The following is a 57,671-nucleotide window of genomic DNA, read 5'->3' on the forward strand; positions in this document are numbered from 1 at the left end:
CAACAAAGATAATCCGAATTCGATAGGTAAATTTCGCATAACATCGATATTAGAGACAGATAAAGGAGATTTATATTTTGGAACTACAGGTTCTGGATTATTTAAATACCGTCCCGAAACTAATGACTTTGAAACCTATACTAAAGATAAGAAAAGCCTTGTAAGCGACTTTTGCTATCATATAGCCGAGACTTCAGCCGGAAACCTGATCATACTCAGCAATAGTGCTATTACGGTATTAGATCCGCAGGGTAAAGGAAAGATTATCTTCGAGTCGTCCTCCAACTTTCCTATCACAGGCTTTTTTCAGGGTTCGAGCTCTTTTATAACCAAAGATCATGAAATATTCATAGGAGGAGTAAATGGTCTGGTATCTGTTTTTGAGCCTGATTTAAAAAACATAACATCAAGTAAATATAACCTTTACTTCGACAAGTTGTTTATCAACAACAAACTGATCTCTCCCGACGATAACTCTAACATATTGAAAGAAACAATATCCAGCGCACCTCTTATCGAGCTCAAACATAACCAAAACAATATAATGCTCGAGTTTGCCTCATCCAACTACATATATCAAACAATACAGCAATATGAATATAAATTGGAGGGCTTCGACAGAGAATGGAATCTTACCACATCGAACACTCTGATATATACGAATATTAATCCCGGAAAGTACAAGCTGCTAGTAAGAGAAGCCAACAAGGGTAATGAAGGAAAGATGTGCAGCCTTGATATAAACATCTCACCTCCTATATATGCGAGTACTCTTGCCTTTATGTTGTACTGCGTATTATTTATACTTTCTATGATAGCCATTGTCAAATTTTCGATATGGAGATCACGCCTCAATTCCGCTTTGGAAATGGAACGCCGCGAAAAAGAACAGATAGAAAAGTTGAATCAGGCAAAACTCAGCTTCTTTACCAATATATCACATGAATTAAGAACTCCGCTAACCCTGATCATAGGTCAAACAGAAATGGCTTTAAAAGAAGAAAGTCTGGATACAGAGCTGCATAATAAGATATCGAAAGTGTACAAAAATGCTACACACATGAGAAACCTCATTTCCGAACTCCTTGATTTTCGGAAACAGGAACTAGGATATATCAAGCTTAAAGCAACAGAGGTAGATCTTGTAGAATATATCAAAGAAATATATGAGTCGTTCACCGAGTATGCACAACAACTTAATATATCATATAAGTTTGAATGTGAAGAGAAATCAATAGCGGTCTTTATAGACCCTGTACAATATCATAAGGCTATCTATAACCTTTTATCAAATGCATTTAAATATACTCAGGCGGGAGGAGAAGTCATTTTACGAATAAGCTTAAAAGATGAGTATGTATCCGTTCAAGTGGAAGACAATGGAATAGGAATATCTACTGAAGACTTATCTAAAATATTTGAACGATTCTATCAGGTAGAATATCGGTCTTCTAAGTTTAGTCTTGGCACAGGCATAGGCTTGGCTCTGACCAAACAGATCGTAGAAAGTCATAAGGGTATAATCAATGTAACAAGCGCAAGCAACAAAGGTAGTATCTTCGAAACACAACTTTTGCTAGGAAATAAACATTTCATCGAGGAAGAACTGATAAGCAATCAGGATAAATATGTGTTGGACGATTCGCCGGAAACACAATTCGCCGATCTGGATCCAAAACCAGTATTTAGCACAAATGACGATCCGCGTAAACCTTCGGTACTGATAGTGGAGGACAGTAATGATGTTATGGAATTACTTGTTGATGCTTTTTCCGATAAATATTGTGTTTATACTGCCTCTAATGGTAAAATAGGTTTTGAAACGGCTTTGGAGATACAGCCCGATCTTATTGTAAGTGATGTAATGATGCCCGAAATGTCCGGCAAAGAAATGTGCTACAAAATAAAGAATAATATTCATGTATCTCACATACCGGTCTTACTACTTACGGCACAGACCTCTACCAATCAAACAATTGAAGGATATATGTACGGAGCAGACGATTATGTGACCAAACCATTCAATATAGAAGTCCTGCTATCTCGATGCTATAGCCTTATTAGAAATAGAAAACTTTTCTATCAGAGTGTTACTAAAGAAAATCGACTTGTAGTAACCCCCAACATACTCACAGAATATGAACAAGAGTTTATAGATAAAGCCACAAAAATAGTTAAGGACAACTTCGACAACCCTAAATTTGACATGAACACTCTGGCTGCTGAATTAGGGTTAAGCCGCACAAAGTTATATTCTCAGTTGAAAGAAATATCGGGTATGACTCCTAATGAGTTCACTCTCAACATAAAACTAAAAGAAGCCTGCTATCTTCTTGAGAATGCACCGAATATGAATATATCAGATATTGCATATAGTTTGGGATTCTCTACTGCAAAATACTTTAGAAAAACGTTCAAAACTTTCTACAATGTTTCGCCTATGCAATGGAAGAAGAATAAAGATCCTCAATATACAAGCGAAAATGAAGAAGATGACGAATGATAAATCCCTACAAACAAAGAATTGTCATTGAACTAATATAACAGCCTTGTTGACCAGTATCAAATAAAATAGCCGGAAGATAAATCTTCCGGCTACCAAAGGGTTTCCCTACCCTACTTTATATTTTGTTTCGACACTTAATTTGTGGCAACAACTTCTTCCTTTTGATTGGCTGGAATAATTTTCAATAATTTAATATCAAACCACAAAGTAGTATAAGCAGGTATTGTAATATAACCGGACGAGTTGTATTGTGCAGATGATCCATAACCCAACTCTTGTGGAATACAAACTTCAACTTCGTGTCCTACTTTCATATACTGAAGCATATCTACCCATCCCATAACTCCGCCTTGAGCCAAAGTATTGATACGAAAGCCTCTTCCTGCCTGATCGTTATTATCCCCTTCTGTAGAATCGAACTCTATCTTCTTTCCGTTATAATCCAAGTACCAACCTATATAGCGACAAACAACGCTATCAGTCACCTCCGGATACTGATCCTGCGTAATCTTAGTCGACTTAGAGCTTTTCCCTATCACATCAGTGTATTTCCAATACATAATTCCATTATCGGATAGTGACTTTCGTGGTGTGTATTCACTGGTCTTAGCAGCTACTTCAGTAACTATTTTTTCATTGTAAGCTTTCCATTCCTCATCTATCCCAGTAGTGTCATCATCTCCTACACAAGAATAGAAAGAAACAAACGAACAAAGCAAAACCAATATTCCTAATAATTTTTTATTCATATTTTAGCTTCGAATATATTATACTATTGTTTTCAAAAGATTTTTCATACTTACTTTATCTGATATTATACCAGCTAGTTTGTCTATAGCCACACGCTCCTGCTCCATAGTATCACGATAACGTATTGTTACAGTATTGTCCTCCAATGTCTGATGATCTACAGTTACACAGTATGGTGTGCCAATGGCATCCTGACGACGATAACGTTTACCGATACTGTCTTTTTCATCGTACTGACATTTGAAGTCGAACTTCAGATTGTCAATTATTTCCTGAGCCTTTTCCGGTAAACCATCTTTCTTTATCAACGGAAGAACACCTAACTTGATTGGAGCCAGTGCTGCCGGCAATTTCAATACCACACGTGTTTCGCCTCCTTCTACCTCTTCTTCGCAATATGCAGCAGACATTGTAGACAAGAACATACGGTCTACCCCTATAGACGTTTCTATAACGTAAGGAGTATATGATTTATTGAGTTCGGGATCGAAATATTGTATTTTTTTACCTGAGAATTTCTCATGACTGCTCAAGTCAAAATCGGTGCGGGAATGAATACCTTCCACTTCTTTAAAGCCGAATGGCATCTCAAATTCCACATCAGTAGCTGCATTTGCATAGTGAGCAAGTTTATCATGATCGTGAAAACGATACTTATGATCGCCAAAGCCAAGAGCCTTGTGCCACTTCATACGAATATCTTTCCATTTTGCAAACCACTCAAGTTCTTCTCCGGGACGAACGAAGAACTGCATCTCCATTTGTTCGAATTCACGCATACGGAAAATAAACTGGCGAGCAACAATTTCGTTACGAAAAGCCTTACCAATCTGTGCAATACCGAAAGGAATCTTCATACGTCCTGTTTTTTGCACATTCAGGAAATTAACAAAAATCCCCTGTGCTGTCTCAGGACGCAGATATACTTTCATGGCTCCATCGGCAGTAGAACCCATTTCGGTAGAAAACATAAGGTTAAACTGACGCACATCTGTCCAATTACGTGTACCGCTAATCGGATCTACAATCTCGCAGTCTACAATAATCTGACGAAGTTCATCCAGATTATTGTCATTTAAGGCTTTTGCAAAACGAGTGTGAACCTCATTGCGCTTCGCCTGATTTTCGAGAATACGAGGATTAGTCTGACGAAACATTGCTTCATCGAAACTTTCGCCAAAACGTTTAGCCGCTTTTTCTACTTCTTTGTTTATCTTATCGTCTATTTTAGCCATGTGATCTTCGATAAGCACATCGGCACGATAGCGTTTTTTACTGTCTTTATTGTCAATCAAAGGGTCGTTAAACGCATCCACATGTCCCGATGCTTTCCAAATAGTAGGATGCATAAAAATTGCAGAGTCTATCCCTACTACATTTTCGTGTAGCAGTACCATACTGTCCCACCAGTATTTCTTAATATTGTTTTTTAATTCCACACCCATTTGCCCATAGTCATATACAGCACTAAGGCCATCATATATTTCACTGGACTGGAATACAAAACCATACTCTTTACAATGCGAAACTATTTTTTTAAAAACATCTTCTGACATATACCTTTGACTCTTTTTTACGTTCTTTTATATGAAATTGAATAAGTTGCACAAAGTAAACACTTTTTTTTGATAAAAAAGGAGGCTAACTTTGACGAATTTGGCATATTTTATACTCTATATAAAAAAAGCTATCTTCGCTAACTCAAAATAAAATACTCTGATGAGGTATTTGTATACATTATTACTTATAGCATTCTGCCTTTCCGCTACAGCCCAAACCAGCGACAAAGGCATCAAGGGGTATGCTCAAGGCTATGTATATGATGTAAATACAAAAGAAACGATACCCTATGCCACTGTACGTATAATAACTCAACAAGACAGCATACAGATACAAGCTGTTGCCACCGACACTAAAGGGCGATTTAATATACCTCTATCAGCAGGAAACTACATCATCGACATATCTTTTATAGGATATAAGTCATTTTTACGGGACTTTAACATCTCAAACATAGAACCTATTTACAAATTTGGAGACATTTTCTTAGAAGAAAATTCTATCGCACTGGGCGAGATGGTAATAGAGGCCAAAATACCGGATATAGTCGTAAAAGGAGACACCATAGAGTACAATGCAGGGGCATACAGTTCGCAAGAAAGCGATATGCTACAAGATATGGTAAAGAATATTCCGGGTATAGAGATAGACAATAATGGAAACATTACCGCGAATGGAAAACCGGTACAGAAAATACTTGTAGACGGGAAAGAGTTTTTTGGCAACGACATACCAATGGCATTGGCCAATTTGCCTGCCAATATGATAAAGAAGCTACAGCTCTACAAGCAAGATTCGGAGACTGCACAGATCACTGGATTTAAAGATAAAGAACCTGAACAGGTACTTAACCTTGTAGTAAAGGAAGAATTGAAACAAAGCATATTCGGAGACATAAAAGCGGGTTTTGGCAGCGACAATAAATATGCACATAAAGCCCTAATCAATTACATGCGAAACGGCAATCAGATCTCCGTTGTGGGAGATATCGATAATGTTAGTGACAATGACTACCCCGGAGGGATGTCTATGGATACCGGTATAGATAAAAACAAAAATGTTGGGGCAAACACATATTTCCAGGCATCAGAAAAACTAAAAATAGGAGGAAACATAAGGTATTCCAGAAATGAGAATTTAATGGAAACCAAAACAAACACACAAACATTTCTTTCTTCAGGAGATAGATTCTCGAAACAAAACAGTTCTTCTTCAAATATGCGGGAAAACTTCAATATGGGTATAAACCTGCAATGGAAACCCGATTCGTTAACTACCGTTTTCGCCCGTTCGTATGTAAGTCTGAATAATACTGAAAGTATAAACAAATCGGAGAACCTATCTTTCGTTGCCGAAAAAGATACAACCTCCGGACATTCTATTACTCAGAATAAAGGTGACGGATACAATGTCAACAACTACCTGACAATAGGGAGAAAACTCAACAACAAGGGCAGAACTATCAGCCTCACTTTCAACAATTCTCTACGAAAGGATGATGCCGATGGAACAAATTATTCTTTTACCCAGTATACAGGCTCTAATCCCAACAAAGAGATAGATCAACTGACAGGAACGAATAACAAATCGAACAGTTATAATATATCCATGTCTTATGTGGAGCCTTTGGGCAAAGATTACAAATTACAGTTAATATATTCATATAACCGGAATGGTTCGGAACGCATCCGCGATGTACGTAAAAAAGACGCTTCAGGTAACTATAATATTATAGATACAGCATATACCCGAAAAACAAAAAACGATTTTATTAACCAGAATATCAGTCTTAATTTTCAGGCTGAAAAAGAAAAATACAGATATACAATAGGCGTTAGCATCGACCCTTCGAATTCGAAAAGTAAAGTTAATTTTCAAGACTCGATTATAGAGAAATTATCTCAGAATGTAGTCAATTTCTCTCCAAGTATCAACTTTACATACATGCCAAACGACAATAGTAGCTTCGACTTCAGTTATTCCGGTTCTACAAGCCAGCCCAGCATCAGTCAGTTGTCTGCCGATACGGTTATCGTAAGTGCTTTATCGAAACGTTACGGAAATCCCAATCTAAAACCAAGCTATAGGAATAACATGAATCTTTACTATCAGAAATCTAATTATGAAACAGGACGGTTTCTTATGGTTTCGGCCGGATTCAATTATACATTCAACAATATTGTAGACTATATCCTGATAGACAGCCTCAACAACAGAGACGAAACATACAGAAACATAAATGGAAACATGGGAGCCAATATCAATTTCATGTTTGATACTCCTTTACGAAACAAAAAATTCACGATAAATAATACTACTTATTCGAATTATTATAAAAATATTGGATATACGAACGGACAAAAAGCAATAACTCACAACATAGTACTTAATGAACAGTTAACAGCCAAATTTAAATCTTCTAAATTTGAAACCAGTCTGCGGGCAGGGCTAACATACAGCATGGTACGCAACAACCTGAGCAGCATACAAGACCGAAACACCACCAACTACAATCTTTATCACTTTGCATTATTGAAACTTCCTTTCGATTTTTCGATACAAAGTTCATTAAGCTTCTCATATTATACAGGCTACGAAGACGATTTTAAGAGTAGCGAAGTGCTTTGGAATGCATCTATTTCAAAACAATTCTTAAAGAAGAAAAAAGCAACTCTAAAAGCGCAGTTCTTTGATATACTAAACGACAGGAATAATATTACCCGTATAGTAACCGGAAGTGAAATGTCCGATTCCCGATCCAATACTGTGAACCAATATTTCATGATAAGTTTCTCATATAAATTCAATTTCATAAAAAGTAAAGGCAAGAAGGACACTTCTGATGATGAATATTACGAAGAAGAATATTACTAAAAGACAGAAATCGAGCCTTTAAAACACATAAGCGAATCAATAATCGACATTCTCCTTGCACATTGAATATTTATTTATAAATTGCGCAACATTAACCTAATATTCTAATCATATACCATTTATAAACTAATATCATGTCAGAAAATTCCACGAAAATTAAATTTTACAATGGAGAAAACATTCCATTGGAACTGCACAAAGTGCGCGTAGTACAAAAATTACATTTAGTTCCTATCGAGCGCAGATTAGAAGCCCTGTACGAAGCAGGATTCAATACCTTCAGGCTCGACACCAAAGACGTATTTCTGGATATGCTCACCGACAGCGGAACCAATGCATTAAGCGATAGACAAATGGGGGCAATGATGATAGCCGACGATGCCTATGCTGGTTCGCAAAGTTTTGTAAGATATCAAAAGGCTGTAGAAGAGGTTTTGGGAAAAAAGTACCTTCTTCCTGTACATCAAGGGCGTGCGGCCGAGAATATTATATCAAACGCATACATACGCAAAGGTAGTATTGTGCCCATGAACTACCACTTCACAACAGCAATGGCGCACATAACTCAGTATGGAGGTAAAATAGAGGAGCTGTTGTATGATGAAGCTTATGTTATCAAGAGTAAGCATCCATTCAAAGGAAATATGAATATAGAGAAACTGGAACAATGTATCACAAAACATGGAGCCTCTAACATTCCCTATATCCGTATGGAAGCCTCTACCAATCTTATAGGAGGGCAACCATTCTCTATGGAAAACCTTCGTGATGTACGCGCAATTGCCGACAAATATAAAATACGGCTAGTTTTAGATGCAAGTCTTTTAGGAGAAAATGCATGGCTTATCAAGCAAAGAGAAGAAGAGTTTAAAAATAGTTCGATGGCTGAAATAATATTAGCCATGACAGACTTAGCCGACTTAGTATATTTCTCTGCCCGTAAGTTGAGCTCTTCGAGAGGAGGAGGTATCTGTACAAACGACCATGCTATACTTAAAGAGTTAGAACCTCTAGTACCTCTCTTCGAAGGATTCTTAACGTACGGAGGAATGTCGGTGCGAGAAATAGAAGCTATTGCTGTAGGACTATATGAAACGCTCGACGAAACTATGATATGTCAAAGTCCTCAATATATTAAATATCTTGTAGATGCACTCGATAACAAAGGCATACCGGTAGTTACTCCGGCTGGAGTATTAGGATGTCATGTTAATGCAATGGAGATATGCTCTCACATATCCCAGAAAGAATATCCGGCAGGCTCACTAGCTGCTGCATTTTTCCTCATTTCAGGAGTAAGAGGTATGGAGCGCGGGTCTGTATCGAATCAAAGAGACGAATACGGAAACGAAACTTATGCTGATATGGAGCTCCTACGTTTGGCAGTACCACGACGGGTATTTACTCTTTCTCAGATAAAATACGTAGAAGACCGTATGACTTGGCTCTACGAAAACCGCCATCTTATAGGCGGGCTCAAATTCGTATACGAACCTCCTGTTTTGCGCTTCTTCATGGGAGGATTAGAACCAGTGAGTGATTGGCCTCAGAAATTAATGACCAAGTTCAGAGAGGACTTTGGAGACAGTCTCTAATTGACTCAGAAAAAGAACTAAAAGCATGAACTATAATAGTCCATGCTTTTTTTTAACATTTGACATAGATTTAAGGCATTTATTCTTTTATTTTTCTAGCTTTGTAAGGCTAAAATTTTCCATTTACCTAAAAAGAAGACCCAGCTATGCTAAAGAAAAATCTTATTCTTATCATTTTCCTCATTCTAGGAATCGTTAGCAGCGATGCACAGATAAGAAATCCATTCAAAAAAAGGAAGAAAGAAGAAAAGAAAGAAGCCGTCGCCTCACCAGTTAAAAAACCAGAGACAACAAGTGTAAAAAAATACAGTGAGATAATAACAAAAGAAGCTAAAACTTCTCTTGGTTTCTTTTCTGTACACAAAGTGAAAGATAAATACTACTTTGAGATTCCAGACTCGATTATGGGGCGGGACATACTTGTTGTTAACAGAATATCAAAAGCGCCGGTCAACAGGTATAAATCGCTAGTGGGCTATCCGGGCGACCAAATAGGCGAGAACGTAATAAAATTTGAGAAAGGGCCTAACAATAAAATCTTTATCCGCAACATTTCTTACATGGAACAGGCTAAAGACACATTAGGAATGTACCTTTCTGTTAAGAATTCGAATATGCAACCTATTGTTGCGGCATTTCCTATCCAGACTCAAAAGAAAGACTCTGTAAGTAAAAACCAAAATACCGTAATAGATATCACCGACTTTATAAACGGAGACAACAATATCTTTTTCTTCGATACATATATGAAAAAAGGAAGAGGTATTGGAAACTATTTCGCTGATAGAAGTTATATAGATACAATAAAAGCGTTTCCTATAAACATAGAGATAAAAACAACAAAAACTTACGCACAGGCTCCTCCAATGGGATTTCCTCCACAATCGGCGGCAACCTTTCCCAACGACCCTATGACATACGAACTGAATAGTTCTCTGGTCTTACTACCAAAAGAGCCAATGAAGCCACGCCTTTTCGATCCACGTGTTGCATATTTTGCTGTTCGCTACACAGACTTCGATTCAAATCCGCAGGGGATAGAATACAAATCGAACATAACCCGCTGGAGATTGGAGCCTAAAGAAGAAGATCTGCAAAAATATCTGAACGGAGAATTAGTTGAGCCTAAAAAGCCAATCGTATTTTATATAGACCCTGCTACTCCTAAGAAATGGGTTCCGTATCTTATGGCAGGAGTAAACGATTGGCAGGAAGCGTTCAAAAAAGCAGGATTTAAAAATGCCATTATAGGACTCGAAGCTCCAAAAGATTCTACATGGAGCCTCGAAGATGCACGCCATTCGGCAATCGTGTATAAGCCTTCGGATATACCAAATGCCAGTGGGCCTCATGTACATGATCCACGCAGCGGAGAAATAATAGAAACACATATCAACTGGTATCACAATGTTATGTCATTACTTCGCAACTGGTATCTGATACAAGCCGGGAATGTAGACAAACGTGCACAAAAAATGCAATTCGACGATGAACTTATGGGACAGCTCATCCGTTTCGTCTCGTCGCACGAAGTAGGACATACATTAGGCCTGCGTCATAATTTCGGCTCGTCAGCAACAGTACCTGTCGAAAATTTGAGAGACAAAGAATGGGTAGAGGCAAATGGACATACCCCGTCAATAATGGATTATGCACGCTTCAACTATGTAGCACAACCCGAAGACAACATTTCGGAAAAAGGACTATTCCCTCGTATTGGCATTTACGATGAATGGTCGATAGAATGGGGCTACAGATATCTTCCACAATTTGCAACAGCAGAAGATGAAGTTCCTTTCTCGAATAAGACTATTATAGAAAAATTACAATCGGATAAACGTTACACTTTCGGTACTGAGACAGACCCTGACGACCCTCGCAATCAAAGCGAAGATCTTGGAGACAATGCCATGTTGGCAAGTTCTTACGGTATAAAAAATCTGAAACGTATAATTCCTCAAATATTCGACTGGACTCAAGAACCAAATAAAGGATATGAGAATGCCCGGACAATATATAATGAAGTAGTAAACCAATATAGTCGCTACATGGGGCATGTATCAAAAAACGTAGCAGGAATATACAGAACACCTGTAACCCGTGAAGAAAATAAAAACGCATTGGAATTTGTACCAAAAGCTACTCAAAAAGAAGCTATGCTATTTCTGAGCGACCAGCTTTTCGCAACTCCTGAATGGCTGATAGATAAAGCCCTGATAGGAAAAGCGTTGATAGACCCTGTATCTTCGATAGGTAGTGCACAAAAAAGAGTTATAGACAGATTGATAAGTAAAAATACTATCGACAAGATGCTTCGTGACGAGGCCTATAACGGGACAACAGCCTATACCGCTAACGATATGTTTACCGATCTAAAAAAAGGTATATGGGGAGAACTAACAAATGGAAAAAACATTGACATATATCGCCGAAACCTACAAAAGAATTATGTAAATGCCCTTATAAAGATCACAGATGATAAGACTCTGCAAACAAACCCTTTTGCATCGGCATCTGACGCTATGGCTATAGCCCGTACACAGCTAACAGATTTGCGTCAAAGTCTACGCAATGCGATAACCTCATCTTCAGGTATAAAACGTAGTCACTTACAGGATTTATCGGCACAAATCGAAAAAGCGCTGAATACCAACAAATAATATGAATATGAAAAAGATATTTTTTATTTCAATCACACTACTATTGGCTGTATTAGCCTCCTGCACAGGGAAAAAGAATGAAGAAGAAACAAAAGGGCCAGTCATTATAGCATATTTAACTGGTCATAATGGAGCAATAGATATTACCCGAATTGCAGCAAATAAGGTAACATTTATAAATTATGTTTCTGCTAAAATAGAAGCAGATAAAGCTACTTTAGCAAATAAGGCGGTAGATAGTGAAAATATAAAAGCACTGACAGGTCTAAAAGAACAAAACCCGAATCTAAAAATTCTCATTTCTATCGGGAATTCTCCTCTTGAGCAGAAAGAACCAGCAATCGCACTAACAGCAGAAGGTCAGCAAACTTTTGTGAAATCGACTGTAGAAATCCTAAAAAGATATGATTTGGACGGAATAGACATAGACGGACAATATTCTTCGACATACGCAGCAATTAGAGCAGAATTGGATGCTTTAGAAAAAGAAGCAGATAGAAAATACTTATTGACAGCTAGTGTAGAAGGACGGGAAGAGCTTATTGCCAACACAGATATTGCAAAAGCACAGGAATATCTTAACTATGTGAATGTAAGAACATATGACTTTCAGTCAGGTGACAAAGCTGCGCATCACACCAATCTTAGCCCGGCCGATAAATACAGCCCTTCGGAAAGTGTAAGCAAATCTATTCAAGCGTATATAGAAGCAGGCGTTCCTGCCGGAAAACTAACTCTGTCGGTTGCATCTTACGGACGTTTCTATGAATTGAAGAAAGGTTGGGACAAAGGGCTTGGAGATGCTCTTGCCAAACAACTAGAGGTAAAAGACTACTCCACAATAAAAGATAGTTTGGTAAACAAACTCGAATATTACAGATATTGGGACGATGCAGCTCAGGCTCCTTACCTCTTTAACTTCTATAAAGGTATCTTCGTTACCTATGATGATGAAGAGTCGGCTAAAGCAAAAAGCCTGTATGCTCTGACAAACGAACTGGGAGGAATTGCCCTTTGGGACTACAATTCCGATTCAAAAGGCTTTCTTCTGAATGCAATCAACCAGACATTGAAATAATAAAATTTAACAGATGCCGTTCTTCTTATTGCACATCTGTTTGTACTTTTGAATACAAGCTAAGGTGCAAAAAGTATAAAAGCCACTTTAGATAAAGTTAAAGTGGCTTTTCTTTACTCAATTATTAACAGTAAACATGAAGAAAAAACGGATACTCTGGGCTGACGACGAAATAGACATACTACGGGCTCATATTCTTTTCCTCCAAGAGAAGGGTTATGAGGTTACACCTGTCAATAGTGGTCAAGATGCCATAGAGAGTTTTGTAGAACAACCGTTCGACATCGTATTTCTCGATGAGCATATGCCCGGACTATCAGGGATAGAAACCCTTAGCCGATTGAAAGAGTTGAATGCAAATACTCCTGTCATCATGATTACCAAGAGCGAAGATGAAGGAATAATGACTCATGCCATAGGTAAAAAAATTGCCGACTATCTTATAAAGCCTGTCAATCCGAATCAGATATTGCTGGCTTTAAAGAAAAACCTACACAAAGACGATATTGTCTCCGAAATCACACTGGAAGGCTATCGGGAAGAATTCAGCAAAATAAGTACACAAATAGGAGACCAACTCGATTATGAAGGTTGGATTGATATATATAAAAAGCTTATATACTGGGAAACAGAACTTACAACAACTGACAGCCCCCTGCTGGAGTTGCTTCTCTCCCAAAAGAGCGAGGCGAATAATGCTTTTTGCAAATTCGTGAAGAAAAACTATGAAGAATGGATACAGTCTTCTGAAAACAGACCGTTGATAAGTCCTGATATTCTACCGAAGAAAATATTTCCGATGCTCGATGAGGGAGAAAAAATCTTTTTCATTCTTATCGACAATTTTCGGCTCGACCAATGGTGGGAGATAAAAGACCTGTTGACCAACGAATTTACTATCAACGAAAGCGAATTCCTGAGCATATTACCTACTGCAACCCAGTATGCGCGCAATGCAATATTCTCAGGTTTGATGCCATCGCAAATAGCCAAGATGTATCCCGACTTATGGATCGGGGAAGAAGAGGAAGAAAGTAAAAACAGTAATGAAGAAGCACTTCTGCAAACTCAAATAGACCGTTATCGGAAAAAGTACACATTCTCATATCATAAACTTCTTACATCATCTTCGGGCGAAAAGCTTATACAAAACATGAACACAATGAGTAATAAACAATTAAATGTCATTGTAATCAATTTTGTAGATATGCTTTCCCATGCGCGCACCGAATCGAAGATGATACGAGAACTTGCTTCTGACGAAGCAGCATATCGCTCCCTCACCCGCTCGTGGTTCAAGCACTCGAGCACAATGGAGATACTACGCAAGGCAAAGAGTATGGGCTACAAAATAGTTCTCACCACCGATCATGGCACGGTACGGGTAAAAAATCCATTAAAAATAATCGCAGACAAGTCGGTCAACTCCAATATCCGCTATAAGCTGGGGCGCAATATTGAATATGACCGAAAAAAAGTATATGACATACATTCTCCCGAGAAGGTAGGGCTACCTGCTCCTAATTTGAGTACAAAATATATATTTGCTACAGGAAATGACTTTTTCGCCTACCCTAACAACTACAATTATTATGTATCTTATTATGCCGACACATTTCAGCATGGAGGTATATCTCTCGAAGAAATGATAGTCCCTCTTATTACTCTCACAGGTAAGTAAAGTAAGAGATAATGCATGCAATAGAACAATATTCGCATGATTACAATTTCTAATATTTGACAGTAGTAGAAAATATATTATATTTGTTCTTAACGCTTGAGAATATCCCTAATCAACCTTAATTATTATATTATGAAAATAAGACTATTACTATTTATTTTCTCCTTCGTTTTATTATCACATTCTTTATACAGCCAACAACATACCAGAGGCGTTCTTTTTACGAGTGAAAGGAACAATAAAGGAGAAATTATTATTGTTGCCGAGAACAGGGACTTCTGCGATTACTTTGTAAAAATTGAGTTTAGAGATCTTATGGATTATACTGTAAGAGGAAATATTACCAAAGGAGAAACTGTGAGCAGAGGAAAAAAGATCATAGCTACTTTAACTAAAAGCAATCCAAACTCGCGAAGCACATATAACTATTCTACCCGTATATATAAAGGAAGCCTGGATAGTAAAGTCAATCCCGATTTTATCTACACTCTGCCGGTGAAGGATGGAGATAGTATTCAGTCCTTGCCGGCAAAAGGTTCCAGATTCACGACTATTTTCAATTTGGAACAAGCAGGCGATACAATCTACGCCTGTAGGGGTGGACAGGTTTGCGACAAAGATTTAACAGATACTGAAACTCGGAGCGCATCTCAGAAAAATAGCATAACGATCTACCATAATGATGGCTCTCTGGGAGAATACACCAATTACTCGAAAGAATTGGTATCTGTAGGAGATAATGTAAAAATGGGACAACCGATTGCTATTGTAAAGCCAAATGAAAAAGGACAGAAAAGAGTACGATTCTCTGTTTATTTTCTGGATAAAAACAGAGTAGAAAACAATGAAACAGGTCTTAAGCATAGCAGTCTTGTTCCTATTTTTCATTCTGCCAACAATGGAGATGGAAAATTGGAAAATAAAACAACATATATTGCTCAGATAACCGAAGAGCTGCTGATGCAAGACATGAGTAAAAAAGAGCTAAAGAAGTACCTAAAGAACAAGGAAAAAGAAGCTGATAAAAAATGAGAAAACTAACCTATACTTTTCTCCTCTATTGTTTATGTGTCAGTCTTTATGCACAATACAGCATTCAGGACACAGACGGCGTATTAAATAAGAAAGAGGCTGCATCCTTAGAGCAAATAATTGCATATCAACTCGAATTTTACAATAAGGTATTGCCGGAAAGTAGTATCAAACCCACAGACGTAAGATTAAATATCTACTCAAATTACAGTGCATACCTAATGTATCAGAAAGAGCAGATGAAAACAACGCTGCACAGGTCTATGGGCTTTTATTCGAGCAAAAATAAAGAAGCAGTTGTTTGTAAAGACAAACATGAAAAAGAATTTCTATCTACCTGCTATCATGAATTAAGCCATTTTTTTGTCAATACATATTTCGGTTCTGTCCCTATATGGCTTAATGAAGGGATTGCTGTATACTTCGGGAACATGAAACCGGGCAAGTCCGTTAACCATCAAGTGGTGAAGACATATATTCTTCGTGTAAAAACAATGATAGATCTCCGGGATATAGATTTAAACGATTTCTTATCATGGAATAGGAATAAGTTCTATGAAAGGTCTTTCTCCCACGAAAGTTATGGCTACGCATTGGGCTATAGCATTGTTCAGTATCTTATGCAAAAAGACGAAAAAAGTGTTGTCTCTTTGATAAGAGAGATAAAGAATGGTAAAGACAGTAAAGAAGCTATAGACATCGTCTACGAGGGAGGTTTTTCTTCTTTCGAGAAAGACTTCATGGAATATATCAACAAGTATTAGTATATAGCCGACTATAGTGAAAGAATAAAATCGTTACGAATATTATTTAAAAGAGATCTTATCCCAGTTTAAAATGATTGGTTCATCTATAAGATATGGCTCTATCTTCTTATAATCTTCTTCTGACAGATAGCCCTTAATTTCGGACTTTGCTGTTAACGTCGTATTATCGGCAGACATAGATAATTTTATTGCTGTCATATCCAATGCTGCATAGGCATTACCGAAAGATTGGCTATTGCGGTCTACATCCGTTTTTATAAAAGAATCCTTTGTTATTACAGGCAATAAGTCTTTTTGATTTATAGGTAGCCACTTGGTAGTATAGAATTGCACCTGACTATCGCATATTCCACCACAAACAGTCTTAACCACACATACTATCTTCGAATCGTTGATAAGAGGCAGCATCTTTATCTGGGTTATTCCTGCATCGGAAGTCTGGAGAGAGATATAGTCAGCCGAAATAGCCAACCGCTTTATGCTACCATAAGTTCCTCTTTCGATAGGAAGTTTAGCTGTATCTTCGGGATTAGCAATAAGCATATCTTTCATTCCGGCATCCAGACCGAAAACAATATTATCAGGCATAGAAGATATCAAGTCGTTCAAGTTTTGTCCCGATATTGAAGTTAAACCAACGATTGATATAAATAATATGAGTATTACTCTTTTCATTTTGTGTATTCTTTATTTTGTACCCAAATATAGGAAAAACATTGCTACTATTATCAAAACGAGGTCGATCGCTTTCCCTTTTAAGTTTTTTTCATGGAAGAAAAGCACTCCTCCGGCAAACGAGACTAATACACTGCTGCGGCGCACCATGGAGACAATAGAGATCATTGCGTCAGAATCGGTAAGCGCATAGAAATACACGAAATCGGCGATAGTAAGAAATACCGAGACCAAAACAATACTCCAGCGCCACGAGAACGGAGTATTCTTTTCCCGCTTAGGATACCAAAGAACAATCAACACAATAAGCATCAGCAGACATTGATACGTATTGAACCAAAATTGTACTGCTGTAGGACTAAACTGTTGCATCAGGAACTTATCGTAAAGTCCGCTTATAGCTCCTGCTATGGTAGCCAAAGCCATGAAAAATATCCATTTGTTTTTATGAAAGCTGATCCCTTCTTTCTTTCCCGAGAGGGACAACAGGAAGAACGAAATAATAGTGATAATAACCCCTATCCACTGATACAGATTCAATCGTTCGCCAAAAATAAACAAAGCTCCAAGGAGAGTAAGTACAGGGCGAGTAGCATTAATTGGCCCGGTAAGAGTAAGGGGTAGATGTTTGACAGCAAAATAACCAAATATCCAAGAGGTAAGAACGATTACGGATTTTATGAAAATATATCCATGAGTCTCCCACGACACCGAAGGTACATAACCGAGAGTGCCTGCGAGAGTATCGGGAAAGAATTTAGAGACTATAACCAGAGGCAACAATAACAGAGAGCAAAACAAAGTATTGAAAAACAATACCGGTATTACAGCATTCTGGTGTACCGATTTTTTCTTACAAATATCATAGCATCCCAAAAAGAATGCTGATACAAAGGCTAGTGCTAACCACATTTATGATAAAGTTCTATTTTTGAAAACTAAAAAGGAGAAACAATAAATATCTAACTTTTAGCTTTTTCTTTTAACACATAATTGAGCCATGTATATCCTATGATACCCGAAGCTAAAGATCCAAGCAGAATCATAAGTTTCGACTCGTTAATATAATGTAAATCGCCCTTAAAGGCCAATAACGTAATGAATATAGACATAGTAAAGCCTATTCCACCAAGCATACCTGCTCCCAGTAAGGCTTTCCATTTCACCCCGCGAGGCAATGAGCACCACCCCGACCTGACAGAGATAAAGCTGAAAAGTGTAATTCCGATAGGCTTACCAACGATCAGCCCCAGTAATATTCCCAAAGCAAAAGGCTCTCCTATCGACTGATCCCAACTGCCCTCTATTACCATCGCTGTATTCGCCAAAGCGAAAAGAGGCAATACCCCGAAAGCGACAGGATAATGTAGTGCTTTCTGCCAGCGGTTCGACATACTTTTTTCGTCTCCTTTGCGAAATGGGATAGTAATTGCCAGCAAAACGCCTGCTATAGTAGCATGAACACCCGAGGTAAGCATAAAGTACCACATAAATATTCCGCTGACAATGTATATAAACATATTAGTCACTCCGAATTTCTTGTTAAGTAACAGCAGCAAGACAAATATGCCTAAAGCCATAAGCAGATTGGCCCATGCGAGCGAAGTGGTATAGAAAATAGCAATAATTATAATTGCTCCTAAGTCATCTATCACAGCCAAAGCAGTAAGGAATACCTTGAGAGAAACAGGAACTCGGCTGCCAAGCAAAGACAGAATACCTAAGGCGAATGCAATATCCGTAGCCATAGGAATACCAAAACCGGCATGAGTATCTGTCCCCCAATTTAATACCATATATATTCCGGCGGGAATGAGCATACCGCCCAGAGCACCTGAAATAGGTAACATAGCACGTTTCACATTCGACAACTCTCCCTCATATATTTCCTGAATCAGTTCCAGTCCGACCAAAAGGAAGAATATAGCCATCAGCCCGTCATTGATCCATTCGGCGATAGAATGACTACCCAAATGAAAATCCCATATTCCGAGGTAATGTTGGCCAATAGAAGAGTTCGCCAATAAAATTGATATAAGAGTGCAGATAATAAGCGTAAGACCTCCAGACTTTTCGCTCTCCATAAAGCCTCTCAAAGTTCTTCCACTCAAAATATTATTTATTCTCATCTTTATCCCAAAATACTATTATCATATTCTATATCTTCAAGAAAAAGAGCATGTCCCGGCACCGATGTTCCGGCAGCCCCTCTGTCTTTAGCCTCTATTATATGGCGCATACCATACACATCAATCTTCCCCCGACCGGCCTCCAGCAATGTACCTACTACCGAACGAACCATATTACGCAGAAAACGGTTGGCTTTAATGGTGAATATATAGTCGCCGTCTTGCCTTTCCCATCGAGCCTGCATTATCGTACAATTATTAGTTTTCACATCAGTATGCAATTTACTGAAACTGGTAAAATCTTCGTACTCGAATAAAACATCGGCACAACTTTGCATTGCATCCAAATCTAGATCCCCATACACCTTATATTTCAGATGATGAAGAAACGGATCTTTTCGGGTAGTAATATAATACCTGTATAATCTTGATATAGCATCGAATCGGGCATGGGCTTGGGGATGCACTTCTAAGACTTTATGTATCGCTATATCCCGGGGTAACAGGCTATTCAGCTTTTTTGCCAACAGATCTAAGTCAAGATAATCCTTCTCATTATCGAAGTGCGCTACCATCTTTCGGGCATGTACACCGGCATCGGTACGGCCTGCCCCCACGATCGGAGTATGAACTCTGAGCAATGTAGCCAAAGCTGTTTCTATTGCTTCCTGAACAGACATTCCATTGGGTTGTATCTGCCATCCGCAGTATTTCTCTCCGTTATACGATAGATATATAAAGTAGCGTTTCATCAGTCTAAATCAACACGTTTACAAATCGAACTACACGATAACCTATAATTATCTTACTGTTATATGAAAGCAAGATTGTTTTCGTTCATGCTTGATATAACACCTATCCCGCTGACGTAGGTCGTGTAACACCTGCCCCAAAACAGCTTTCAGGCGTCCATCGTCTAATGTGCGTGGATCGGTAGGATCCACCTTATCGAATCGTGTCCATGCAATATCGAAAGTTGTACCATAACGGTGTGCCGAATTGTCGCTGGCATTACGATTTCTGCGCGACAGGCCTTTTACATCGTCATCGGTGCGGGTTATACTGGTTATAATCGGCTTATATACAGCCATCTTTTTCCTTGTCAGCGAATCTCTGAAATTGAGACAGATATCTGAAAGAAGAGTAGCTGCTTTGGGAACCAAGAAAGGCATGGAATGAGTCAGCCGATCTACTTTATATATCTCAAGCTCGCTAGGAATCCGAACCAGCTTATCCTCATACAGAGCTGTATCGGCTCTTGTCTCAAGAGGACCTACACCATTTGCAGCAGCAGCTTCTATATGCAATTCGTGCATATCGTTAAATGTACTGTTGTAGTTGCCGCCAAAACGGGTATATTTCTTAGCTATAACATTCTCATTTACATCTCCGTCTTCAGTCTTTTTAACGTCAGAGCCGCACCCCACAAGTGGAAGAATACTTAAAGCAAGTATCCATATATATTTCATACAATCGCATTATTTACTTATACTACTACTGCCGAAAATATTTTATAGAGAAATTCGGCATAATCCTAATTTTTCGGGAACAAAGGTACAAAATTTAAGGAGTTTCCAGTTATTTTCTTTATAGCATTAAACCTTAAGTCACACAAACATAAAAAATGAATATTTTGAATATAGAAGTAGAAAAATTATCTATGTATGAGTGAACAAGTAAACAGAAGTAGAAAATGCAATGACAACAAAAGGAAGAAAAAACCGTACAAGTTTGTCAGGTTTTAGTTAAAATTATATTTTATAATAATCAAATAGTTATGAATTTCGGGAAGAAATCAAATTTTGAGTTATATCCTTAAAGTTACACTTTATAAACCGTAAAAAAAGCTGTTACTTTTGTCACCTTTTAGTTAAAAAGCCTACTTTTGTATCAAACAAATATATCATATGGAAATAATCAGCAGTCTGCAAAATCCAAAGATCAAAAATATTGTAAAGCTCTCTAAAAGTAAAGAGCGCAAAGAGCAAGGTCTGTTTATCATAGAAGGAGCGCGCGAGCTTAGCCTTGCGCTATCAGCGGACTACGAAATCAATTCAATATATGTTTGTCCAAGCCTGTTTTCAAAAAGTAACTATCCTGATGTACTAAACAATATATCTGAAAATAAGATATTTGAAGTAACAGAAGCTGTCTTCGAAAAGATAGCCTACAGAGAAGGATCAGACGGATTACTAATCTTAGCCCAACCCAAAAACCATACATTAGCAGATCTTAAAATACCGGAGAACCCTTTCATCATAGTACTGGAAGCTGTAGAAAAGCCGGGAAATCTGGGTGCAATATTGCGAACGGCTGATGCCGCATTGGCTGACGCAGTTATCATATGCGACACGGCGACAGATATTTACAACCCAAATGCAATACGTTCGAGTGTAGGATGTATATTTACTGTACAAACAGCAGTCTGTACTTCAGAAGAGGCTTTAAGCTTCTTGAAAAAAAATGAGATAACTTCCTTTGCTGCAGAACTACAAGCTTCTAAATGGTATCAAGAAACAGACTTCACTCATTCCTCAGCTATTATAATGGGAACAGAAGCCGATGGATTAACAGAGTTTTGGCTATCGAATGCGGATGCCCGAATAAAGATTCCCATGCGAGGCAAAATTGATTCTCTCAATGTATCTGTTTCTACTGCAATATTAACTTTTGAGGCAATGAGACAACGAGGGTTCTAAAATTTATATCCGATACCCAACTTTACTCCGTAATTAATAAAGTCCATTGTGCGGTTTGGACTTAGGTTGTTCAATTGAACAAATGGGTTAGCAGACAGATGTATTCCTGTCGAGAAAGTGTAGGCGCCCCCAATACCGAAGAAGAAAGCTAATATATTATCATCGTACGAAATATAGTCTTTATCAATACCTGATATTCTTATATTAATTATTCCACCTGTATTGAGAAAGAGATAATCAAAGATGCTAACCTTTGCAATAAGAGGAACAGATATATAGTTAACAGTAAAATTTCTGACAGATGTGAAAGTACCAGGATAATAAGAGGATGTTGATTTTATTTTATTATGAGAGAATAGAATACCAGAACTCATCTCAAAACTATTTGAGAGGTTTCTACTGTATTCCATTCCAAAACTACAGTGAGATTTCCCATCATATGAGGCTCCTCCCTGAACATCTCCTTTATATTCGTATAAGACGCTACCAAACGGAGAAGTAACAAAACTAATCATATTTTTCTTCTCCGACTGAGAGGCTAATGTCAACGAAAAACATAGTGGAAAAACAAAGAGTATTAACTTTCTCATAAAAACAGAATATATTGTTCGATACAAATATAACGATAGAACAAAGATTTACAACAAAGTAAAGACAAACAATAAATATTTTGAAAGAATAAGTCTGTTTTTTTTAGTACAAAGTATTGCTTTAAGAAAAATAATTATATCTTTGTACCCGCTAACGCATTTTAGCCGCGGATGTGGCGTAATTGGTAGCCGCGCCAGACTTAGGATCTGGTGCCGAGAGGCGTGGGGGTTCGAGTCCCTTCATCCGCACTGGAAAATCTTCCAAAACAAAGCAAAACTCTGAAAATCAGGCGATTTTCAGAGTTTTTTTATTCCCTGAAATTTGGTCAAAAAGCAAAAAAATGCGGTTTAAAGCAGGTTTGCCGCTACTAATTCGCTACCTATTTTGAAAAATAAAAAACAGGCAACACTTTGGTAGCAGCAAAGGTTTTATTTCGCTGTATCACAATGTTTTGCATAGCATCTCTAAGAGCTTGAATTTATAACTTTATAACCAAAAAAATTCAAGATTATGGAAGAGAAAATGACCTGTTCTAAAAGTACGTTTTACCTATCCTGCTATGTAAAGAAATCAAATGCTTTACGAGATGGTAAAGTTCCTATCTACCTAAAGATTACAGTCAATAAACGAGTAGCAGCAGTTAGCTTACAAGCTACTGTCCTTCCCAATTTATGGGACCCAGCTAAGGAAAAGTCAAGAGCTAAAGACAAATCAGCAATCGAATTGAACAACTACATCAATTCTGCAAAAGCAAAAATTACTACTATGTACCGAGAATTGGAGCTAGATGGCAAACACATTACTGCCCAACTTCTCAAAGATATGTATCTCGGAAATCATGAAGATGAAGAGAAAGGAAAAACTTTAGTAGAAGTGCATTCCGATCATAACGAGAGATGCAGAAAACTTCTCGGTGTAGAATATTCACAGTCTACAATTTACAAATTCGATACTTCATTGAAATACCTCAAAGAATTTATGTCAATGGAAATGAACATAGAGGATATTCCATTAAAAGATATTAATGAAGATTATATCCGCAAGTACGAACTGTATCTGAAAACTGAAAAAGGTTGTGCAAATAACTCGGCTATTAAGCATCTAAAAATTTTCAAGAAAATTATTCGCATTGCTCTGGTCAATGACTGGTTACAAAAAGACCCTTTTGCTCCGATCAAGTTTAGACAAGACGAAGTACATGTAGAATTTCTAACGATGTACGAACTGAATACTTTAATGGAAAAGGAAATGCCTTGCAAACGATTGGAACAAGTACGAGATGTATTTGTGTTCTGTGCGTTTACTGGTTTAGCATTCGTTGATGTTAAGAGCCTGAAAGCGGAACATATTATTCATGGGAATAAGGGCGAGATGTGGATTCGTAAACCTCGTATTAAAACGAATAATATGTGCAATATTCCATTATTGAGAGTTCCACGAGAGTTATTGCAAAAATATAGCTCTGACAAAGGTTGTCAATTGCGAGGGCAAATTTTACCTGTATCGACTAATCAAAAGATGAATGCATACCTCAAAGAAATTGCAACAGTATGTAATATAAATAAGAGATTGTCAACGCATTGCAGCAGGCACACGTTTGCCACTTCGGTTACGCTCGCCAATAAAGTAACTATGGAGAATGTAGCCAAAATGCTAGGGCATTCGTCTACTCGAATGACTCAACATTATGCCAGAGTATTGGATGAAAGCATTTTAGAGGATATGATGAATGTGGATAATAAACTGTTTAATAATAATCTTAATCCCGAAAACAATGGAACTGCAAATAATTCAAAATAGAATATATCAAATCAGAGGCTTAAATGTAATGTTGGATTTTGACCTAGCCGAAATGTACAATGTACAGACCAAAAGGCTTAAAGAACAAGTAAGACGAAATATCGAAAGATTCCCTTCTGATTTTATGTTTGAGTTAACAAAAACGGAATGGATTGAACTGGTCGCAATTTGCGACCAGTTACCAGAAAAGTTGAAACACAGCACAGTTACACCTTTTGCTTTTACTCAAGAAGGTGTAGCGATGCTATCAGGAGTATTGCGTTCTCCAACTGCGATTGAAGTAAATATATCTATAATGAGAGCTTTCGTTGCGCTTCGAAAATATGCTTTGGGATATGCTGAACTTAATCAAAAATTAGAAACCTTTATGATAGAAACAAATATGCAATTTAATGAGATTTATCAGGCTTTGACCGAATTGGCTAGTCAAAAAGAAGAGGAAAATAAGCCTAGAAAAAGAATTGGGTATGTGAGAGATGAATAATTAAGATAGAAACTTTCTTTCATCTGAACACGAAGATATAAGCAAGAGAATAATTTAATCAAGGTCAGGCTCTCCGAGTTTGAATAAATAATCTTCCTTTCTGCGAAAGAGTATTATTTATCAAAACCTTGCTTTTATTATTCTCTTTTTAAATGGGGTGTTTATCAGTTGAAAAGAAAAAATAATATTCAATATTTAAAAATAAATCTTCCGACTTCTTTGTGTAAAATAAAATACTATTTAAATTTGCGTAATCGATTACGTATTTAATTACATTATAAATTATTTAGTATGGAGTTTTTTGACAAATTAGGGATAATGGCTATCGGTAGTAGACTGCGGATGCTAACTGATATAATAACCGAAGATGCTTCACAAATATATCAGCTCTATGGTATGGATTTTAAGGCTAAATGGTTTCCCGTATTCTTTCTTTTGTCCGATGGTAACCCACGTACAATAACAGGAATAGCCGAGGAAATAGGGCACTCTCACCCTTCGGTAAGTACAATCATACGGGAAATGTCAGCCAAAGGACTTGTTCAGGAAAGTAAAGACAAAGCCGACGGACGACGGAATATGGTTAAGCTATCAAAAAAAGGTCAGGAGGCAGTCGCCCCAATGCATATTACACTTGAGGATGTAGGAACAGCAGTAGAAGCTATATCTAAAGAAGCTAAACACAATCTTTGGAAAGCGATAGAGGAATGGGAGTATTTATTAGCTGAAAAACCTCTATTACAGCGAGTGAAAGAGGAGAAAAGAGTTAGGGAAAGTCAGAATATTACTATTGTTCCCTATACAGCTTGTTATCAGCCTATTTTTAGAGGTTTAAATGAAGAATGGATTACTGCGCATTGGAAGATGGAGGATGCTGATTATAAAGCATTGGATCATCCACAAGAATATATATTGGACAAAGGGGGATATATTTTTGTTGCTCTTTATAAAAATGAGCCTGTCGGCGTTTGTGCCTTATATAAGATGGATGACCCAGTTTACGATTATGAATTGGCAAAATATGCTGTCGGCCCTAAAGCCCAAGGCAAAGGAATCGGTGTATTACTATGTAAAACAGCGATAAACAAAGCAAGAGAATTAGGAGCAAAAGCAATCTTCCTAGAAAGTAATACAATTTTAAAGCCTGCTATTCGCATATATAGAAAGTTAGGATTTAAAGAGTTAGCTGAATATCATACAGCTTATGAAAGAGGAGACATACAAATGGAATTAATATTAAACAATAAAAATATCGAACAATGAAAAATATCGTAAAAAAAGATAATGCAGTTAATAGACAGTTTCTAGGTGTGGATTTCGTAGTACTTTCTATCGGTAAAGATACAATGGTTACAAAAATGCTTTATAAAACGACAGATAATGTCACTCCACATAGGCATCCTAATGAACAAAGCGGTTATGTTGTTTCAGGTAAATATAAGTTGACATTTGAAGGAAAAGAATATTTATTGAAAGAAGGAGATGCTTATTCAATCCCTGCTAATATTGAGCATTCAATGCAAATTATAGAAGCAGGAGAAGTTGTAGATGTGTTCTCTCCAATAAGGCAAGACTATTTATAAGGAAGGATAGAAATAATATGTCTACATACATAGAAGAAAAAAGAAAAGTTACCTCTCATATATTATGGGAGATGAAACAAAGAGGAGAAAAAATCAGTATGCTAACCGCATATGATTATTCTATGGCAAGAATAATAGATCAAGCAGGGATTGATTGTATCTTGATTGGAGACTCAGCGTCCAATACAATGGCAGGCAATGCAACCACACTTCCTATTACTCTAGATCAAATGATATACCATGCTAAGTGTGTTGTACAAGGGGTAGAGAATGCATTTGTCATTGCCGATATGCCTTTTGGAACATGTTCTGGAGACTCGCTTAAGTCACTAAGCTCTGCAATTAGAATGATGAAAGAAACAGGTGTTAATGCCATTAAGATAGAAGGAGGGAAAGAAATTCAGGAAGATATTAGAAAAATAATTGATGCAGGTATTCCAGTTATGGCTCACTTAGGCTTGATGCCTCAATCTATCAATAAATATGGTACGTATGGTATCAGAGCTAAAGATGAGAAAGAAGCCAACAAGCTAATAGAAGATTGCTTATTAATGGAAGAACTTGGCTGTTTTGGGATTTTGTTAGAGAAAATACCTGCAAGTCTTGCTTCGATAATATCTCGGAAAATTAAAATTCCAACAATAGGAATTGGCGCAGGGAATGGAACTGATGGACAAGTGCTTGTCATACAGGATGCCATGGGTATGAATAAAAATTTTGCCCCTAAATTTGTAAGAAGATATGCTGATCTCGAATCTATAATGAGAGAGGCAACTTTGAATTATATTCAAGATGTTAAAACATCTTCTTTTCCAAACGAATCAGAAAGTTATAAATAAGAATACATAAACTCATTTGCCCTTCTGATAAAAGAGGGGCATTTTTATATATAAGAATAATTCAAAACCAGAACAGGAAAATCAGTCACAACATATAAAATTCACCAATATTTTTTATGCCTATGAATGATTTCGTTAAAACAGAGTTATTCAATCTTCTGATTAATTTCTCTCCGAAAATTACTAACCATGAAATGCAATTTGCTTATGAAAGCTTTGTAAAAGAAGTATTAACCTTAAATCAATGCGAAACAGACTATTCCGTAGTCTTTCGAAAATTGAATTTGACTCGTATAGAGTTCCAATCATTGCAAGCACAAATTTTATACGAGCAGGGGGAAAAATGCCCTGAAAAATCTCTATTTGCAGAAAGCTATTTCTATTATTGACTCTGAGCTTGTATTATTAGAGACAAAACTTGCCCATCCTGAACAATTTGTAAAAGATCAGATTTTTAAATCTGATCTGCATATAATCCCTAAGTCAAAAGACTTGGGGATTGTCGCATTGGCTGAGATTGTTGAAAGCCTGTATCTAAGTAAGGAAGTATTGAACAATAATGGTAAACCCGCAAGCAAAAGTCAGATTGGAAATAAATTTGAACTGATATTTAATGTTTCTTTTGGTGATATCTCAGACAAAACCAGTGAAATATATAAACGAAAACCATTCAACAGAACGAAAGCCCTTGATTTCCTTCGCAATATGATAATTCGCAAGGACAAAGAAACAAGATGAAAAATAATGAATTTATAACACATTGTATATGAACATATTTCAAACAATCATTAGAGGGGTAGTTAACTATCCCTCTATTTTTCTGTCTCCAATTGTCAGTTCTTTGCTTTACCAATCGATTGGAATTAATCAGAATATTAATTTCAAAAAAAGAATTATGTACTTAGACAATGAAGACTTCATCCAATGGATGGAAAAGCTCAACAAGAAGCTCACAACTATAGGTAGCGATTTGAAAGCAGTAATCGCAACAGGAGAAGCATTTACCAATGATGATAAATTGTTGGATAATCAAGACCTCGCTTTTCTTCTTAAAGTATCATATCGAACACTCCAAAGATATCGGGATAGTGGTCAACTTCGCTATTTCCTCGTCAGGCGAAAGACATTTTATCGTATGGCTGATGTAAAAGAGTTTATCCAATCCTATGCTTCAAAAAATGAAGTTGTGATGTTCAACAAAGGCATAGAAGATAGCAAAACCTTGAAATGATTCTGCATTTACTGATCTAAGCAGAATAGTGCAAAAGGGAGAGGGCTATGTTTAGTCCATGCCCCTCCCTAAAGGCTCCGCATTTAGCAGAAACACCCTCGCTCAACCGCTTCGGATTGTTTAGCTAAATTGAGCAAGAGGGAACTGGACTATCGTCCTGTTCTCCTCTTGCCCTTCGGGGCAAAGCCTTCGGCTTTAGTGCTTTAACCAAAAGCACTGTTATAACACTTGCTATAACTGGAATTGATAGATAATTCTATCTAAGCAAGTTAGATATATGAATAACTATAAAATAGTTATAACTATGACCAAACAGAATCGAAATATTGTATTTACTACAATAGCCATAGACAAAGAAACAGATAGAATTATAGAAAAGCTTTGTAAACGCTATTCGCTGAAAAAAGGAGAAATTACAAAACTAGCTTTTCAGTATCTGGATAAGACAAATATCAATCCGAGCGAAGCTCCCGAATCAACAAAAGCCGAACTAAGGAAGATAAACAAACGGCAAGACGACTTGATTCGTTTTATACGACACTACGAAGAGGAACAACTTAACCCTATGATCCGAACAAGTAATTCGATTGCAACAAGGTTTGATAATATTGTCAAATCAATGGAAAATATCATTCTCTCTCATCTTAAAGCTAATCAAGAAGGGCAGAGCAATCTGCTAAAGATATTGAGTGAGAAGTTTACAGGGCATGCAGATGCGATTAACAATCAAGGGAAACAGTTATCAGCAATCTATAAGAATCAGCAGAAGGATAATAAGAAACTTCTACAACTTATCAGCCTATATTCGGAACTAGCCACAGCTAGACTAATGGATGGAAAACGAAAGGAAAACTTGAAAACAGAGATAACGAATCTCATAAATGAACAATAACACAAAAAATGAATATCGATTTTCCACCACCATCCAACGGAATATATAATAATGCAGGCAGTTGTAGAAAGCTTTGTAGTTATCTCGAACACGAGGATTTAGAACGGATAGAGAAAGGTATTTATACTGAAGGATTTTTCAATCTGACAGAAGAAAACTTGTATAAATCACAAGTTATAAAGGATATTGACAGCAACAAAGCTCAATTACTCAAAACCGATGCTAAATTTTATGCTATCCACATCAGTCCATCGGCTAAGGAACTACAAGCAATGGGTAGCACCGAACAGGAGCAAGCCGAAGCCATGAGAAGATATATTCGGGAAGTTTTTATTCCCGAATACGCCAAGAACTTCAATAAAGGCTTATCGGCAGAAGATATTAAGTTTTATGGCAAGATTCACTTTAATAGGAATAGGTCAGATAACAATGAGGGTAATATGCATTGCCATATTATTGTCAGCAGAAAAGATCAATCGAATAAGAAAAAATTATCACCCTTAACCAATCATAAGAACACGAAGAAGGGAACTGTTAAGGGAGGTTTTGATAGGGCTAATCTTTTTCAACAAGCGGAAAAGGGTTTTGATAAGTTATTTAACTATGACCGCCCACTGAACGAGAGCTTTGAATGTTATAATGCTATGAAGAGTGGAAGCATCCAAAAACAAATCAAAATGCAAGAACGAATGGATGAATTAACTAATTCAGTACAACATGACGACATGAATTCAGTAAGTCAGTACAACAGTGAATCAGTAAGTAAGTCGGATAAACAGGAAAAACAAGAAGAAAATAAGAAACGGAATAGAGGATTAAAGTTCTAATTTTCAATGTGTCAAAGTTATTTCAATTTCAATCTAAACAATCTTATATTCTGCAAAAAAATATTAATCATTCAGCGTTGATAGTGTTGGAGAGGATGAGATATTTTGATTTAATTTTCGCCTCAAAATTGGCAAATGCCTTTTCAGTTGCCTTTTAATAGCAGGCTCTTCCATTGTTGCCGAAGCTCTATTCACATAAGAAATGTAATTACCCCAAGTTTTTCTACCTATATAATAATTCTGAATTTTCCCTGAAGAATCTCTCATTTGTTTATATACTTTCTTTCTTTTTGCACCATATGAAGTAAATCGTTTAAATAGCTGGTTTCGAAATATATGTCCTTTAGATTTATTATTAATACTTTCAGAATAGAATTTACTCCTTTTGATTGCTCTATTCATTCTGCTATAAAAACCGGCAATACTCGCACTCTTTAATAGAATTCTTTGTCCATCAAATTCAAATCCTAAATATTCAATTTTATTTTTGAAAGGATATTTTAATCCTCTACATACAAAATGACCTTCATTATTCTTTTGTAATAAATATTCTTTTTCTTTTTCCTCTTGTATATTAAGCCTTAAACGTTCGATAGAATTCTTTAATAATTCACGAACAATATCTTTATACTCCTTATTACAAACAATAATAATATCATCTGAATATCTCCTGTATAGCCCTCCAATGCTAGATAAGTATTCTACTATTTTCTGGTCAAAATCAAGCATATAAATATTTGCTAAGACAGCACTAATAGGTAAGCCTTGTGGAATACCTTTCTTTCGTTTACTTTTTATTTCATCAACTATTTCAAATCGATTATCATATATAAGCCTTTTGTTCTTTATTTCTTTTAAATCTTTTCTTTCACAAAAAGCGATCGCATGTTTTTTATTACTATATAAATAATTTATTTTTTTTATTCGCCTGCTTATTCTTTCAGAGGATGATTTGTTTTTGTTGCAGATAATTCGATCTTTAAATAAATTGAAAAGTTCTTCCTCTTTTACATACGAGTACATTGTCGCATTTTTAAAAACCGTATAATGATGATTTGGTAATGTATCTTTAAAATCGCATACATTAATCCAAGCCTTTTTTAGCAAATTATGGTCTAGACTATTAAAAAAATTAGAAATATCATAAACTCCTACGAACAATTCGTTTTCCTCTGATTGTTTTATAAATTGGAATGCATCTCTTGCAAACTCAATATTACATTTGTTTTTATCTAAATCAGGTCTTGATTTATCAATGGGTACTTTTCGATAAGCGACTATACAATCATCTAATAAGTTATTTGTCTTTAAAATATTTTCATATTTATCCTGTATAAATTCTGCATAATATTTATAAATTATAGCATCTAAATGACAGGCATAACAAATTTCTCTTTCTTTAACTGGTAAACGAGATTTTCTTGTTTCATATCCTTCTATATATTTCTTTCTATATCGTGAAGTCGTAATTATACGCTGAATTAGGGGCATAAATGAATGAGAAGAAACAAATTGTTTATTTTGTACTGCTTCACATATCCACTTTTTCTTTTGTTTTTCGGTAGGGGGAACTCCTATGTGTAAATACCGCTTAGTATCCCACCAATGTTTTTCATATATATTTCTTGCCATAATCATAAAAAGAAAGCTGAGGATAGGAGCATTAATAGCAAATGCAAGATAGATACACGACATAATTTCCATAAAAAATGAAAAAATACCACTCCTTATGTGTTAGAATCTTATTCATATCTTTATCAACTCTAATAACTTATACTACGATGAACGTTAATATAAATATCATAGGTACGATTACGATAGAATCTTCTGACTTCTTGATAGGAAGCTTGTTAACCTTAGCTTGTTCTCATGAGACGATGCCACGTGATTACAATCATGTTGTCAAAGCTTGCCTCTTTAGAAGTTAAGCCTTATAGACTATTTTCTATAAGCATATTAACAAAAATCTAAAACACGCATAAAGCTTTCGGCAAAAACCTTTTTCTCTTCTCAGCTTTCTTCTTTCAAATATAATTATTTTTTGCTTAACGATTAAATATTTAACTCGTTACTATTATTTACCAATAACCCAACAATTCAGTTTATCATACAGAAAGCTAAAAGATAAATAAATAAAGAGTCAAAGATCTAGTTATCAATACATAAAAAATCTCTTCAAGATTTAGTTATTCCGCTTATGATTACCTTGCCGTTTGGAGAGGAGATAACCACTTGTCTAATACTAATTTTTGATGAGTAAAGCCGCTCATTACCACTTACTGCCTCTACTCCTCATTCCCTCAAATCAATAAATATTTTCTATTTGTTTGTAAGTAAGTCATTGCAATGAAAATAGATTAAACAAAATTTAAAAGAATATTTGATATGAAAATTATAGCAATAGAAGAAAAGACTTATCAACTTATGAAAGCTAAACTAAAAGAATTCTCTCTTCAACTAAGGGAGTTATGTGGAAAAAGGGAAAATAAAGACGAATGGTTTGATAATCAAGAAGTCTGTCAATTACTCAAAATCTCTAAACGTACATTACAAACCTATCGAGATAATGGAACACTAGCCCATTCTCAAATTGGCTATAAGTGCTACTACAAAAAGGTAGACATAGAAAAACTAATTGAAGCATCGATCATAAAAAAGTAAGTATATGGAAATAAAAGATTGTAAGTCGGAAGATATTATTTTATTTTTTGAAAATCTAGATGAACTACTCAATTCCTTAAGAGAAGCTTTCGAAAACAATACGCCTACATTAAATGGAGAAAGATATTTAACCAATAATGAAGTATCAGATATGCTTCATATTTCTCAACGTACTTTACAAGATTGGAGAGGTAATGGGCGGATTGCATATATACAGATTAGTGGGAAGGTGTTGTATAAGGAAAGTGATGTATTAAAGTTGTTGGAGGAGAATTATTATAATCAAAACATAAATAAATAATCAGTATCAGGTTCAAATATTATTTATCTTTGATAGATAAGAATAACAGATTGATACTATGGGATTATTATACTTGTATATTGAAGATGACGGGAAAAATATAAAGGACTGCGAATTTAATTTCTCTCCTGAATTTACCTTTTCGTTTGATCGAAAAGGTAAGATTATATCTATTACGTATAAGGATAATTATATTCCTAACTTTTGGGGTGTAGAAAATATAACCAATATTACTGCTGTTATTGGTAGAAATGGAGCTGGAAAAAGTAATCTTTTTAATTATTTAGTAAATAATATTACGTTCAGTAATACATCTTCTATTTACATATTTAAGAAAGATGATGAAGTTCAAGTGTTTGCAGATGATAATATTAAGATTAATGCATTAATAAAAGAAAAGATAACTATAATTACATCTACTAATGATATAATACATGAAAATTTGATCCATCCTATTATTTATTATAGCTCTAGTTTCTTTCAAGAGATTTATCTAGACGAATTTAGAAATAAATCATCAGTAAATTTGTCTCTAAAGAGTTTATTAAATATTGCAATGCAAAATCATTCTATATTTGGAACAGATGCAGGTAGTTATATGTTCTCAAATGGTAAAATGATATCTTTAGGAGGAGCCTTATATTATTACAAATATGAAAGTACGCTGAGGCATATAAACTTAATTAATGCTTATCCCCAATTAAATATTGAAGATATTAATATCCCAAAACTTTGTAGAATCCAAACAATAAGACCAACCTTTAATCGAAAGGTAAAACAATCTAAACAGCTATTGACTAAAGTAGAGAAATATGGACAATTATTTCTTAACAGTTACACTACAGAAAAAGAGAGAGAAGATAATTATAAAGCTTTTTGGTATCAAGCTTTATTCTTTGAATTATATACTTATTGTTTAGATATGGGATTTGAACAAGAGGCTGAAAGCTTTATAAATGCAGAAAAAGCTCTTCACTATAGAACATTCACTTACTTATTTTACAACAATATTTCTTTAATTAATAATGATACAAAAGAAATAAATGATTTATTCTTGAAATTGGATATTATCTTAGATAATATTCACACAAAACCAGAACAAAATCTTTCAGAATCAATATTGTCTATTAAGGATGCACAAGAAGTCTTGACTGTATATTCCCTTTTGTTATTCAAATTTTACAAAAATATTGCAGATAAATATTCATATAGAGAAACTTCTCGAAAAGAGTTATATTTTGAACAATGTTTCAAAGTTGCATGGGAATACCCCTTGTCATCAGGTGAAGAATCCTATCTTGATTTCTTCGCAAATCTGCATTATGCTAAATCACAGATAAATAATGATGCTAAACGTCTCACAATAATATTAGATGAGCCTGAGTTATCACTACATCCAGAGCTTCAAAGAAAATTTATAAATATTCTTATTTCAATATGTCATATCGTATTTTCTAATTTTGAACTGCAAATTCTATTGGCTTCTCATTCTCCTATTCTGCTTTCTGATTTTCCCAAAAACAATGTTATATTTTTAGATAAAAATGAAGATGGAACATGTAGAGTTGTTGACTCAATAAGTAGAGACAATACTTTCGGTGCTAACATACATACATTATACAAAAACAGTTTTTTTATTAAAGGCTTACCCATAGGAGAGTTCGCAAAGAAAAAAATAAATAAGTTATTTGATGAATTAGAGAATGGACAGATAAGATCTACTACTTTAAAAGAAATACAATTAGTTGGTGAACCCTTGTTGAAAGATCAATTAATGAAGTTATATAAATATTGTGAAGGGATACCAGAAAATATGAATAAACGAATTGCTGAGCTTGAAAGGGAAATAGAAACTCTAAAAAAAAGGATTGATGATCAAAATTGAACATAGTAACTTAAACGAAGTCGCTTTGCAATACTTGGAGCGGATTAAGTCTCGAGAAAGACGGAAAGGAGAAGACACTCTTAAGTCTCATTATATTGAGAACATTGAGTCATTTATATTAGCCTTACCTACCGAGTTTGCCCAAATAAATGAAGAGTTTGCTGAACTATATCATCTTGAAGGAAAAGATTCTTTCAAACATTTCAATATGTATATGGAAAATCAGTATAGAGTAATGTGCTGTGAGGATGGTTATTGGCTATCAAAACAACTAAATATAAATACTTGTCCATATTGTAATAGACAATATACGTTCACAATAGATAGAAAGAAGAAAGCAAGACCACAGTTTGATCATTTTTTATCAAAATCAGCGTATCCACATTTAGCCCTTTCATTTTATAATCTTATACCTTGCTGCTCAATATGTAATCATATTAAATCTGATGATGAGACAAAATTACTACATCCTTATTTTGAGGGATTTGGAGATAATTTTAACTTTAATATAAATCACAGAGATTACATACTAAATGAGACTCAAATCAATGTAATGTTTAACCCAACAGAAGGATGCACAGAAGACTTTATCGAAAAATGTAAAAACAATGTAAAAACCTTTGCTCTGCAAGAATTATATCAACAACATGTTGATTATATTGCAGAGGTTATAGATAAAGCTTATGCGTATAATAAAGCTTATTATATTGGGCTTGTTGAGGATTTCTCTAAACTAGGTAAGACTCCATCTGAGATCAATAAATTGATATTTGGAAATTATATTGATAAATCTGAAAACCAAAAACGCCCTTTATCTAAATTGACTAGTGATTTGTTAAAAGATGTTGGATTGAAATAGCTTCAAGAGGATACATATCTAACTAATTAAAAGATTATACTTATGAGTATTCTACATAACATGAAATTACCTAAAACATCGAAGCAAGAAGAACTAGAACAATTGTCAAAAGATAGGTTACGCCCTCTTTTCTCTCATGCTTCTTTCGAAATCAGAGAAGAAGTCTATAGAGATAAAGGGATAGATCTAACTATAGAGTTAAAGCACAATAACTTTTATACAAATTTTAGATTTCTCATTCAATTGAAATCTACAGAATCTAAGAGTCCGAACAAAGATGATTCTTATAGTTGGCAAATAGATACTTCAAATATTCAATATCTGTTAAATGGAGGTTTGCCAGCTTATTATATTTGTTATGTAAAATCGATAGATAAATTTTATGTAAAACAACTAAATGAATTTGTCAGAGAGCTATCATTAATTAATGATGAATGGCACAATCAAGAATCCCATACTCTACGAATTGATAGAGTCTTAAATGATGAGTTGATTAAATCTATTTATGACGAGGTTAAAACAAGATGCGAGGCTTCAAGGATATTAAATGATAGGTTACATATAACATCACATGATAAAGAATCTCGCAAAGTACATATAACCTCAGACTATGATATAACAGATGAAGCATCTATTATTGAGTATATAGAAATATTTGGTATTGAATTATGTAATCAGGGTAAGTCTAGTTTGGTTGTGTCTTTAAGCGAAAAGGTTACAGATACTCCTAAGAGCACGCAATACTATGCAACAGTTGGTGTCGCACATTACCATTCCTCCAATTACTTTGAAGCTTTATCTTATTTCAGAAAGTCAAAAGTAAATAGAAGTGACACAGGTATTAAAGAGAATGATTACATTACGTTATTTGAAGCAAAGGCAAAATTTGCAATTGGTATTTTATCTTATCAAGAATATAAAGAAATATTAAAATCTTTAGAGAACTCAAAATTTTTATCAGAGTACACTAAAACGATGGTTGTAGTAAACAATTATTTAAGTAACATTGATTCAGAGGATAGCTTTCCTAAATTCAGGGAGGAAATCGTTAAAATAGGAGAAGATTACTCAATAAGCGAGAACGCTCGTTTTCAGGCAAAATGTGAGTATTTATATTATTGGGGTGATTATCTTAATACGCAATATATACAGAATGTAGCCATGATCAATGCAATTGAAGAGTTTGATGAGCAAATTAACTCTTCAATTCGTCAAAAGTTTATTAATGGATGGGGACAGATTTACCTTGAATGGGAATCATATCTTAAGAAATTGGAAGAGGAATTACACGAAGCTGATAATTTTGTATCTATAGGAATCTGTAAACTACAAGAAATGAAAATCCGTTTTCAAACTATTGTTAGCGTTCAGACAATTAAGTTTGAATTAAAAAATTCAAACTTAAAGTTATTGCAAGATATTGATCAAGATGATGCTTTAATTACTATTTCAAATAATGCTGCAAACATAGCAAAGAGATTTCATGAAAAAGGATATGTTGATAACGCAATAGTTGCATTATCTCTGAGATATGAAGTGTTGAAATATCAACATAAGAATGACAATGCTGAAGCTATAAAAAGTGAGATTTTATCTCTGATTGAAGAACATTCTTTAAAAGAATCTCTGACAAAAGTATCGCACTTGTTTAATCAAGGGGGATACCACGATATGTTGATAAAGATGCTAAATGATAAGGTAATTAAGCGCAAAAATGATATAGAAGAATACAAAAATCTGGTAAAAGAAATGGAAGAACTGGATGATAAGGAAGAACAAGATAGTGCAAATACCAATAAAGAAGACCTTTGTTATATTCAATTGTTTCCTATTGGACATTTTGGTATTCCAGAAAGTCGATTGGATGGCTTTCTCGATATTTTAGCAATTGATAGTTATAAGCTTGTAAAAGCTCTGAAATCAATGATGGAGAACAGAATAATACCAGTCATCAATATCTTTAAACGGGATATCAAAGAGGAAGGCTATGGAGGAGGAATGTATGATGACGAAGGGATTGAAAGTTGGAGAAGAATTCGAGATATAAGAGCTAAACTTTTTGAGGCTAAATTTAAAAGACAAAATATAAGATGATATGGAAGATTTTGACTTATTGTCTACAAGAGGAAATATTGCGTTCTATAATAGTTGTGAAATCACTGAGTTATTTCTGGTGAAGAAAACAAAGGTTGATAGTTGTTCAAAAAATGAGATTATTAATTTTTTTACAATCTGTGTATTGGAAGAAAGCAGCTTAATTGTAAAAAAAGAAAGCTTCCTTACTCCTCAGTTACTTTCAATAGACAAAGAATACTCTTTAGGAATCAAACAATATAGGGTATCCATAGATGAAGTGAAAGATATTTATTTTCACCTCGTCAATAATAAAAAATGGTATTCAAATCATTCGGATGCGATAAATATCTCTTCTATTCTAAAGAGTTTGACCAAACAATATATTCCTTCACAAGAAGGGAATAGGCTCAATGCATGTCTAAAAAATAATTTTCATAGTGGTGGTTCTTATATATTAGAAATCTTTGATGAAGAAAAGAAAATGTTAAGATCATTACTTGATCAATCATTCTTGACAAAGTATAATGAGTTGTGTGGTAAGATACGAGAAATAATTCCAATAGATTTATCAATTTTAAGAGACAGAATAGGGAATTATATATTCCAATTCCCTATAACAGCATTAGACATTGATGCAACAGCATTAAAGGATTGGAATGGAGTTGAATTAAATTTTGCTTGGCATTCTCAATTTACGGATAAGGACATACTTATACAAGTTGAATCAACATATGACAATAACTACATGGGAGCTACAATAGAGGATTATAATAATTCAGACAAACAATCTATTGATATTGGAAATCTAGATCAAATAAATCATATTAAGATATGGCGGAAAAGACCGAGCCTAATAATAGCTCATTTTTCTGGGACTTTCATAAAATCATTCGACTTTAGTATTGGAATAATCAATCATGAACCTCGTATATTTGAGATTGAAGGGGCACAGCAGATAATTAATGTGTCTTCAAGAGATAAAAAAAAGAAAGACAAACAAGTTTTTTATACAGACCAAATTAACAGCAATCTGTATGAAAAAGAAAAGAATGAACTAGAAAAAAAATTGTCCTTTAAACAATATCATAAGGTGGATAATAATATAGCTTTAGAAGATATAAGAAAGTTGATAAAGCAATCTGATAAAAATGGGGTTTATCTTTGGGATCCATTTTTAAGATCAAATGATATCCTTAAAACATTATACTTTTCCGAGACTTCAGGTGTAGAGTTACGGGCTATTGGTGCCATAAATAGTACAACTAATTTAGTTTACAATGATAAATCGGCTTCAAGAGTAAGTGGAGAAGGTTTCAAATCTTTTTTTACTTGTTTGAAATCAATATTCTTGAAAAAAGAAAAGAAACAAGACAGAGGTAATGTAAATGCAAAGTCAATTATTAATAAAGAAAGACAAATTCTAGATAATTCGAATAATAACAATTTGGGACTAAATTTAGAGTTTAGGATGCAATATGAGAATTGTGGATGGAAATTTCATGATCGCTTTTTAATTTTCCCAGGAGACAAACTGAATAAGCCTAGAGTTTATGCTCTCGGAACTTCGATTAATTCTTTCGGTAAAGAGCATAACATATTACAAATCGTTGCTCATCCTCAGCCTGTAATTGATTCATTTAATGATTTATGGAATTCACTTGACAAAGATGAATGTATTGTATGGAAGCACAAGAAATAAAAGAGAAGGCTTTAGCCTTAAGTCACTCTTCAGAAACTTCAAGTGAGTTATTTTCGCTTTTAGAAGAATTGGAAGCAATAGAATTGGAAAACTTTTTACAAAAAGATGATTATGTTAAAAATATAGATCATTCTATACGTCAATTATGTGTATCATCCATATATGATTCTGAAAGATTGGCAGAATTAATAGCTACAATGAGAGTTTTTTTAGTCAAAGGACTTGATGAATCTAATATGAAAGCAGTTCTATCCTTTCTAAGTATAAATTGCTATCTTAATATTGAGTTAAATAAATTAATGCCTAGCCATATAACACAGGAACAAATAGACAACAACTCTAGTCTAATTGTAAGGCTACTAAGCACGATAAAGGTTGAAACTAGAATAGAAGGAAAATCATATTTTGAAGAGAATTTATTAGCAAAACATCTTGATGGACTTAAAACAGAGAATCTAAATGATGTATATGATTTTGTAGAAGCGCTAGAGAGAGGGGGAAAAGGTTTTCATTTTAATTACCTATTAGAAAATCTGATTTATTTTCTTTACGAACTGGATTACAGCAAGTTTATTGAAGTATTAAATTCATTACCAAATACTCAATATATCGTGTTTTATTTACAATCCTTTGATATTGATGGACTACTTAGATTATCTGATGATGCAAAAATTGATAATAAATGGGTGAATTTTGAGATTGTTCGTAATATATCTGAAAAAGAGAACAATATTGATTTGGAACTTTATTCGATGCAAATAAAAAGTTTATTGGAAAGAATATATGAAACAGATAAAGGTTTTTTCAGACAAGTTATTAAATATTTACATAGAAGTAATATATTGAGTTTGGGGTTAGGACTATTTCTTAGTTCACTTCCTGAAAATTCTATTAAAGCTATTTTAGATGACTTTATTGATCTGAACACAAATAACTTTTTTATTGACCAAAGAACACAAATACTAGATATTTTTAAAGAAAAATCTTCTGTGGAGAATTTCAAGTTATTTGTGGAGATAGTATATTTAAAATGGAAACTATATTTTGAAAATCAATATAGAGAACAAGAACTTTATCTACTAGACTTTTTATTAACGGATTACGCTAATTATGTTGTAGCCTACTATTATTATCAACCAGTCGAAGTAATTGAAGATCAAATGCAATATTTTCTAAATAACATTATGAATATTGATTCTATCTGGTGTAAAGACATATCAAAGATGAAAACTAATATAGTATTAAATTTATCTCACTTTTATCTATTAAGTTTTGCATATAAAGCAAACTCTATTAGCTCTAAAAAAATAGAAGAGCTGTATACAAAGATAAAAAACGATGAGATTTTAAAACAACGCTTCTTTCAGATAAAGGATGGAAGTGCTTATTGGCAAAAAATGGATAGTAATATCTTATGAAACTACTCTATTTAATAACAGTCTATTATAAATATATAACGTGAAAGAATCTATGTTGCCTAAAGACTTAACTTAGTTGTTGATTACTTATGCCTTTTGCATTTATTTTCTTACCTTTACCTCAAAGTTCTTAGAAAAACAGCCAAAAGCAAGGCACTGCAAAGCGTTCATTTTTTACGCTACCAAAGTGTTGCCTGTATGTTTTAGATAGTTTTGTAAAAGCAAGATATACAAACGAATAGAGGGACAGTTCGAGTCCCTTCATCCGCACTAGGCCGAAAGGCAAAACAAAGCAAATCCTTGAAAATCAATTGGTTTTCAAGGATTTTTTTATTCCCTGAATTTTGGTCAAAAAGCAAAAAAATGCACTTTAAAGCAGGTTTGCCGTTACCTAAACGTTACCTATTTTTAAAAATAAAAAACAGGCTACAGTTTGGTAACGTGAACAGTTTTATTTCACTGTATTACAACGTTTTCAGTAGTTGTTCTAAGGGCTTAAAAATATAACTTTATAACCAAAAATTTTTAAGATTATGGAACAAAAAATGAGTAAAAAGAAAAACACGTTTTTTCTATCGTGTTATTTGGAAAAATCAAATGCTGTAAAAACAGAGGAAGCTCCTATTTATCTACGAATTACAGTAAACAAACAGATTGCAGCAGTTAGTCTACAGGGAACAGTCTCACCTAATTTATGGGATTAGGCAAAAGAAAGATCAAGGGCTAAGGACAAATTTGCAATCGAATTAAACAATTACATTAATTCGGCAAAGGCAAAAATCACCACCATGTACCGAGAATTGGAGCTAGATGGCAAACACATTACTGCCCAGCTTCTCAAAGATATGTACCTCGGAAATCATTAAGATGAAGAGAAAGGAAAAACTTTGGTAGAAGTGCATTCCGATCATAATGAACGATGTCGAAAACTTCTCGGTGTAGAATATTCACAATCTACTATTTATAAATTCGACCCCTCTCTGAAATATCTGAAAGAATTTATGTCAATAGAAATGAGTATTGAGGGCACTCCATTAAAAGAGATTAACGAATATTTCATTCGTAAATATGAACTCTACCTTAAAACAGAGAAGGGTTGTGCGAACAATTCAGCAATCAAGCATTTAAAAATTTTAAGAAAATTATTCGTATTGCTCTGGTCAATGACTGGTTGCAGAAAGACCCTTTCACTCCTATCAAGTTTAGACAAGACGAAGTATACGTAGAATTTCGAACGATGTACGAGCTGAATACTTTAATGGAGAAAGAAATGCCATGTAAGCGATTAGAACAAGTGCGAGATGTATTTGTGTTTTGTGCTTTTACTGGTCTAGCATTCGTAAATGTTAAGAGCCTGAAAGCGGAACATATTATTCATGGGAATAAGGACGAGATGTGGATTCGTAAACCTTGTATTAAAACAAATAATATGCGCAATATTCCATTACTAAGAGTCCCACGAGAATTATTACAGAAATATAATACTGATAAAGGTTGTGAATTACGAGAGCAAGTTCTACCAATAAGACTGCCTGCCGGACAAACAGGCAAGCAGCCTATGTTTATTAAAAAGCTAAAACACAACGCGCGCTATTGCTGCCAAAGCTCTTATTGCCGTAGAACGTACTGCCAGCACCGAAAGAGACACCCCACGTGCTGGTGCTGTCACCCTCCGACGAAGACCAGTAATAATAGTCGCCTAAATCGTCACCCCCGGCGGCATTCAACCTATCGTTGAAGTCGCTTCTATTCGTATTATAAGCACTGTACAGAACGGACAACTCATCCATGGCCGGCAAATACCATACACCGTCAACAATACCACTATTCATGGTTTGGTATATCCAGTTGAAAATGAAATAGTCGGTCGTAAAATTCGTTGCGTCTTTACGTGCTGCTATCAGGCTGCGAGTGGCTGTTTTCCCGTCTGTGGTGCTGCGGATACCTGTTACGTCTACACGTTCATCTTTGCCATATACTCCCCAGCGTCCTGTTGTTTCTTTCAGCCCTACCACTTTACCGTGCTTTCCGCTGCTTGCGGGGTCGAGCCAATAGACGATGCCTTTTATTTTGACTTTTTCTACCGGATTGCTCAGATCTACATTCGGGTCGGGATAGTAATCGCCTACTCGGTAGGTATATGCTGCAACAATACCGCCATTATCATCGACTGTACCATTTGTCCAATCCATTACCGTATACGTTGCTTGCAGTTCGGTACCTTGTAGCGTAATCCGGAAATCGTAACTTTTGCCGGACTCTAAAACCAAAGGCAATGTCGGTTTGTAATAATAATCGTTGTTATCTGCCACTACTTTAATCAGGCGAGTACCACTTGCAATAGTCTGTGGCACAACAATAGTTCCGTTTGCATGGGGAATAACGTTTGTTGCTATGCCTTTTGCCACACCTATAATTCCCGTTGTGCGGTCAAACTCTGCTGTGGGCAATACATTCATAATATTTACCCCCACCGTTGCCCCTCCTGTGAGAGGGGGAGCACCATCTCCTGCAATTAAACTGCAGGTGATACGTGACAGCTTGTGCTTAAATGGCAGACTGTGAGCCGTACTTTGACGGGTATAGCTTGTCTCTGTACTATACAGCAGGTCGCTGGCATTGTAACCGGCATCGGTGCTCTGGTTGGATTCGATACTGAAATCGAACAAATCGGCAGTATCACTACTATATGGATAGTAGCCAGATATCTTCACACTCCGTCCACTCGATGGATAGTAAGGCTGCGAACCGCCCTGTAAATTCAATCCACCCGAAGCATTCACTTTGTAATGCAGATTGGAACCTATCGAGGCATTCGTTCCGCCATCCTCATTGATATAAACTCCTGCTTCCATGCCCGATAACAGGGGTTGATTGTCGGTTATAGTTGATTTCACTTGCAGGCCATCTACAGTCTGTGCTGAAAGGAGGATAGGAAGATCTCCCCCTATTCCTTCCTCTGTGTCATTGCTGCACGAGATACACCAACCGGCCAACAAGCACATCAGACCAATATAAAGAATAATTTGCTTCATATTTAATCCATTTCGGCTGTCACTTGTTTTCCAACAGGCTGCCAAGGGGTAACACTGGTAGACATACTTATTCCTGTGAGGTTTACTGTAATTGCATAGTTATACTGTTGCCTCGGAGCGAAATTAACGCCACCTGTAGGAACAGTGTGGTAAAGAGTTCCCCCTGAAGCCAATGTAACTTCTATCAGTTTTGTGCCTGCCGCTATAGTCTGGGGAACTATAATTGCTCCGCCTGCGTTGGGCGTAATTGCTGTTACCGTACCTTTTGCAGCACTTACTGTTCCGGCAATACGGTCAAATTCAACAGTGGGCAAAGTGTTGATTATTTTCACAGTCGCACCGGATAGATCGGGAGAACCGCTTCCCGCCACAAGTGTATAGGTGATTTTAGTCAATAAATGATCGAAGGTTAGCGTATGAGCGGTCTTTTGGCGGGCATAATTCGCCTCTGCACTGTACAACAGGTCACTGTTGTAATAGTTGGCATTGACGCTTTGGTCGGCTGTCACACTGAAATCAAAGACATCGGCCAAGCCGCTGTTGTACGGATGGTAGCCGGATATCTTCACCCCGCTTCCGGTTTCGGGATAATACTGCGTAGTTCCCGTCAGCCCTCCACTGCCATTCGCTGTATGGGCAAGATTTGGCATATAGGTAACGGCCGGCGTTAAGGCATCCTCGCTGATATACAAACCTATTTGCTGTCCCGAAGCGATCTGATCGTCCGGAGCTGCTTTAGTCATTCGTAAATCGGCAGAAGCTGTGGTCAGGTGTATTTCGCCGTTCCAATTGTCTGCGGGTTCTTCGTTGTCGTTGCTGCATGCTGCAAATAATACTGCAGATAATGTTAATGCACTTAATAGTTTTGTTTTCATACTTTTTTTGAGTTTATAATTATTCTGTATTCTATTTTACACGATCAATTTGCTATTCCATTATTATCTTTTAAATCTTCCGTCCACTTGATTATTTCCGCAGGGCTGACAGTAATTCCGCCTTGCGAGAGGGTCAGGGTATAGTTGTATTGTTCGCCTGTTCTAAATTTCTGTTCAACGGGCAAAATGTATTCAAAGCTACGTGCTCCTATAGTAGCCTCGAATAAAGCCGTGCCTGCCGATACCGTTTGCGGAATCACAATGGCTTTATACTTATTCGTCCCATCGCCATTGGGTGTTATAGCCTGTATATTATTCGGGGTCATCAATACTCCAGAGAGGGTGATGGTAGCTGTAGTGTTCGCTCCGGTTATCTGTATCGTGGCGTTTGACAATTCAGCAGCGTTAACTCCGTCTCCTGTCACAAGTGTCAGGTTAATCCTGCTCAGGTGATGCTTAAAAGTCAGCGAGATATTGTTACGATTGGCAAATGTGAAAGTTTCGGATGCTGCATACAGAAAATCACTTGCCGTATAGTTGCTATTGAGGCTCTGATCTGTTTTTACTGACACACTGGTAAGAGAGCCTGTCTGATAGGGAGCGTATGCATAGATGCTGATGTTGCCTGTGGAGCCCCAATAGCCTTGTTTTTGGGGAGTTAGTCTGCCTGACGTACCTGTATATTTTGCATTGTTATAGGATATTCCTCCCGAAACAAATACCCCGACATCGCCGATGTCTGAAACCGATCCGGGGATAGGAGCACTGGCTCCCTCTACCTGTGCAGACAGCATCAACGGATATTCTTCCGACAGAAAGTTTTCCTCTGACGAGCAGCCCCACAGCAGGGGTAATACCGCTAACCAAAGGAAGTGTTTTATTATTTTTGTTTTCATTGTTTTCTATTTTATGATCGATTTTTTTGAATAAGTCATTAAAAATTCATAATTGCACGGAGACGTAAAATATTCCCCTTGTGATATCCTAGCTGTAAGTTCGTACCAAAATTGAAAGCACTTGCATGCGTAGCGCTGGCCTCCGAAGAAGACCAATACCACGTATCGCTTAAATTTTCGCCTCCTATAAAAGTCAAACCCATATTAACGATATCCTTAACATTATATAGATCTTGCAATTCGTTTTTAGCAGGCAGATACCATACCCCTTTAGCTATAGAGCTGTTATATTCTTCATTCACAGGACTCTTAGCATGTATCCATGCGAAAGCAGGATAATCGGAGAAAGTGGAACCAATATTAAATATCGCTTTCATATTTATCAATCCATTCGTCCCATCTGTTGCATTGGTTGTTCCATCCTCGTTAGCCCATTTAATAGCATTACCTTCATCCAGACTTAGTACTTTCCCATTCTTTCTTGCATTGCTTGTTGCATATACAATGCCTACCGGTGTACCCTTATAGGGGTAAATATCTCCTATACTATATGGATGATCCGGGTCTAACTGGTAATCGAGTGTTACCTTATAAGTCGAGGCTTTCCCCCGTTGTAGGAGTGTCGGCGAGTTAATGGTATATTCCATATCGATCACATTGCCTTCTAGTGCCTGACCGAAAGCAAATAGTTCGCCTGGATCGATTATCTGCGACGGTATCAGCGCTCGGAATACCCAACTGCCATCGGTGGTAGGTACACGGTACATGGTGATATCTGTGGAAGGAGCAGAAGTGTCTACCAGAATAGTGCTACCTACAGTGTTGCGCTTTACATTTTTCAATATTACTTTAAAGCCATCCGTTCCTTCCCTGAAAGCAGGCACAGGAGCGACCCTGTCTACAGTTACCTGTATCATTGCCATCATGTGGTCAAAAGATAAACTTACCAAATTATTACTTTGTCCAGAAGCAGTAGCTCTTAGGTGATCGTGCCTATTGTAGTTGGTTGCCGTGCTTTGGTCGGCTTTCACCTCGAAACACAACTCTTCTTTTGTTGTATTGTGATCTCCCTGATAAGGGTAATAGGCTTCAAAATCGAGTCTTTTACCATCCATCGGATAATAAATTTTATCGGCATTGGTTGCAGCTACCCAATAGCCGCCTACACGCATCAGTTTTACGTTTTGGGCAACAACATCTGCTGTTCCTGCTTTCAGAGCAAAGACTCCGATTTCGTCTCCGTCTTCAAAGACCGTATTGAATGCAATATCGGTCGTTGCACGAGTCGAAGGGGCAAAAGCGATATCAAACTGTACTTCGCTACCCGGTTTCACTTCCGGCTGTATATTTGTGTCCTCGTCACTGCTGCATCCTACCAGTGATAGCAAAGCCAAGATTACTAAGAGGTTTCTTATTGTTTGTTTCATATATTGTATAATTTTAGTTTTATTCTGCAACAACAGACTCATCGACTCTTACCCAATCGGTAACACTGGTGACGAAACCAAGTTCTGTTAGTGTTTCTTTCATATCACCTTGTAGCGAAAGCGGTGTTATCTTATCCGTATTGAATTTGGCTATGATGGCAGACAAGTCACTGTCTAGAGTTATATCAGTAGGCGATCCCCCTTCAAATGTGACCGTTCCGGTAAGTATTTGCTGCGTACCTGTAATACCTAACAATCGAACAGTTGCCTGCCATGTACCGTTATCTTGCTTAGTAAAGGTTAAAGGTACATTCATCGCATTTCCGACAGGTTTGTTTGCTTTAAAGTCCCATGTTCCGGCAATTCCCGACAGGATGGCACTGATACCTGTTATCCGCTCTATTGTACCCCCTTCAGGCTTTAGTGTTATAGTCAACTGTCTTACCTGCTGTTGCATTGTAGCAGTAATGGTTTCTTCTTTGAAATCTGCATATATGGCTTGAGTAGTAGCAGTGAACAGCCATCCGGGAAGCGGATCGATCTGATTATTAGTAGTAGCTACCGTAACGGTTGTGCCTGCAATGCTTGTCTTATCAGGCGTGTTGTAAATATAAATGGGATAAGTCCCTGTATTCAGTTCGGGCAATAAGTTTGTAGGTTGTGTATAGTTCAACGTCTGGTTGTTCACTATCACCGAATAGCTTGTCGGCTCTTCGATGCCAGTCGTGCGTTTGCTCCAATCGGCAACGAGTGTGATTTTTCCTTTCAAGGGGTCTTCGAGGTCTACGATAGTGCAGGATGTCATTGCAGCTATTGCCAGTAGTAAAAGTATCTTGCTTAGTTTCATTTTTCGGTTCTTTAGCTGTTATCAATTTATTTTCCACACAAAGGTCATCGATAAGCCTGTTGGCCCCCAGTATCCGTTGGAAGTTTTCTTTCCGTCACGGTAGTCTACACCATTTATACGTTGGTATTCTTCTTTATCATAGAGATGCAGGTAACCTAACGAGAATCCTAAATCGACCATCAGGTTTTTGGCTGCATAGAACTGGTGCCCGAGGGTAAGTCCGCCACCCATGTATTTGCCCTGATTGCCCGTTAGGTTGTATTCGCCCATGGTGTATTGTACACCGATGTAATTGTACTTGGCTTCACCTAAGTAATAGCGAGCCTGAGGAGCTACGTTCCACATCCTCCAGTATTTGTTTGGGGTATTGAGGATCCAATGTGCCCAGCCGCCATCCAGAATAAGCCCAATATGGTCAGAGGTTTTATATTCCAAGCCCACATTTGGCGTAAGCATCAACCAGGGAACTACGTTTGTCCGTAAACTGATACTACCTTTTGGTGTGTATGTAGGCAATGATTCCGTGTTGCTTTGTCCGTAGGAATACAGGGATAAAGCAAACAACAGAATAAAGAGTGTGCGATGTTTCATCTTATTCTTTATTTTGTTTATATTGTTGTATATTTATATCTTGAAGGCTATGAAAATAGCCTGAACTTATTTTAGTATCAGAATGAGAATTGTAAGGTGATATGTTAAAATGTATCGTAAAGTTAGAAGAAAAACTTAAAAAGAAATCAGCCAAAAGTAAGTTTTATTCCCCTTTTCCTGATTCCTGACATACTTTTTTTAATCTATTGATTAACAAATGGATATAGTAGGTGTTAATCCTTAAATCCTGACATATTTTTTCTGGTTTTCTTGAATTGAGAAGGAGAAATACCTGTCATTTTGCGGAATGATTCATAGAAAGAAGTGCGATTGCTAAAACCTACCTGTATACCGATATCATCGACAGACGATAATGTATTCGCAGGATCGGAAAGAAGACGAATAGCCTCTTTTACCCGGTATTCATTGATGTAGGTATTGAAATTTTTACCCGTGGCGCTATTGATTGCTTTGGAAAGATATTTACGGTTGATGCCTAAATGTTCTGATAACATTTCAAGGTTAAAACCGGGCGAAACATATTGTTTTTGCCCGACGACAAAAGAGAATATTCGTGACATAACGGCAAGGTCTTCTTTAGATACATTGTCCGAGGGATTGTCTATACCTACCGTATAAAGTTTATCTATATTATTATTTTTATCGTTGATCTGATTGAGGACGAATGTGCTCCCGACACTTATCGAGTTTGCCCACTCTTGATTCTTTCTAACCAACGTTCTGTAAGCTGCTTGTGTACGGCGATAAAGTACTACAATAACAGATAGGGCTGCTACCGATACTACAAATACAATAGATATAATAAGTATGGCTTTACGTTGTGTTTCAGCTTCTGCTTTCCTTGTTTCTATTTCGTTTTCTGCTATGTTCTGCTTTGCCTGAGTGATATATTGGGAGTTACATAATTTGTCTTCTGCTTTGTAAATATTTATTAGAGAATCATTATACTCCTGTGATTTATCTATATCTCCTTGTTTGGCACTGTATTTTGCCAAAATAGTATATGCTTGCTTTAAACGTTTATTCCTGTTATATTTATCTTTCTGTGCATAGTAAAGAACACTGTCTGCTAACATCGCTATTTGCGAAGATTCTTCCATCCCGAAATAGGAAAAACATTGGCAGGCATACATTCCTGCGACATGTCCATAATCGTCCCCCTTTTTCAAAAATGGAAGTACCTCCAAATCCAATACTAAGGATTTGTCGTATTCTCCTTTTAGCATGGCATTACATGCCAGATGTGATAAAGCGATGGCATTGTATACCGGTCGATTAAGTACTATATCTTTACTCTTCAGCGTAGATTGAAAATAATAGTCGGAATTATCCATCCGATTTACATTGGCATAACAAATACCGATAATTTTACGTGCATCCAGATTAGCACAATCGGTAAAAGAGCGTGGTGGATTGTCTGTGATAGCATGCTTAAGCAATTCTATGCTTTTGTCAAAGTCATTGAAAAGATAATAGGCTTCTCCTAATTTGAGATAAGCAGCTCTTTTATCGGGATATTCTTTCTCTGAAACAAGGGAGAGCTTCCTTTCGAGCAATATAGCCGTTTCAAAGGCTTTTGTATAGCTGGGTGTCTGCGACCAGAAAGCAACATTGAATGCCTGCAAAAGCGATTCAAGTTCCATGTTAATATATCCTTTCTTTGCTGCTTGCAGGAACAGAAAATAGAATTCGTTAACTTTCAGGTTCGTTTGATCGTATGTTGTGTCGGGTAGATTTATTATCTCTTTGTAATGATGGTTCAGCTCCTTGTTGTCTGAATATGTTTTCTTGACATGGGGTATATTGTTATAATCCTTCAATGCTTTTTGATAGGCAGTGACTTGTTCAGAAGTAAGTGTTCGGCGATACAACTCCAGTTCGGGGTAAGATGCTTTTTCCTGAGGTATAGCGGAAGCGAGTGTCTGCTGTAAAAGAAGAGCAAACAATAAAAATACGTGTTTCCGATAATTTTTAAGCAATAGCATATGGGCTTTTATTTTCACAAGATATTGTCTATCAATGTTTCCTGACAAAAATAATATTTTTTAGAGAATATTTGCTGCAATATTTTAACAAAAAAGAAGAAAATACAAAAAGAGACACTTATTGCTTTTGATTTATTTTTTATATTTGTACAAAGGTTATTCGGCAAGATGTAAACCCACGTAAAAGCCTGTCACAAGAACCGTCACGAACTCGTTACTTCTTCTAAAACCACTCTTTGTAATCAATTGATGAAGAGTTTATAACCCTAATAAAACTGCTATTTGAAAGAAATTGCTAATATCTGTGGTATTCAGAAGAGCATCAGCTGCCATTGCTCAAGGCATATATATCCTTGTTACTTCCTGAAAAACAGATTTTTACAATATTATTTTCCACAACAGGTAACGATTTAGAAACAAACCAAATATTTTCGGCTATCCATTTATGAATCAATCATTTGGATTGGCTATGATTCGAAACAGGTAACGGATAAGTAACGAGGTAACTTCATCAATTTGCTCCACTTTAAGCAGGCTGATTAGCTTGCTACAAAACTAAATTAAATTATTCATATCTACAAGCCTTTCTTAAAACGCTATGACTCGCTTTCTGTCTCTTCTGATAGTAATTAACCGAAATTGGAACAATAGATAAATATATTTCTTCTTTTACTTTACGAAGAAATGATTTTATATAGAGAAAATAAATCTATATAGATATACTCTAAAAGATATGTCCTATGAAGAGCCATACAATGATGGAAACTGCTGCATAGATTGAACGCAGTCTACTATTAACGATTACACTAATCGAACTGATCTTGTTTCGAACTGTTCCCTCACTCAAAGAGTATCGTAAAGCAATTTCTGAAACAGACAAATTAATTTTATCGTAGAGGTGGAAGAGTGTTCTGTCTTTTGGGGGTAATGTGTTCAGAATACTCACTCTCAATCTTTGAAACTCTTCTATATAGATGTGTTCTTCCACGAGGTTAGATGATATAGTGGACTGATCATGCAATTTTTCAAGAAGAGCATTATCCAGACTGACTGTATCCCATTTTCTTTTTTTATAGAAATCATACACATCGCAAGTGTACACTGTATGTAGAAAACGAGCAGCAGAACCCTGTTCGTCTGTTTTTATCTTTGGCATGTTATTAAAAACGTAAAGCCAAAAATCCTGAAGAAGATCTTCGGCATCTTCCCTACATCTGAACATCTTTAAAGATTTCTTCCACAAGACGAGGTGATATCTTTTGAATAATCCTTCAAAAATAACTTCCTTACCGTTCTCGGAAAAACCATTCAGCAATTGTTTGTCGGTTTTCATATGCTAGTATTTTAAACCGGAACAAAATTACATAATAGAACCAATGAAAGTATTACAATAATATTAAGTTTCGAATAAAGAAAAGTACCTAATTAGAAGAAGGCTTCTCTGTTTATTCATATTTGTAACTTTCATTTCTACAGAGTTTACCTATTTAGAAAAATTCGTAATGTATATAGGAGATCAACGTCTTTTATAATAGAAAATTTAAAAATAAGTCCATTTTTACATGCTATAAAAATCTGTATATCAGAAAATTAAAATATTCATGAAAAATAATTCAAAAAAAAGTCTCTTTTTATCGTGAAAAACTTCTGTGAGATTCGATAATATATATAGAGGGGGATGAAAAATATTCTCACATAAAAAAAGAATCTATATGAAGAAAGAAGATAAACAACTCCAATCTTTAACCCGGGAAGAACGAAGGAAAGCAGATGCGTTACAAAAACTGATGCGGCGTTATAAAGCTGGGGATAAACTGACAGTAGAAGAATTGCAGTTACTTGATCAGGTGGTGATTCCCGATGAAGGTACCGATTACGACACTATAGATTCGGAGTCAGTCGGGCAACGTATTCTCAACAGTGTATATACGAATACGTCGAGTAATAAGGGCAAGAAAAAATCGTCTGGATTCTTTAAACAACCAATTCCCCGTACATACCAGTATGGTGTAGCAGCAGCTTTTTTCGTCCTGATTGGAGTCTGGTTATTTTTGAAATTCCAAACCACAATGACCTCTCATAGTGTTGAACTCACCGCCCTACATGAAGTCGAAAAATACACTTTACCGGATGGTAGTACAGTTTATCTGAACCGAGGCAGCCAACTTTCATATGATGAGAAATTGTTTGATGCCACTCGTCGTGAGATTCACCTTACGGGGGAAGCTTTTTTCGAGGTTACCAAGAATCCCGAAAAGCCGTTTATTGTCTATGGTGGAGAGACAATGACTACGGTACGTGGCACATCATTCAATGTAAAAGCATATACAGGTGTACGTAAGAATGTTATTTCAGTACGTGAAGGTTGTGTGGAAGTTGCCACAACCGAACACAAAAAGCTTGCAACCCTAACCCGTAATCTACAGATGACATGGGACATCGAAACACAGACTTACCGTCAGGATAGTATCGACTGGCGAGATGCAGCGGCATGGAAAGACGGCAAATTGTTGGTATTCAACAGTGCGGGTCTGGATGAAATCAAGTTGAAAATCGAACAATGTTATGGTACTTCTGTATCAATCGACGGTCTGCCTAATTTTATTATCAATTTTCATGGATCGTATCCTGCTGACGATGGAGGTATGACATTACTGCAGGAATTGAATGATATCTATGGACTACATAGTAAAAAGCATGCAGGTAAAATAGAATTTTATCGGTAGGACATAATAGAATATAGATTCAAAAGACAATCACTATAAATCAAATTATTTATTCTGTAAAAACAACAGGTATATGGACAGTACATAAAGGAGTCAATATAAAAGGGAAAGCGCCCTGCTGGAACAGGACGCTAAAGTAAAGCAAAGAGTCATGCTGACCAGGTCTATCCACGGCTCAATGCTACCCTGTAAAACAGGATCATTTACAGACCAACAAGACAATTAATCCATAAATATTTTGTAAAGGTATGCAAAAATTAGCATTATTATTTAGTTCAAAACAATTATTAGAACAGGACAAAAGGTGGATACTACTTTTAAATATCTGTATAACAATCTTTTTGTTATCCGCATTGCCAGCCACGGCACAACAGTCGAGATTTCCTCAGGAGAATCTTCTGAAACGTATTCAACGGATAGAGCAATTAAAACAAGTCAAGGTAGCATTCGAGGAGGATATGGTAAAAGCATTTACCTCCCCGTCACTTGATCCGGCAGGTAAAAACACAGATGAATTAATTATCCAGAGCCTTCATTCATCCGAACTGTCATATATTAAATACAATGACACTCGATATGCAATAGTACAGAAGAAGAAGGAAGCCTCAGTTTCTCAGTCCACTTCACAAGGAAAGAAAGATACAGGCAAAGGCTCCCTATCCGGTACAGTCCTTGATGAGAAAGGACAGCCTGTTATCGGGGCAACCGTAGTAGTGAAAGGAACAACTACGGGCACAGCTACCGATGTAGATGGTAAATACACTTTGCCGTATATTCCGGCTGGAACAACAACGATCCAGATCAGCTTTATGTCGTATGAAACCCTACAAGTAAACGATGTAAAGATAGTGGCAGGTAAAATCACCCCTCTGGACGTGGTTCTGAAAGAAGCCACACAGCAGCTGGGCGAAGTGGTAATAACAGCGGCCTACGGACAAGCCTCTGCAAATGGACTATATGCCAAACAAAAAAACATGGTGGCCATGAGCGACGGAGTAAGTTCCGATATGATCAAAAAGACCAGTGATAATAATGTTGCACAAGTATTGAAACGAGTTTCCGGAGTAACGATCGATAATGGCAAATATGTAATTGTACGTGGTCTAGGAGAAAGATACAACAATGTTCAACTAAACGGTAGTTCTTTACCCAGCACAGAACCTAACCGCCGTAATTTTTCTTTTGATATTATCCCTACAGCGTTGATAGACAACGTAACTATCTCCAAAACCTTTACGCCTGATTTGCCAGGAGAATTTACAGGGGGACTGGTAGAAGTCAATACGCTGTCTGTACCCCAAGAACCGCTTATTTCCGTTAGTTTGGGAACAGGGTTCAATACGATCAGCACAGGTAAGGAGTTCCGTAGTAACAAACGCTTTGATAGCGATTACCTGTTTGGAAATAGCCGCGACTGGTATGATAAAGAGTGGAAATCGGACATCAGCAATGGCATATTTATACAGGAGGGTAAAAGGATTGGCTACGATCAGCTAACAGATGATCAAAGAAAAACACTGAATCAAATGGATGCACGTGTACCTAATTATTGGGGACTACGAAACTTTAAGGGAGCACCTACCCAAAGTTATGCGATCACAGCAGGACTACCATTTGACTTAGGCAATAACAATAAATTAGGGATGATCGCATCACTGACCTATCGTCATGAAGAGAATACGGAGGATTTGCAACGGGCAACTTATATGGGGAGTGCTATAGATACCCTTATTACCGGAAAACGATACAAGTTTATCACCACAACGGGTGCTGTTGCCAATATAGGATGGGAACGTCCGGGGCATAAAATCACCTGGCGCAACCTGTTCAATAATCGTTTTACCCACACGAACATGGAACGAGTTATCTGGAAACAGAGTGATATTCTTGCACATCAGATGGAACAATTCAGCAGTGTGCAAATCAACAGGCTTTGGCAGACGCAACTCTCCGGAGAACATCAATTACCGAAAGGCTTATTATTTTCATGGATGGCGGACTATTGTGAAATGTTACGCACGACGCCCGATGATCGTTTAGCTACAGGTGCTATTATGTCTGATCCTCGCCCTGTCGACGGTAATTACCTGATCAATTGGTTGTACCCATACGGATATAATTTTGCCGGCTTTCAGATGTATAGTCGATTGAAGGAAGAAAAGAAAAATATCGGTGGAAATCTCGAATATCCTTTTGTTGTAGAGGGCAATAAGCAAAAGTTAAAAGTGGGATACCTGGGTACATTCCGTAATGCAGATTTTAACCGGGAATATCTACAAACCGTAAAAACGACAGATGTAGGAAGGAATCCGTATGAAGATGGTCTGTCATTGGAGGAAACCTATGCTCCCGAACTTTATGCTGAAGGAAAACTGTATCTGCGAAATATTATGGGAAGTCTAAAAGACTATTATAAAGGAGACCAACAGGTGCATGCCGCTTATCTGATGGGTGATTTTACATTCCGGAAGAAACTGCATGTAACAGCAGGTGTACGGATGGAAGCGGGAAACATGGAAGCCCAATCCATGTACAGAGACAATGCCAGACAAATGGACGTTGATACTACCCTGGTCAATAAAAAAACGGATTGGCTGCCTGCCCTGACACTGATATACAATATTACCGATAACTTTAATGTCAGGGGAGCTTATAGTAAGACCATCGCCCGTCCTGACTTTCGTGAACTAGCCATCTCTACCTATTACAATGTGGAAGACCGGATTGAAGTGCGAAATGTTGCAGGAATAAAGCAAACTTATATAGACAATGCTGATCTCCGTTTCGAGTGGTATCTGCAGGCAGGTGAAGTTATTTCCATCAGCGGATTCTATAAACGTTTTAAAAACCCGGTAGAATTACTTACCGTTCAATCGCAGCAAGACCTCAGTTATTCCAGATATACCTTTAATTTACAAAGGGCTACAACCCTAGGCTTGGAGTTAAATCTGCGTAAGTCTTTTGGTTTTGTCTCTCCCGGCAGTTTTTTGAAAGATATTTACCTTACGGCTAATGCCACGATTCTGAAAGGAGATGTAAAATACAATACATCGAAATTAATGTATGAAGCTATCGGTCTGGAACCTCCCAAAGATGTAGAATTTGCCGAAGACCGGAACCGTCCTTTGCAGGGCTTGGTACCCTACGCTGTGAATGCAGGATTGGATTATTCGGGTAAGATTTTCGGTGCAGCCATTAGTTATGGAACAACAGGACGCAAACTGGTTTTGTCCGGCGAAGAAGAAAAAGACGATGAATACGAAGCTCCACGTAATGTTCTTGATCTTCAACTCTCGGTAAGACCTCTGAAGAACCTTGAAATTAAGGCCAATGCAAGCGACATATTGAATGAAACCTTTGTTGTGTATCGCAATACAAGCAGTAGCGATATTAATGTAGGTCAAACAGACGATATGAGTTATAATAAAGGAAAAGATCTGGTCATGGGACAATATAAAAAAGGAGTTACTTGTTCGTTCTCTGTCAACTATAAATTTTAAACTCACAAAAAATAGGATTAGAATGAAAAAAATATATTTATTCTGGACATGTTGCTTGGCTATGCTTTTATTAGCAGGATGTGATACAGATGGAGATGGTATTGATCAAAGTTTTACTTCATACTCACTAAAAGTGATTAGTCCGGTTCATTTCGATGATTTAAAAAATATAACAGCTACTATAGATGGCGAAAATATAACAAACGCCTTATTTAAAGGGCGTGATGAAAGAAAAGGTAGGTTAAAAGTCTCTTATTTGGACTACGCGCCGATTGAACAAGATGTTATTTTGCAACCTGGAACAACACTACAATTATTATTACAGCCCGGAAAAGTGATTGAATTATATGATGAGAAAAATTATATTTCCTTTACCGGTAGTTTCATTTTGAATGAAGGATATACGGCTAAACTCAACGGGCAAGAACTTGTACAGGGACTTAATTATATTCGTAACGAAAAAACACAAGGAGATTTAAAATTCTATAAGGAGGGCGAAGCAACTCCGATTGCAACAATTTCCGATATTAATTTAGCACAAGATACCAACTTAAATGTCATGCAGTTGTCTGACGAAGAGTTTATAAAAATTCCTGTTGATGATGAACCAGAACCC

General features: G+C 36.4%; 47 protein-coding genes and 1 tRNA gene (2 of these 48 only partly in view). 31 read left to right on the top strand and 17 right to left on the bottom strand.

The window, feature by feature from the left end:
* Positions 1 to 2,503: the 3' portion of a hybrid sensor histidine kinase/response regulator transcription factor gene (locus BGC7_RS12970; protein ID WP_050702025.1), read on the top strand. Its footprint begins 1,544 nt before the window's first position; only the last 2,503 of its 4,047 coding nucleotides appear in the window; its start codon lies beyond the left edge, outside the window; it ends in the stop codon at positions 2,501 to 2,503.
* A 137-nt stretch (positions 2,504 to 2,640) separates the two neighbouring features.
* Here BGC7_RS12970 and BGC7_RS12975 read toward each other — a convergent pair whose 3' ends face one another.
* On the bottom strand, positions 2,641 to 3,255 hold the full coding sequence (locus BGC7_RS12975) for an FKBP-type peptidyl-prolyl cis-trans isomerase (RefSeq protein ID WP_050702026.1): 615 nt from the start codon (positions 3,253 to 3,255) through the stop codon (positions 2,641 to 2,643).
* 18 nt (positions 3,256 to 3,273) lie between these two features.
* Positions 3,274 to 4,812: a glycine--tRNA ligase gene (locus BGC7_RS12980; RefSeq protein ID WP_050702027.1), complete on the bottom strand. Its 1,539-nt coding sequence runs from the start codon at positions 4,810 to 4,812 to the stop codon at positions 3,274 to 3,276.
* Positions 4,813 to 4,975: 163 nt separating this feature from the next.
* On the opposite strand from BGC7_RS12980, the gene BGC7_RS12985 reads away from it, so the two are divergent.
* The 7 genes from BGC7_RS12985 (at position 4,976) to BGC7_RS13015 (ending at position 16,500) form a co-directional block, all read left to right on the top strand.
* Positions 4,976 to 7,690, top strand: a complete 2,715-nt coding sequence (locus BGC7_RS12985) for an outer membrane beta-barrel protein (RefSeq protein ID WP_050702028.1) — start codon at positions 4,976 to 4,978, stop codon at positions 7,688 to 7,690.
* 134 nt (positions 7,691 to 7,824) lie between these two features.
* Positions 7,825 to 9,285: a tryptophanase gene (locus BGC7_RS12990; RefSeq protein WP_050702029.1), complete on the top strand. Its 1,461-nt coding sequence runs from the start codon at positions 7,825 to 7,827 to the stop codon at positions 9,283 to 9,285.
* 146 nt (positions 9,286 to 9,431) lie between these two features.
* Positions 9,432 to 11,945 carry a zinc-dependent metalloprotease gene (locus tag BGC7_RS12995; protein WP_050702030.1) on the top strand — a complete coding sequence of 838 codons (2,514 nt, stop codon included), beginning with the start codon at positions 9,432 to 9,434 and terminating at the stop codon, positions 11,943 to 11,945.
* A 7-nt stretch (positions 11,946 to 11,952) separates the two neighbouring features.
* The gene (locus BGC7_RS13000) at positions 11,953 to 13,023 is read left to right on the top strand and encodes a glycoside hydrolase family 18 protein (protein ID WP_050702080.1); all 1,071 of its coding nucleotides are present in this window, start codon (positions 11,953 to 11,955) and stop codon (positions 13,021 to 13,023) included.
* A gap of 136 nt (positions 13,024 to 13,159) precedes the next feature.
* Positions 13,160 to 14,704 (top strand): T9SS response regulator signal transducer PorX, encoded by a 1,545-nt coding sequence (locus BGC7_RS13005; RefSeq protein ID WP_050702031.1) that lies wholly within the window; start codon positions 13,160 to 13,162, stop codon positions 14,702 to 14,704.
* Positions 14,705 to 14,836: 132 nt separating this feature from the next.
* Positions 14,837 to 15,736, top strand: a complete 900-nt coding sequence (locus BGC7_RS13010; protein WP_082206718.1) for a M23 family metallopeptidase — start codon at positions 14,837 to 14,839, stop codon at positions 15,734 to 15,736.
* Complete coding sequence (locus BGC7_RS13015) at positions 15,733 to 16,500, top strand: peptidase MA family metallohydrolase (protein WP_050702033.1); 768 nt, start codon at positions 15,733 to 15,735, stop codon at positions 16,498 to 16,500. Before BGC7_RS13010 ends, BGC7_RS13015 begins: the two co-directional genes overlap by 4 nt.
* A gap of 42 nt (positions 16,501 to 16,542) precedes the next feature.
* Here BGC7_RS13015 and BGC7_RS13020 read toward each other — a convergent pair whose 3' ends face one another.
* From BGC7_RS13020 to BGC7_RS13040, 5 genes are read right to left on the bottom strand one after another with little or no spacing between them, the layout of a single operon-like run.
* Positions 16,543 to 17,178 carry a DUF3256 family protein gene (locus BGC7_RS13020; protein WP_050702034.1) on the bottom strand — a complete coding sequence of 212 codons (636 nt, stop codon included), beginning with the start codon at positions 17,176 to 17,178 and terminating at the stop codon, positions 16,543 to 16,545.
* Between the two features lie 12 nt (positions 17,179 to 17,190).
* Positions 17,191 to 18,090, bottom strand: coding sequence for an EamA family transporter (locus BGC7_RS13025; RefSeq protein ID WP_050702035.1), 900 nt, complete (start codon positions 18,088 to 18,090; stop codon positions 17,191 to 17,193).
* A gap of 50 nt (positions 18,091 to 18,140) precedes the next feature.
* On the bottom strand, positions 18,141 to 19,307 hold the full coding sequence (gene nhaA, locus BGC7_RS13030) for a Na+/H+ antiporter NhaA (protein WP_050702036.1): 1,167 nt from the start codon (positions 19,305 to 19,307) through the stop codon (positions 18,141 to 18,143).
* Positions 19,308 to 19,309: 2 nt separating this feature from the next.
* A complete protein-coding gene (gene truA / locus BGC7_RS13035) occupies positions 19,310 to 20,059 on the bottom strand; it encodes a tRNA pseudouridine(38-40) synthase TruA (protein ID WP_050702037.1) in 750 nt (249 codons plus the stop codon).
* A gap of 48 nt (positions 20,060 to 20,107) precedes the next feature.
* Positions 20,108 to 20,776 (bottom strand): DUF5715 family protein, encoded by a 669-nt coding sequence (locus BGC7_RS13040; RefSeq protein WP_050702038.1) that lies wholly within the window; start codon positions 20,774 to 20,776, stop codon positions 20,108 to 20,110.
* A 438-nt stretch (positions 20,777 to 21,214) separates the two neighbouring features.
* Here BGC7_RS13040 and BGC7_RS13045 point away from each other — a divergent pair, with 438 nt between their 5' ends.
* Positions 21,215 to 22,006, top strand: a complete 792-nt coding sequence (locus BGC7_RS13045; protein ID WP_050702039.1) for a TrmH family RNA methyltransferase — start codon at positions 21,215 to 21,217, stop codon at positions 22,004 to 22,006.
* Here BGC7_RS13045 and BGC7_RS13050 read toward each other — a convergent pair.
* The gene (locus BGC7_RS13050; protein WP_082206720.1) at positions 22,003 to 22,596 is read right to left on the bottom strand and encodes an outer membrane beta-barrel protein; all 594 of its coding nucleotides are present in this window, start codon (positions 22,594 to 22,596) and stop codon (positions 22,003 to 22,005) included. The two genes, BGC7_RS13045 and BGC7_RS13050, sit on opposite strands and share 4 nt — an antisense overlap.
* Before the next feature lie 167 nt (positions 22,597 to 22,763).
* Here BGC7_RS13050 and BGC7_RS13055 point away from each other — a divergent pair.
* The 10 genes from BGC7_RS13055 (at position 22,764) to BGC7_RS13105 (ending at position 30,253) form a co-directional block, all read left to right on the top strand.
* A tRNA-Leu gene (locus BGC7_RS13055) sits at positions 22,764 to 22,845 on the top strand.
* Positions 22,846 to 23,107: 262 nt separating this feature from the next.
* On the top strand, positions 23,108 to 24,397 hold the full coding sequence (locus BGC7_RS13060) for a site-specific integrase (protein ID WP_242034353.1): 1,290 nt from the start codon (positions 23,108 to 23,110) through the stop codon (positions 24,395 to 24,397).
* A complete protein-coding gene (locus BGC7_RS13065) occupies positions 24,372 to 24,881 on the top strand; it encodes an ORF6N domain-containing protein (protein ID WP_050702041.1) in 510 nt (169 codons plus the stop codon). The genes BGC7_RS13060 and BGC7_RS13065 overlap by 26 nt, the downstream gene beginning before the upstream one ends.
* Before the next feature lie 291 nt (positions 24,882 to 25,172).
* Positions 25,173 to 26,144, top strand: a complete 972-nt coding sequence (locus tag BGC7_RS13070) for a bifunctional helix-turn-helix transcriptional regulator/GNAT family N-acetyltransferase (RefSeq protein ID WP_050702042.1) — start codon at positions 25,173 to 25,175, stop codon at positions 26,142 to 26,144.
* Complete coding sequence (locus BGC7_RS13075; protein WP_050702043.1) at positions 26,141 to 26,464, top strand: cupin domain-containing protein; 324 nt, start codon at positions 26,141 to 26,143, stop codon at positions 26,462 to 26,464. Before BGC7_RS13070 ends, BGC7_RS13075 begins: the two co-directional genes overlap by 4 nt.
* A gap of 17 nt (positions 26,465 to 26,481) precedes the next feature.
* A complete protein-coding gene (gene panB, locus BGC7_RS13080; RefSeq protein ID WP_050702044.1) occupies positions 26,482 to 27,303 on the top strand; it encodes a 3-methyl-2-oxobutanoate hydroxymethyltransferase in 822 nt (273 codons plus the stop codon).
* A 363-nt stretch (positions 27,304 to 27,666) separates the two neighbouring features.
* Positions 27,667 to 28,041 (top strand): RteC domain-containing protein, encoded by a 375-nt coding sequence (locus tag BGC7_RS13090; protein ID WP_242034352.1) that lies wholly within the window; start codon positions 27,667 to 27,669, stop codon positions 28,039 to 28,041.
* Between the two features lie 157 nt (positions 28,042 to 28,198).
* On the top strand, positions 28,199 to 28,534 hold the full coding sequence (locus BGC7_RS13095; protein WP_050702082.1) for a helix-turn-helix domain-containing protein: 336 nt from the start codon (positions 28,199 to 28,201) through the stop codon (positions 28,532 to 28,534).
* Positions 28,535 to 28,838: 304 nt separating this feature from the next.
* A complete protein-coding gene (locus tag BGC7_RS13100) occupies positions 28,839 to 29,426 on the top strand; it encodes a BfmA/BtgA family mobilization protein (protein WP_050702083.1) in 588 nt (195 codons plus the stop codon).
* 8 nt (positions 29,427 to 29,434) lie between these two features.
* A complete protein-coding gene (locus tag BGC7_RS13105) occupies positions 29,435 to 30,253 on the top strand; it encodes a DUF5712 family protein (protein ID WP_082206723.1) in 819 nt (272 codons plus the stop codon).
* A 63-nt stretch (positions 30,254 to 30,316) separates the two neighbouring features.
* Here the strand turns inward: BGC7_RS13105 and BGC7_RS13110 are convergent, their stop codons facing one another.
* The gene (locus BGC7_RS13110; protein WP_157258722.1) at positions 30,317 to 31,885 is read right to left on the bottom strand and encodes a reverse transcriptase domain-containing protein; all 1,569 of its coding nucleotides are present in this window, start codon (positions 31,883 to 31,885) and stop codon (positions 30,317 to 30,319) included.
* 753 nt (positions 31,886 to 32,638) lie between these two features.
* Here BGC7_RS13110 and BGC7_RS13115 point away from each other — a divergent pair.
* From BGC7_RS13115 to BGC7_RS18330, 9 genes are all read left to right on the top strand, one after another.
* Positions 32,639 to 32,914, top strand: a complete 276-nt coding sequence (locus BGC7_RS13115) for a helix-turn-helix domain-containing protein (RefSeq protein WP_050702049.1) — start codon at positions 32,639 to 32,641, stop codon at positions 32,912 to 32,914.
* A 4-nt stretch (positions 32,915 to 32,918) separates the two neighbouring features.
* A complete protein-coding gene (locus tag BGC7_RS13120) occupies positions 32,919 to 33,215 on the top strand; it encodes a helix-turn-helix domain-containing protein (protein ID WP_050702050.1) in 297 nt (98 codons plus the stop codon).
* Positions 33,216 to 33,273: 58 nt separating this feature from the next.
* Complete coding sequence (locus BGC7_RS13125) at positions 33,274 to 35,100, top strand: AAA family ATPase (RefSeq protein WP_050702051.1); 1,827 nt, start codon at positions 33,274 to 33,276, stop codon at positions 35,098 to 35,100.
* Positions 35,087 to 35,959 carry an HNH endonuclease family protein gene (locus BGC7_RS13130; protein ID WP_050702052.1) on the top strand — a complete coding sequence of 291 codons (873 nt, stop codon included), beginning with the start codon at positions 35,087 to 35,089 and terminating at the stop codon, positions 35,957 to 35,959. Before BGC7_RS13125 ends, BGC7_RS13130 begins: the two co-directional genes overlap by 14 nt.
* A gap of 60 nt (positions 35,960 to 36,019) precedes the next feature.
* Positions 36,020 to 38,053, top strand: a complete 2,034-nt coding sequence (locus BGC7_RS13135) for a DUF4365 domain-containing protein (RefSeq protein WP_050702053.1) — start codon at positions 36,020 to 36,022, stop codon at positions 38,051 to 38,053.
* Between the two features lies 1 nt (position 38,054).
* Entirely contained in the window at positions 38,055 to 39,734 is a 1,680-nt protein-coding gene (locus BGC7_RS13140) for a VPA1262 family N-terminal domain-containing protein (protein WP_050702054.1), read from the top strand.
* Positions 39,716 to 41,152: a hypothetical protein gene (locus BGC7_RS13145; protein WP_050702055.1), complete on the top strand. Its 1,437-nt coding sequence runs from the start codon at positions 39,716 to 39,718 to the stop codon at positions 41,150 to 41,152. Before BGC7_RS13140 ends, BGC7_RS13145 begins: the two co-directional genes overlap by 19 nt.
* Positions 41,153 to 41,685: 533 nt before the next feature.
* A complete protein-coding gene (locus BGC7_RS17920) occupies positions 41,686 to 41,856 on the top strand; it encodes an Arm DNA-binding domain-containing protein (protein WP_185112978.1) in 171 nt (56 codons plus the stop codon).
* A gap of 192 nt (positions 41,857 to 42,048) precedes the next feature.
* Complete coding sequence (locus BGC7_RS18330; RefSeq protein ID WP_369799097.1) at positions 42,049 to 42,378, top strand: phage integrase SAM-like domain-containing protein; 330 nt, start codon at positions 42,049 to 42,051, stop codon at positions 42,376 to 42,378.
* A gap of 339 nt (positions 42,379 to 42,717) precedes the next feature.
* Here BGC7_RS18330 and BGC7_RS13150 read toward each other — a convergent pair whose 3' ends face one another.
* The 8 genes from BGC7_RS13150 to BGC7_RS13185 all read right to left on the bottom strand — a co-directional run bounded on the left by BGC7_RS13150 (position 42,718) and on the right by BGC7_RS13185 (position 52,162).
* Entirely contained in the window at positions 42,718 to 44,187 is a 1,470-nt protein-coding gene (locus BGC7_RS13150; protein ID WP_082206729.1) for a fimbrillin family protein, read from the bottom strand.
* A gap of 2 nt (positions 44,188 to 44,189) precedes the next feature.
* Complete coding sequence (locus BGC7_RS13155) at positions 44,190 to 45,062, bottom strand: fimbrillin family protein (protein ID WP_050702057.1); 873 nt, start codon at positions 45,060 to 45,062, stop codon at positions 44,190 to 44,192.
* A gap of 44 nt (positions 45,063 to 45,106) precedes the next feature.
* Entirely contained in the window at positions 45,107 to 45,958 is an 852-nt protein-coding gene (locus tag BGC7_RS13160) for a fimbrillin family protein (protein WP_050702058.1), read from the bottom strand.
* Between the two features lie 38 nt (positions 45,959 to 45,996).
* Positions 45,997 to 47,385, bottom strand: coding sequence for a fimbrillin family protein (locus BGC7_RS13165; protein ID WP_157258724.1), 1,389 nt, complete (start codon positions 47,383 to 47,385; stop codon positions 45,997 to 45,999).
* Positions 47,386 to 47,404: 19 nt separating this feature from the next.
* Positions 47,405 to 48,232, bottom strand: coding sequence for a FimB/Mfa2 family fimbrial subunit (locus BGC7_RS13170; RefSeq protein ID WP_050702060.1), 828 nt, complete (start codon positions 48,230 to 48,232; stop codon positions 47,405 to 47,407).
* Between the two features lie 21 nt (positions 48,233 to 48,253).
* Complete coding sequence (locus BGC7_RS13175) at positions 48,254 to 48,823, bottom strand: DUF3575 domain-containing protein (RefSeq protein WP_082206731.1); 570 nt, start codon at positions 48,821 to 48,823, stop codon at positions 48,254 to 48,256.
* A gap of 233 nt (positions 48,824 to 49,056) precedes the next feature.
* Positions 49,057 to 50,829 carry a helix-turn-helix domain-containing protein gene (locus tag BGC7_RS13180; RefSeq protein WP_157258725.1) on the bottom strand — a complete coding sequence of 591 codons (1,773 nt, stop codon included), beginning with the start codon at positions 50,827 to 50,829 and terminating at the stop codon, positions 49,057 to 49,059.
* 724 nt (positions 50,830 to 51,553) lie between these two features.
* Entirely contained in the window at positions 51,554 to 52,162 is a 609-nt protein-coding gene (locus tag BGC7_RS13185; RefSeq protein ID WP_050702063.1) for an RNA polymerase sigma factor, read from the bottom strand.
* 379 nt (positions 52,163 to 52,541) lie between these two features.
* Between BGC7_RS13185 and BGC7_RS13190 the strand changes: the two genes are divergently transcribed.
* The 3 genes from BGC7_RS13190 to BGC7_RS13200 form a co-directional block, all read left to right on the top strand.
* A complete protein-coding gene (locus BGC7_RS13190) occupies positions 52,542 to 53,555 on the top strand; it encodes a FecR family protein (RefSeq protein ID WP_050702064.1) in 1,014 nt (337 codons plus the stop codon).
* 248 nt (positions 53,556 to 53,803) lie between these two features.
* A complete protein-coding gene (locus tag BGC7_RS13195; RefSeq protein ID WP_082206733.1) occupies positions 53,804 to 57,055 on the top strand; it encodes a TonB-dependent receptor domain-containing protein in 3,252 nt (1,083 codons plus the stop codon).
* Between the two features lie 22 nt (positions 57,056 to 57,077).
* On the top strand, positions 57,078 to 57,671 hold the 5' portion of the coding sequence (locus tag BGC7_RS13200) for a hypothetical protein (protein WP_050702065.1). Its footprint extends 432 nt past the window's final position; the window shows 594 of its 1,026 coding nt (coding positions 1-594); its start codon is at positions 57,078 to 57,080; its stop codon lies off the right edge, out of view.

This window comes from Dysgonomonas sp. BGC7, from assembly GCF_001261735.1.
In the GTDB taxonomy this organism is placed as follows: Bacteria; Bacteroidota; Bacteroidia; order Bacteroidales; family Dysgonomonadaceae; genus Dysgonomonas.

Coding starts and splice junctions, on each gene's coding strand:
- BGC7_RS12975 (WP_050702026.1), bottom strand. CDS start 3,255: ATGAATAAAAAATTATTAGGAATATTGGTTTTGCTTTGTTCGTTTGTT.
- BGC7_RS12980 (WP_050702027.1), bottom strand. CDS start 4,812: ATGTCAGAAGATGTTTTTAAAAAAATAGTTTCGCATTGTAAAGAGTAT.
- BGC7_RS12985 (WP_050702028.1), top strand. CDS start 4,976: ATGAGGTATTTGTATACATTATTACTTATAGCATTCTGCCTTTCCGCT.
- BGC7_RS12990 (WP_050702029.1), top strand. CDS start 7,825: ATGTCAGAAAATTCCACGAAAATTAAATTTTACAATGGAGAAAACATT.
- BGC7_RS12995 (WP_050702030.1), top strand. CDS start 9,432: ATGCTAAAGAAAAATCTTATTCTTATCATTTTCCTCATTCTAGGAATC.
- BGC7_RS13000 (WP_050702080.1), top strand. CDS start 11,953: ATGAAAAAGATATTTTTTATTTCAATCACACTACTATTGGCTGTATTA.
- BGC7_RS13005 (WP_050702031.1), top strand. CDS start 13,160: ATGAAGAAAAAACGGATACTCTGGGCTGACGACGAAATAGACATACTA.
- BGC7_RS13010 (WP_082206718.1), top strand. CDS start 14,837: ATGAAAATAAGACTATTACTATTTATTTTCTCCTTCGTTTTATTATCA.
- BGC7_RS13015 (WP_050702033.1), top strand. CDS start 15,733: ATGAGAAAACTAACCTATACTTTTCTCCTCTATTGTTTATGTGTCAGT.
- BGC7_RS13020 (WP_050702034.1), bottom strand. CDS start 17,178: ATGAAAAGAGTAATACTCATATTATTTATATCAATCGTTGGTTTAACT.
- BGC7_RS13025 (WP_050702035.1), bottom strand. CDS start 18,090: ATGTGGTTAGCACTAGCCTTTGTATCAGCATTCTTTTTGGGATGCTAT.
- nhaA (WP_050702036.1), bottom strand. CDS start 19,307: ATGAGAATAAATAATATTTTGAGTGGAAGAACTTTGAGAGGCTTTATG.
- truA (WP_050702037.1), bottom strand. CDS start 20,059: ATGAAACGCTACTTTATATATCTATCGTATAACGGAGAGAAATACTGC.
- BGC7_RS13040 (WP_050702038.1), bottom strand. CDS start 20,776: ATGAAATATATATGGATACTTGCTTTAAGTATTCTTCCACTTGTGGGG.
- BGC7_RS13045 (WP_050702039.1), top strand. CDS start 21,215: ATGGAAATAATCAGCAGTCTGCAAAATCCAAAGATCAAAAATATTGTA.
- BGC7_RS13050 (WP_082206720.1), bottom strand. CDS start 22,596: ATGAGAAAGTTAATACTCTTTGTTTTTCCACTATGTTTTTCGTTGACA.
- BGC7_RS13060 (WP_242034353.1), top strand. CDS start 23,108: ATGGAAGAGAAAATGACCTGTTCTAAAAGTACGTTTTACCTATCCTGC.
- BGC7_RS13065 (WP_050702041.1), top strand. CDS start 24,372: ATGGAACTGCAAATAATTCAAAATAGAATATATCAAATCAGAGGCTTA.
- BGC7_RS13070 (WP_050702042.1), top strand. CDS start 25,173: ATGGAGTTTTTTGACAAATTAGGGATAATGGCTATCGGTAGTAGACTG.
- BGC7_RS13075 (WP_050702043.1), top strand. CDS start 26,141: ATGAAAAATATCGTAAAAAAAGATAATGCAGTTAATAGACAGTTTCTA.
- panB (WP_050702044.1), top strand. CDS start 26,482: ATGTCTACATACATAGAAGAAAAAAGAAAAGTTACCTCTCATATATTA.
- BGC7_RS13095 (WP_050702082.1), top strand. CDS start 28,199: ATGTACTTAGACAATGAAGACTTCATCCAATGGATGGAAAAGCTCAAC.
- BGC7_RS13100 (WP_050702083.1), top strand. CDS start 28,839: ATGACCAAACAGAATCGAAATATTGTATTTACTACAATAGCCATAGAC.
- BGC7_RS13105 (WP_082206723.1), top strand. CDS start 29,435: ATGAATATCGATTTTCCACCACCATCCAACGGAATATATAATAATGCA.
- BGC7_RS13110 (WP_157258722.1), bottom strand. CDS start 31,885: ATGGCAAGAAATATATATGAAAAACATTGGTGGGATACTAAGCGGTAT.
- BGC7_RS13115 (WP_050702049.1), top strand. CDS start 32,639: ATGAAAATTATAGCAATAGAAGAAAAGACTTATCAACTTATGAAAGCT.
- BGC7_RS13120 (WP_050702050.1), top strand. CDS start 32,919: ATGGAAATAAAAGATTGTAAGTCGGAAGATATTATTTTATTTTTTGAA.
- BGC7_RS13125 (WP_050702051.1), top strand. CDS start 33,274: ATGGGATTATTATACTTGTATATTGAAGATGACGGGAAAAATATAAAG.
- BGC7_RS13130 (WP_050702052.1), top strand. CDS start 35,087: ATGATCAAAATTGAACATAGTAACTTAAACGAAGTCGCTTTGCAATAC.
- BGC7_RS13135 (WP_050702053.1), top strand. CDS start 36,020: ATGAAATTACCTAAAACATCGAAGCAAGAAGAACTAGAACAATTGTCA.
- BGC7_RS13140 (WP_050702054.1), top strand. CDS start 38,055: ATGGAAGATTTTGACTTATTGTCTACAAGAGGAAATATTGCGTTCTAT.
- BGC7_RS13145 (WP_050702055.1), top strand. CDS start 39,716: ATGGAAGCACAAGAAATAAAAGAGAAGGCTTTAGCCTTAAGTCACTCT.
- BGC7_RS17920 (WP_185112978.1), top strand. CDS start 41,686: ATGGAACAAAAAATGAGTAAAAAGAAAAACACGTTTTTTCTATCGTGT.
- BGC7_RS13150 (WP_082206729.1), bottom strand. CDS start 44,187: ATGAAGCAAATTATTCTTTATATTGGTCTGATGTGCTTGTTGGCCGGT.
- BGC7_RS13155 (WP_050702057.1), bottom strand. CDS start 45,062: ATGAAAACAAAACTATTAAGTGCATTAACATTATCTGCAGTATTATTT.
- BGC7_RS13160 (WP_050702058.1), bottom strand. CDS start 45,958: ATGAAAACAAAAATAATAAAACACTTCCTTTGGTTAGCGGTATTACCC.
- BGC7_RS13165 (WP_157258724.1), bottom strand. CDS start 47,385: ATGAAACAAACAATAAGAAACCTCTTAGTAATCTTGGCTTTGCTATCA.
- BGC7_RS13170 (WP_050702060.1), bottom strand. CDS start 48,232: ATGAAACTAAGCAAGATACTTTTACTACTGGCAATAGCTGCAATGACA.
- BGC7_RS13175 (WP_082206731.1), bottom strand. CDS start 48,823: ATGAAACATCGCACACTCTTTATTCTGTTGTTTGCTTTATCCCTGTAT.
- BGC7_RS13180 (WP_157258725.1), bottom strand. CDS start 50,829: ATGCTATTGCTTAAAAATTATCGGAAACACGTATTTTTATTGTTTGCT.
- BGC7_RS13185 (WP_050702063.1), bottom strand. CDS start 52,162: ATGAAAACCGACAAACAATTGCTGAATGGTTTTTCCGAGAACGGTAAG.
- BGC7_RS13190 (WP_050702064.1), top strand. CDS start 52,542: ATGAAGAAAGAAGATAAACAACTCCAATCTTTAACCCGGGAAGAACGA.
- BGC7_RS13195 (WP_082206733.1), top strand. CDS start 53,804: ATGCAAAAATTAGCATTATTATTTAGTTCAAAACAATTATTAGAACAG.